We start from the raw sequence: 45,975 nt of genomic DNA, 5'->3' as shown, positions 1-45,975 counted from the left end.
TGCTTCAAGGTTGCTCATAATTGTATTTGATTGGTAGTCAATACAATATACTAATTTTTAGTTACTTGAGCAACCTTTTCTATAATGCACTACGGGTTATTTTATTCATATTATTCAAGTCAAAATCAGTTCTCATAATCACCAATATTCAAAAAAATAAATGCTAATTTTGGTATATGCGAATAGAAAACGAAATTAAATTAGGATTCAAAGACGTGATGTTTCGTCCAAAACGATCAACACTCAAATCCCGCTCAGAAGTGACGATAGAAAGAGAATTTACGTTTCTTCATACCCAAAAAAAATGGAGCGGCACACCGCTGATTGCAGCCAACATGGACACAGTTGGTACTTTTGAGATGGCTGAAGCACTCTATAAAGACAAGATTATCACCGCGGTTCATAAACATTATAGCGTTCAGGAATGGTCTGATTTTCTGAAAGATAAACCCGATGACTTCTACCAGTATATTGCGCTAAGTACAGGCACAGGAAAGGCCGATGAAGAAAAAATTAAAACCATCTTGCAAGCCAACCCAAAAATAGAATTTCTCTGCATTGATGTTGCCAATGGCTATTCCGAGCATTTTGTAGCGTTTGTGAAAAAAGCACGTCAGAATTTTCCTGATAAAATCATTATGGCGGGCAACGTGGTAACCGGCGAAATGGTAGAAGAATTACTTTTGGCAGGTGCCGACATCATCAAAGTGGGGATTGGTCCTGGCTCTGTTTGCACCACGCGTGTAAAAACGGGTGTCGGCTATCCGCAACTTTCCGCCATTATAGAATGTGCCGATGCAGCGCACGGTCTTGGCGGTCAAATCATTGGTGATGGCGGCTGCAAAGTTCCCGGAGATGTGGCAAAAGCCTTTGGTGGCGGTGCCGATTTTGTGATGCTCGGCGGTATGTTTGCCGGACACGACGAAAGTGGTGGCGAACTCATCACAGAAAACGGAAAAACCTACAGACTTTTCTACGGAATGAGCTCTCAAACTGCGATGGATAAACACGCTGGCGGTGTTGCAGAATACCGCGCCTCGGAAGGAAAAACCGTGAAAGTCCCTTACAAAGGTCCGGTGACAGAGACTGTAAAAGATATTTTGGGCGGCGTGCGTTCTACTTGTACTTACGTTGGTGCTTCTAAACTGAAAGAGCTTTCTAAAAGAACAACTTTTATCCGTGTTCAGGAGCAGGAAAATCAGGTTTTTGGTGGATAAAGTTTATGAATGCTCTATAATAACACCTTAATTTTCAGTCATTTAAAAATATAATTATTGTATTTTTATAAATCAAAACCACTCTAATTAAAGAGTTGATTATCAGACAATTAAAGAATAAAAAGGGTGTGTCTCCGACATTGATGTCGGAGACATCAAACTAAATAATATGAAAAGAGACTTAACAAATTCTCCTGTTGAAAGAAAAAATGTATTAAATAATAATATAGCAATCCCTGAAATATATAAGGCGGTAAGCTTTCCTGGAGTTCTTCTTGAAAAAAAATTCCGTTATACAAAACAGCAGCTTTCAGAATTTTTTGAAGTTGACGTTAGAACTATTGAAAGGGTTTTAGCAAATAACGAAGACGAAATTATTTCAAATGGATACGAAGTTCTTACTGGAAATCGATTAAAGATATTTAAAGAAGAATTTATCAAAATAATTAATCCTCATTACAAAGAAGAATTAAATAAAGCTCCATCTTTAGGTGTTTTTACATTTAAAGCTTTATTGAACTTTGGAATGTTATTAACTGATTCTGAGAGAGCTAGGCAAATTCGATCACTCATTTTGGACATTGTTATAGATGTTTTAAATGAAAAAATGCAAGGTCATACAAAATTTATCAATCAAAGAGAAGAACAATATCTTTTTGTTGCTATGGATGAATTTGATTATAGAACTAAATTTACAAATGCTATTGATCATTATATTGAAAAGAATAATTTTAAGTATTCTCAACTTACTGATAAAGTATATAAAAGTATATTTAAAGAAAATGCGAGTGAGTATAAAAAAATTCTTCGTTTAAACTCTAAACAGAGCGTTCGTTCTACTTTTTACACAGAAATTTTAAGAATTATATCCGACTATGAAAATGCTTTTGCAGTCGAGTTAGAAGATTGCTTTAATGAAAAAGGCAGAAAATTAACTCTTACAGAAGCACATTCTTTATTTAATGATTTTTCCAAAAGAGCTGAAAAGATGATGTATGCTTCTATACAAGATGCTAGAAGTAAAATGGCTAGTCGGGATTTAGCTTTTAGAGATGTCTTACATGAAAAATTAGAGGACTACATAAAAGAAGTTTCGGAAGAAGATTTTGAAAAATTTTTAGGAGAACAGAGTATGACAATAGAAAGGCGTTTAGAAGAGAACAAAGATGTATTTAAAAGATTAAAAGATAGATAATAATGCTACTTTATTTCCCTAAAGAATTTGCTATCAAAATTCATGACAAAATTTTAGATATTTCAGGTGGACATAAAGGTATTAAGGATGAAGGCAATATTGAAAGTCCACTATACCACATCCAACAAGACATATATTATCCATATCTTGAAGATAAACTCACACATTTAGTTTTTTGTTTCAATAAATTCCATGCTTTCAATGATGGTAATAAGCGAACATCAATTGCTCTAGGTGCTTTCTTTTTACAAACGAATGGTTTTGGAAATATCGTGAATAAATTTATTCGAGAAATGGAAAATATTGCTGTTGCTGTTGCCGACAATGTTATTGGTAAAGAATTATTGCACGATATTATAGCATCTATTATTTATGATGATGATTATGATGAAATACTAAAATTAAAAATTTTCGATACTTTAAATAGTATTAACAAGGATGTAGGAATTAATCTCGCTGACAATAACACTCTTTGGGATTTATATTAATTCACAAGAAAATAATTATCCAACTCTCTTCTCAACGCAACCGCTGCTTTTTTAACTTCTACTGTCCAGTCATCGGCAGCACTTCCATCGGCGCCATCAGAAATGTATTTAAAACAAAGAAAATCAATCGATTCCGAAGCCGAAATCTTTGCAAGCGCAAACGCTTCCATATCAATAACATTATATTCTGGGTTGGTATGCTCTATTTCGAATTGATCGCCCGAACCGCAAATCCCTTTTGGTAAATGTTCTATGGTTAAACCATAATCCAATATCACTGGATCATCGGAAAAAGGTGTTTCAAACTTCTGAAAACCCAAAGCCCGAACATCCATATCTCTTTGGATAAACTGGGTGCAATTTACCACGCTTCCTCTATCAAATTTGGTGCTTCCTGCTGTCCCAAGATTGATAATCAAATCGGGTTTGTTATCTACAATGGCTTTCGTCAAATGATAGGCAGCATTTACTTTTCCTATGCCTACAAATAGCTTGTTAAAATCATCAAATGCTTTGCCCGCTTCTGACTCTAAGGCAAAAACGAGCAATACATTTTTATATTCTTTTTGATTGATAATCATATCCTTACACTAAGGCTTTTTTAGGAAGAAAAGCGTTAATGTCCTCGCACCCTGCGCACCACGAACCAATACTGCACCAATGTCTGCCGTTGCAGAAGGTCCCATCATAAAGCATCCGTAATGAGCATCCGGGAAATTGGCAATCTTGTAAGCAGTATGCATATTCTCGGTAATATCATCCGTATCTAGCAAAACTGCCAAATGTTGAGACAAAAATCCCATAGAATCTGTGACCAAAGATTTTTCGGTTATCCAAACCATTCCCATCTCTGCCACACCAAATTCTGCTCGGAAGATACCCAAATCTACATCATTAAGATCTGCAGGTTTTTGCACATTAATATCTTTGTTACCTTGCCACTCTTGTGTTGCAGAGCATATCACCTTGGCATCAGGAAGTTTATTTCGCATAATTTCCTGAGCTTCTGCAACAGAACTGATATCATAATAATCGACTGCCGCCAATTTTGCATTTTTTTCGAACAGCTCTTTTAGTTTAACATCGGCTTTTTTGAAATCCGGAACAAAAGGATAATCCACTTTTTCTCTGTTGGCAAGATTCTCCTTTACGCTATTTAGCAACTCTTCTTTAGTCATTTTTTGATCTGTTTTTCTTATACCAATCTCTAAAAGTTTCTTTCTTTACCTCCGGCAGTTCTCTGTCTTCTACCCAAGGATCTAACGTGCTGTTTTCTAATAAAGATTTTGGTAAAATATTAAGCATGTTAAATGCTGTTTTTTCCATTTTCTCAAAAGCTTTTGGGCTACCCAACAAACGGTCGGCTGCGGCAAATGCCAATCTTCTTCCGAATGGTGTTTTTTTGTTTTCCATCATTACTTTTCGCCATTCCAGAATCTGATCAGAAATATTGATATGAACCGGACAAATCTCGGTACAAGAACCACAAAGCGAAGAGTGGAATGGCAACTCAGAATACATATCCATATCGAATGTAGGATCCAAAATGATCCCGATTGGCCCGGAATATGTTGCGCCATAAGATAAGCCTCCGCTACGTCTGTAAACAGGGCAAACATTCATACAAGCACCACATCTAATGCATTTTAGAGACTCCCAAAACTTGTCTAAAGAAAGCCTTTTGCTACGTCCGTTATCTGTTAAAACCACATGCATTTCTGTCCCTTTTCTCGGTCCCGAAAAATGCGAAGTGTATTGTGTGGCGGGTGTTCCCAAAGCGCTTCTTGATAATAGTCTGATAAACACACCCAAATCTTCTTTCTTCGGCAGAATTTTCTCTATACCGATACTGGCAATATGCAACGGCGGAATGCTTGCGGTAAGGTCGGCATTTCCCTCGTTGGTACAAACGACAAAACTACCTGTCTCTGCAATGGCGAAATTGGCACCGGTCATCCCTGCATCAGCGACAAGAAACTTTGGTCTGGCATTATTCCGCATCGCTTCGGTAAGAGAGTTTTCGTCATTATCATTGGGATCTGTTCCTATCTTTTCTGCAAATAGTTTGGCAATGTCATCGGTTGTTTTCTGGATAGCCGGCATCACAATATGACTTGGTCTTTCGTTGGAAAGCTGCTGAATCCTTTCGCCCAAATCGGTCTCCAGAACATCGATTCCTTTTTTCTCGAGGAAGGGCGTCATGCCACATTCTTCCTGCAGCATCGATTTGCTTTTGATGATGCGTTTTACATCATGAGAATTCAGAATATCATACACAATGGCATTATGCTCATCGGCATCCTTGGCAAAATGAACTTTGATGCCATTTTCTTCTGCCTTCGTCACAAACTCATCAATATAATGATCGAGATGCGTAAGTGTATGTTCTTTGATTTGTGAGGCCAGATTTCTTAGCTCTTCCCACTCCGGGATTTCGGATGCCACTTTGCCCCGTTTCATCACGGCATTCCAAAGATTTTTATCGTGCGCCGCTTCGTGTATATCATCCTGCTTGATGAATTTGCGTGCGTTATCTTCTATATTAATTCTTCCCATTGTTGATTTAATTAAAAAGGTCCGTTATTAAGAACCTGAGCAATGTGTACAAACTTAAGATTCGATTTTTCTCGTTTTGCAATCCCTTCCTGATGCATCAGACAAGACATATCTGGCGAAACCACATATTCTACCTCATGTTTGGTATAATCTGCAACTTTATCCTGACCCATTTTGGCACTCACGGCTTCGTCGGTTACACAAAACGTACCGCCAAAACCGCAACATTCTTCTGGTCGGTCTATGGTTTCTATTTTAACGCCGGACACTTGTTTCAAAAGATCTTCAGTTTTGTTGAAGTAAGGCTCTTGCCACTCAAAACGGGATGCTACGTGGAGCCCACGGATAGAGCTGCAGGAGTTGTGGATAGCAACGGTATGCGGAAAATCTGCCCACGGAAAATCTTTGACTTTGAGAACATCGTGGATAAACTCTACCAGTTCTATGGTTTTGTGACGTATTTGCGTTACGGTATCGGTCTGAGGAATGGCATCCATATGAAATTTAACGTGCTTTACGCAACTGCCTGCCGGCCCAACAATATAATCGAAATCGAGGTCTTTAAAATTTTCACAAAACTGGGTTTCTGTTCTCACAGAATGCTTTTGGTCTCCCTCGTTGGCCATTGGCTGTCCGCAACATGTTTGCTGAAGTGGTACTATTACTTCTACACCCAATTTCTCTAACAACTCCAAAGTGGCAATGCCTACATTAGGATAAATTAGATCTATATAACAGGGAATAAATAAGGCTACTTTCATTATTTATTATAATTTGAAGTTCAAATTTATAAACTAATATTTGTTTAAGCTGTTTTAAAAATTAAGAAATAGCCGTTCCCATCTCAATTTGTATTGAGTAAAAATAATTGCCATCAAAAAAATTTCAAGAGACTATTTGATAACTTATTTTAAGGCATATTAGTAATAAATGACAACAAAAATGGTCGGAAATAATCCGACCATTATAATTTACAGAACTTTATATTCCGTTTCTTTCCTCATTCTCAATTTCATCATCTTACCATCCAGATGTTTTATAAATGTAATTAACATTTTTAGCCTGTCCTTGTCCATAGGCAACTCCTATATCTCTTATAGATTTCAGTCTGTCTTTTTCGAGGCCAATTTCTTTATCTACCTTAAATTTCCACTCACGCCCATCTATTTCTATCACTCTTTTACCTACTTTATTTGCAAAAGCACTCACTTCTTTAAAGCAAGTTGCTCTGGGATCTATTCCTGATAAAATTTCTGCAACAACATTTGCTCCGTCGGATGTAGGGTTAGAATTCCAATAATTTTGTGCATCTGCAAGTTTAATTTTACATTCACCATTAATTTTATTCCTATACATTTGGTCTACTGAAGCTAATGCTTTGTCGTAACAGCTTGAAGATTCGGGAATTCCTGTAAGCATATAAAGTGCTTCATCAAACTGACTTTGATTTTCCAGCATTTTTGCTTCTTTTAAAACGGAGCTGCATCTATTATTATAATAATTGATTATCTGCTTTTTACCATTTGCTACAAAACTTTGAAATTCTGCCTCATTGAATTTAATATTTTTAAATGCATTGATAATGGCTTTTGTTTCATTAGACCCAACTCCTTTAACAGTTACTGATTTTGTTGCAAATTTATTGCCCTCTACTCCATCACCAATTATAAAGTTTATCCCTAAAGTGTATGCAAATGTAGATGGTGCGGTTCCCAAAACATCTTTTGTTAGAATATTCGAATTGGCTGTTAGAACAAATCTTGATGATGAATTGGTAATACCGTTAGAAGAAACAATTTGTTTTAGTTTATTCTCTAATACGGTATAAGCTTCATTATTTTGTTCTGTAACTTCAGGGTCTATATAAACAGATAAAGGAAAATATTCTGGGCTTTTTGAAGCTTGAGCATAATTCAAGTTTGAAATTCCTGATAAAATCAATAAAACAAAACAAATATTTAGTGTATTTTTCATAAAATTCAATTTTAATATTTATTATTTTTCACCTAAAATAATTGTAACTTCTCCTAGACCTTTCATAACAAGTTTACTTGTAATATTAAAAGGTGCTGCTTTTAAGAAATCTTGAAGTTTTCTAAAATGTTTTCTCGCATCTAGTGCTTTTCCCTTATCATCAAACATTGGAATTCTTACTTGTGTAAATACCATTTGATTATCGGTTGCCGTTTCGGTACTGAATCTAGACTTAACAGAATTATCGCTAACCCATTCCTCTAAAATAGTTCCCAGCTCTTTTCCTTCATATTCTGTTTCTAGATCGTTGTTCCAAGAGTCGAATTTTTTTATTTTGAGTACAACTTCTCTTCCATTGGCAAACATATCATCAAAATGGCTTTGCAATTTCGAATTAAAAACATCAATATTACTCACGACTGCTTCTTCTAAAAGAACAGGTAATTCTGAGGAAAAGGAAGAAGCTCCGGTTCCTTCTGAACTTGCAATTTGTTTATTAGAATAATTATCTAATCCTCTTAGAATATATGTTATAGATTTTTTTGGCCCTGTAGTATTTACTTTCCAGGTAATCTGCATAATAATATCTGCCTTTGCAACTTTTCGTAATCGATCAATTGGTGATTCTGAAACTGAAGCTCCAGATTTTGAGGTAAGAACAGCATCTTCAGCACTTTCTGAACTAATGTTTTTTACTGCTGTTTCCAAATCTACTAATGGAAAACCTCTGTCTGCCATTAAAGAGTTTATTTTACTAATTACTAATAACAACTCGGTATTTTCCTGTAACGCTCTTTTATAGTTTGGTATTTTATCTATACTCCCCTGATTTTTAAAAGACTCCATGAACCCGTATTGCTCACACCAATTGTCGCTGGGTACAACCATAATGGTAGGTTTTTTTGCCTGAGCATTTAGATTAAGGGTAAAAAATACCATTAAAGCCGTATAAAAAATATTCAAAATTTGCTTTTTCATGTTTCCGTTTTTTAAAATCCAGAAGATAAACCTCTTATTACACCTGCAGACTCCAAATCTTTTCTCAAAGCATCTTTCATTACAGATACCACAATACCAATCTTATATTCTCTTCCTACTTTCATTCTATCTTTTGCATCAATATTACCATCAGAAGATACATTCACATATTTTATATATTTTCCTCCATCTTCGAAAAAATTATCAAAATAGGCTTTTTGTTCCACTTCAATATTTGGATTGGTAGCTAAAGCTTTTTGGGTGATACAATCTCTACCATTACCAACAAATCCTTTAAAAACTACCCCATGTACAGCATTTTTTTTCGCTTGTTCTATCGCTACATTTCCTCTTTTAGAATAAGACCAAACTTTCACCAAATAAGTTCCTTCTGCACCTGTACCTGCGCACTCCACTTCATATCTCCACTGTTCTGTATCTCTTTCGGCTTTCTTTCTTGCTTGTCCAAAAAAAATGTTCGAGATTATAAGAGTAAAAACAATTATTACTTTTTGCATTTTTCTATCTGTATTTTAATTATTTACCTTTTCTCTGTACCAATAACATCCCAGGGAAAAAATCTTTTCCTCTAACTTTCTTAAAATAAGTTCTGTCTGCTGAGCTGTCTGGATTATCTTCTGATGCACCATATTGGTTATCCCAAATTGGATAATTAGTGTCAACCTTTACTGTACCTACTTGTACGTACTTTGTTTTCCCGTTTTCGTCAATTTGTTGTTCTATAACATCAAAAACAGATTTTTTACTTAATCCTTCTTTAAGACCAATCTTTGCCGAGATAGGATCTACTGTATAAATAGGCGTTTTTGTCTTAAATTCATCATGGTTTTTTTGTAATTTTACAATTACATTATCGATAGATTTTATTGTGGCTCTTTCTACAAGTTGTTCCTCTTTTTTGTTGGTAAAAACAGTAGATTGCACATCTGCCCAAGAATTATCTGTCCCGATATATTTTAATTTGAATATTTTGCATTCGTCAAATGCTTTTTTCTTTTCTTTGGTTATGGTTTTATCATCTGCCCAATAATCGTTGTAAAACTTTGCTGCTGTTTCTTCATCCCAAACAAGTTGGTACAGGTGAGCATTAGTTTTTACAATATATCCTTTTCCTGCAATTGTAGCTCCTGTACCTACCAATGATGTTACTGTAGAAGCGTTAGATACTCCCGCATAATCGCCAATAGCTCCTGCTATATTTAGCCAGCTATTTGCTTTTTTGGCAACCTCTTCTTTATTTGTATAACGAAATTCATTGATAAGAACAAACGTTTTTCCTATTAACTCTTCTCCTGCATCGGATAATAAATCTAAACCTCTTTGGCTAGCTTTTGCAGTTGCAACATCTAAAGCGGAAGCATCATAACTCCCTCTTTCTTTTACCAAATTCATATTAAATCCACCTTTAGCTGATCTATTAAACCATTTTGCCACCATATCGCGAGCAATTGCATTTAATAAATCTTCATTTCCCAATTGGTCTTTGGAAGGCAATTCTCCTAAATTGTAAACACGTTTACCTAAGTTGTGATCGTTAAATTTGTCTGGTATAGGGCTGGATTCAAAATTCCTTTTTATTTCATTACCGTATGGCAAGTCGGGCTTGTCTATCATTACAGTATACAAGGAAATTCTCCTATATTTTAAATCTTTTTGTTCTTCTTGTCCTTTTATAAAAGAAACAAGAAAAAACACTACAATAATAGCTGTGTTTCTCATGGTTATTAGTTTTTTTAATTGTTTTATGTTTTATTCTAACGCCAATAACTAATCTAAAATTAAATACTTAGATAAATTGGAGAGTAGAATTGATGATAAAATCTATGGTTATTTGGAGCAAAAATAGAAAAGCTGAACACAAAAAAAAATACCGCATTCGCGGTATTTTTCATTTACAAAAAGTTATTTATTTCGAGTAATTTAGAATATCATTTTATTTAATGAATTTCAATTTATCGATTACTTAAGTCAACATTCCTCCATCAACATTCAGCACTTGCCCGGAAATGTATGAAGACATTTCACTTCCTAAAAATACACATGCATTTGCCACATCTTCTGGCTGACCTCCTCTTTTCAAAGGAATTCCGTCTCTCCAACCTTGTACTGTTTTTTCATCTAAAGCTGCAGTCATTTCAGTTTCTATAAAACCTGGTGCGATGGCATTACATCTAATGTTTCTAGAACCTAATTCTAGAGCAATAGATTTTGAAAAACCAATTACTCCGGCTTTGGAAGCTGCATAATTAGCTTGTCCTGCATTACCTTTCACGCCCACAACAGAAGTCATATTGATAATTGATCCGGATTTTGCCTTCATCATCGGTTTAATTACCGCTTTTGTCAAATTGAAAACTGAATCTAAATTAACTTTAATAATTGTATCCCAATCTTCTTTAGACATTCTCATTAACAGATTATCTCTTGTAATACCTGCATTATTCACTAAAATATCTATTTTCCCGAACTGTGCCATAACTTCGTCTACAAGTTTTTGGGCAGCATCATAATCGGATGCATCAGACTGGTAACCTTTTATTTCTGTAATCTTACTTAATTCTGATTCTAATTCGTTTGCTTTATCAACAGAACCGGCATAAGTAAATGCTATTTTTGCACCTTCTTTTGCAAAAACTTCAGCAATACCTTTTCCAATTCCTCGCGTTGCTCCTGTAATAATGGCAACTTTACCTTCTAATAACCCCATATATTTTTAATAATGTTTCTAAATTTATTATGGCAAAAATAATACTTTAAGAATTATTCACAATCAGAACAATCTCTCCTTTTAAAGTTTTACTTTTAGAAAAATCTATTAACTCATTGATTGTCCCACGTTTGGTTTCTTCAAATTTTTTAGAAATTTCTCTACTCAGACTCACTCTTGTTTCTTCTCCAAAAAATTCTTTAATCTGCTCTAAGGTTGTATTGATTTTGTGAGGACTTTCATAAAGAACAATAGTCTTTTTTTCTTCTGCCAATTGCTTTAGTTTCGTCTGTCTACCTTTTTTTTGAGGAAGAAATCCTGCAAAATAAAAATCGTGATTGGGCAATCCCGAAACCACAAGTGCAGGAACAAAAGCAGTCGCTCCGGGCAGACAAATCATTTCGATATTATGGTCTGAACCCGCTTTAGCCAAAAGATAACCCGGATCTGAAATCCCCGGTGTTCCGGCGTCGGTAATAATTGCTATATTCTGTCCGTTTTCAAGATCAGAAATTACTTTTTCTGTAGCCTGATGTTCATTATGTAAATGATACGATTTCAGAGGTTTAGCTATTTCAAAATGCTTCAGTAAAATTCCCGAAGTGCGGGTATCTTCACAGAGAATATAATCTACCTCTTTCAGAATTCTGATGGCTCTGAAAGTCATATCTTCTAAATTCCCAACCGGAGTGGGAACAAAATACAGTATTCCGCTCAAAACTACATAAATTTATTTTCTACCAACAACCAAAGTCTCTGTGCATATTCATCCACCTTATCCCATTTTTTATCGTAATAAAGATCGCTGAGATATTCTTTGGCTTCTTCAATATTCTTACATCTGTTAAGCTCAGAAATAGCATTATTTAAGTCGGTTTGGCTTCCTCCAAAAAGTGTTTTGGTAAAAGCAAGACGATCGTTGAGATCTAGTCTGAATTCTTGTCTCGGTTTTTCAGCTTCCATGAAATCTGTAGGAATATTTGTTTTAATTAAACTTCCTGTATCTTCTTTCACGGTAGGAATTTCTACTTTTTCGTGCACAACATCTCTTTCGAGCGGATCATCATCAAAAAGTGTCTGTATAGTTTTCAGACCTCTTATATTGGCAAGTTTTATCTTATGTTCTTTTTTATCTGCTTCAGTATTTTCGAAATTTTGGTCTGAAGGTGGAGTTTCGTGCAGAGTTTCTGAAACTGGTCTTTCAATATCCACTATTTTTCCTTTTTCAGAAGATGGATATTCTTCATTATCAACATCTTTCTTAATTTCATCTAAAATAGTTTCTACATTAGAATTTTCCGAAATAATTTCTTCCTGATTAAGTTTTGCAGCGTCGGAACTGTAATGTTCCTGACTTTCCTCCACTAAAATATCTTCCTCTTTGTAATTATCATCCGAAAAATCTATTTCTAATGAATTTTCTTCTTCTTCATCAAGTTCAGTAAAATTATCATGAACAATTTCTTCTTCTTGCTTATTTTCTATAACTGTTTCTTCTGTAAAATCATTTTCGGGTTCAGAATCTGCAAGAATTCTTTCTTCATCTACAAAGCTAAGCAAAGGATTGCTGCTCAAATCTTCCTCTTCATCAATCTCATTAAGTTCATTATTGAATGCTGCTTCTTCCTCCAAATGATCAGAAATTTCATCGGATACAAAATTCGGTACTTCTTCCGGAGCATTCTCTTCAACAAAATTTACAAGTTCTTCATGAAGATCGCTTTCAATAATTTCATTAATCTGATGATTGAAAATTGCCTGCTCTTCTTTTGGTTCGGAATGAACTTCTTCTTCCGAATAATTGCTGCCTATTTCGTTCAGCTCATTGTTGAAAATAGCCTCTTCTTCCAGTTCTTCATTAGGATTGAAGTAATTTTGCTGTTGAAAAGCCGGAATATTGCCAAAATTTTCCAGATTTTTATTGAGAAGTTTTAAAAAAGAAATCTTTTCTGCAAGATCGTCTGCAAGACCATGCTTAGAAATCAGTTCGTCTACATTATTTATTCCGTTAAGATTTTGAATGATAATCTGGGATTCGGAAAAAATTTTATCCTTTAAATCTTGAATGTTCTGCATCGTAGATTCTTATTAAAATTGCTTACTTTTGATATTAAAATATTACGGCTAATTTAACAAATGTTTTTAGAAAATACAATTAATCATTCCAAACAGAGCGGTTGGATGGAAGTTATTTGTGGCTCAATGTTTTCCGGAAAAACTGAAGAGCTCATTCGGAGGCTGAGAAGAGCAGAAATGGCAGGACAGAATGTGGAGATTTTTAAACCAAAAATTGATGTGCGTTACTCCGAAGATGATGTAATTTCTCATAATCAAACCAAAATACGGAGTACACCGGTAGAAAATCCCAACGAAATTCTTCTTTTGGCTTCCAATTGTGATGTGGTGGGAATAGATGAAGCTCAGTTTTTCGACGAAAGCATTGTAGATGTAGCCAATCAACTGGCAAATAACGGAATACGTGTAGTTATTGCAGGATTGGATATGGATTTCTTAGGAAGACCTTTCGGACCCATGCCCAATCTGATGGCAACTGCAGAATATGTAACGAAAGTGCATGCAATTTGTAGAAGAACAGGAAATCTTGCCAATTATTCTATGAGAACTTCTTCGGGTAAAAATCTTGTAGAACTCGGAGAAACAGAAGCTTACGATGCTGTGAGCAGAAGAGTTTTTGTAGATGAAGTTTTAAACAAAAAATAATATTTGTAAAAACCGTATTTCTTTAGAAATTGAGAAGCCGATATTTTAATTTATGAAGGGAAAGATATAAATGAATTATACAGCACATCAAATCGCAGAAATTTCCAATGCAAAAGTTATTGGAGATGGTAATTTATTAATTAAAAACATTGCTTTTGACAGCAGAATTATATATTCAACAAAAAATACTGCTTTCATTGCCATCAATACTCATAAAAATTCTGGTGAAAAATTCATTGAATCTGCCATTGACAGAGGTATAAAAGTGATTATTTCTGAGCATCATTTCCCACAATTTGAGAATATCACCTGGATAATTGTTGAAAATTCGGTGGAATTTCTTCAAAAATTAGCCAAATATCATTTCGAAAATGCTCATCTAAAATCGGTAGGAATTACAGGCAGTAACGGAAAAACCATTTTAAAAGAATGGCTCTATCAATGTCTTTGGAATGAATTTTCAACTGTAAAAAGCCCTAAAAGCTTCAACTCTCAAATCGGGTTGCCGCTTTCTCTTCTTCAAATTAACGATTCTCACCAGCTCGGAATTTTTGAAGTGGGAATTTCCAAACCTCATGAAATGGAAAAATTGGAAAATATTTTCCATCCCCAGATTGGTTTGCTTACCCATATAGGAACTGCTCATCTTGCCAATTTTAATTCGGAAGAGGAGCTTATAGATGAAAAAATACAGCTTTTTAAACATTCTGAGGTCATTATCTATAACGGCGATAATGATTTGGTTTCTAAAAGGATAAGAGAAATATATTCAAGTAAAAAATTAATATCATACGGATTTAAAAACTTGAATAATGTTCATTATAAAATTGGAATTTCCAAAAATGAAGATGTTGTAATACAATATTTTGATGAGGAAATCTCTTTCCCGGTCCATCAGAGAGATGAAGCTACTCTGTCCAATGCTTTGGCACTGGTAACTGTTTTGAAAGAACTCGGACTTGATAATAAAAAAATAGTAGAAAAAATTAATGCCCTGAAAGCTGTTGAGATGAGACTTGAAGCGATTGAGGGAGTTAAAAAGAATATTATTATTAATGATTCGTTCAACCTGGATTTGGATTCGCTTAAAACTGCTTTGCAATTTCTGAATGAATATAGAAAGCCAGAAAAATCTCTTGTTTTAACGGATATTATTGGAGTGAATACCAATGCTAATGAGCTTTACGAAGAGGTTGCCGATTTGGTAAACGATCAAAACTTCGATTGTGTATTTTTAATCGGCAATGAAATAAGCGAATTTCATAAACTTTTCAAAGCTAAAACTTTCACTTTTATTAACACTCAGGAACTTATTGATAGTAAGTATCTTAATGATCTTGAAAATCAAATTATTCTTCTGAAAGGTGCAAGAAAATTTGAAATTGAAAGAATAAAAGATATTCTGGAACTCCGTAAGCATGATACGGTTTTGGAAATCAACCTCAATGCTCTGCTTCATAATATTAATTATCATAAATCTCTGCTGAAAACATCTACTAAGATGATGGCAATGGTAAAGGCAAATTCTTATGGATTAGGAAGTTATGAAATTTCCGAATTTCTTCAGCATCATCATATTGATTATCTGGGTGTTGCATTTGTAGATGAAGGAGTAGAACTTAGAAAAAAAGGAATTACCGTTCCTATTATCGTTATGAACCCTGAACAGCACAGTTATGAAACGGTAATAGAATACAATTTGGAACCAGAAATTTATAGTTTCAGAGTTTTAGAGTTGTTTTATGAAGCAGTTCAGAAATCCGGCTACGATAAAAAATATCCTGTCCATATTAAACTGGAAACGGGAATGCATCGCCTTGGTTTTAAAAAATTTGAACTCGATGAATTAAGTAATACTTTAATTAATACAAATTTAAAAGTTCAAAGTATTTTCAGTCATTTATCGTCTTCTGATGTACCCAATGAGAAAGACTTTACTTTACATCAACTGGAGGTTTTTGAGGAAAATTCGAGCTATTTAATAAATAAACTTGGATATAAGCCTATTAGACATATTCTAAATTCTTCAGGAATCACCAATTATACAGATTATCAGTACGATATGGTGAGAATTGGTATAGGAATGCTTGGTGAATCATCCAACACCGAGATACAGAAACAACTACGTTCGGTAGTAAGTTTTAAGACAGTTATTTCTCAGATTTCTTTGGTAGAAAACGGAGAATCTGTTGGTTATAGCAGAAAATTTAAGACAGATCATCCTACCAAAATTGCGACCATCCCTGTAGGATATGCAGATGGAATTCCTCGTTTAATAGGAAATATGGCAGGAAATGTAGGTATTCATAAAGTATTAGCTCCTATTGTAGGAAATGTATGTATGGATATGATGATGATTAATATAGATCATATCAACACTGTTAAAGAAGGAGATTCTGTAACCATTTTCAATGCAAAACCATCACTTAAAGAGTTTGCAGAATATTGCAAAACCATCACTTATGAAGTTTTAACATCCATTTCACCCCGTGTGAAAAGGATTTATATAAAAGATTAAACGTATGAGAAAAATTCTGACTTTAATTTTTCTGCTTTCATTAATTACGATTCATTCTCAGGTTAAAAAAAATCTGAAAATACCTGCTAATCCTAAAATTGGTCTTTCTCTTGCGGGTGGCGGTGCAAAAGGTTTTTCTCATATTGGTGTTCTTAAAGTTTTAGACTCTCTTGGGGTAAAAGTAGACTACATATCCGGAACCAGCATGGGAGCTATTGTTGGAGGATTGTATGCCGCCGGATATACCGGTAAAGATATCGAGAAAATTGTGATGAAGACCGATTTCTACTCTCTCATCAGAGATCCTAAATCCAGAAAAGAAAGTACATTTTTTAACAAGTCTGTAGATAAATATTTATTTTCTATTCCTCTACAAAACGGTAAAATAACACTTCCATCCTCCATTAGTTCTGGACAGAAAAATGTGTACTTGCTTAAAGAATTGTTTAAAAATGTATCTAATATCGACGATTTTTCTAAACTTCCTATTCCGTTTATGTGCGTAGCAACTAATCTAGAAAGTGGAAATATGGAAATTTTTGAGAAAGGTGATCTCGTACAATCTATCATGGCAAGTTCTGCCTTTCCTTCCTTAATGGATCCCGTAAAAATTGGAGACAGTATTTATATTGATGGGGCAATGACAGTAAATTATCCATCAAAACCTCTTAAAGATAAAGGAATTGATATCGTTATTGGTGTAGATCTCAATCAGGATTTATCCAAACGTGAAGATTTAAACAATATTATCTCAATTCTAAACCAGATTATAGACTTCGGAATTAAAAAAGATACAAAAAGGCAATATAGATATACCGATATTAATATCAAGCCCAACCTTGATGGCATGACTTCCACTAGCTATGATGACAAGAAAAAAATATTAGACAGTGGTTATGTTGAAGGGTTAAAATATACCGAAATACTTAACCAGCTACCTAAAAGAAATTTTGAACGCCTTAGACAGACCGTAAATCCCGTATTTTCTAACGTCTATAAGATTGATAGTCTTTATATCGATGGAAGCCGTATTTACGGTAAAAACTATGTTTTAGGGAAAATGGGACTGCATTTCCCCTCTTTACAAACCTATGGAAACATTAATAAAGGCATAGATAAGCTTATTGCTACCAATAACTATCGTTTTATTAATTATGATATTGTTTCAGAAAATAATTCAAACTATCTGAAATTATATGTAAGTGAAGATGAAGCAAGACATTTTTTGAAAGTAGGTTTGCATTATGATGAAATTTTTAAAACCGGATTGTTACTCAACTATTCCGCAAAAAGATTATTGTTTAAAAACTCTAACCTTTCTTTTGATGTAATCGTAGGAGATAAACCCAGATATTATTTAAATTACTTTGTAGATAACGGTTATATTCCAGGATTTGGATTGTATTCTTCAGGCATGAGCTTCGATATAAAAGATGAAAGCAATTACAATAAAGAGAATTGGGACTGGCTAAGGAATGAAGTTTACATTCAGTCTACATGGAAAGATAAGTTTGCTATAGGAGGTGGTATAAGCCACGACTATTTTGTAGGTGAGTCTAATACATTTGTGAAAAAATACAGCAGATTTATAAATCCTTATGTTTTCCTAAAAAGCGATACCCAAAATGATAAAGATTTTGCTACCCGAGGTATCTATATCAATGCAGAAGGTAAGGTGATAGATCTCATGAAATCTGAAGTAGATAAAAGAATAGTTCAGGTACAAGCAGATATTAGAATAAATGTTCCGTTGTCCAAACAATTTGCATTTAGACTTAATTTATACGGAGGAATAACTATTGGAGAAAATACACCCGATTTTTACAGATATAGATTAGGAGGAATCTTCGAACAGAATATAGTTAATTTTAAATCATTTTCTGGTTTCTATTTCGCACAGTTATCTTCTAATAATGTAGTTTTAATATCTAATGACTTACAGTTTAATTTCAATAAAAACTATTTCATTACGGGAAATTTTTCATTTGCCAATTTATCAGATGACATCAGTTTCGAAGATGCGGTAAAACTCAATTACAGTTCTGCTGGGATTACTGCCGGATACAAATCACCATTCGGACAGATAAAAATCAATTTTAGTCACTCACTCAAAAATAATCAAAAAGGTATATTCAGTGTAATTTTAGGACACTGGTTTTAAACGATGATACAGTATTTTTACGAAGACATTACAGAAATTGTTAATGCAAATTATAAACAATGGCTGGAAGAAGTAATTCTTTCAGAAGAAAAAAAACTCGGTGAAATTAATTACATATTCTGTAATGATGAATATTTGCTTAAAGTAAATCAAGACTATTTGCAGCACGATTACTTTACAGATATCATTACCTTCGACTATGTAAAGGGTAAAACCATTAGCGGTGATATTTTTGTATCTTTGCAGCGCATTTCCGATAACTCCTCTACTCTATTGAAAGATTATGAAGAAGAACTGAGGAGAGTTTTAGCTCATGGAATTCTTCATCTTTGCGGTTATAAAGATAAAAAAGAAGAAGAAGAAAAGTTAATGCGGAGTAAAGAAGATTTTTATCTCGAAAAATACAAATAATATTAACTGTGTTTTTTGGAGCTTCATCCCGCTTTCCGCACTCGCTATTTTCTTTTGCAAAGAAAATGAGCTCAAACAAATGCTACAATCGGGGCTAAAAACCCTGCGCAAGCACATTCCTGCTTGTAAATTACTACAATGTTTCACGTGAAACATTTATAAAAAATATAAAATTCAAGGCTTTAAAATAAGCAATAAATATGATTTCAGAGATATATGATGTAATCGTTGTGGGTGCCGGTCACGCAGGATGTGAGGCAGCTGCAGCCGCCGCTAATCTAGGTTCTAAAACTTTATTGGTAACAATGAATATGCAGACCATAGGACAGATGAGCTGTAACCCGGCAATGGGAGGTATTGCAAAAGGGCAAATTGTAAGAGAAATCGATGCAATGGGTGGCTACTCCGGTATTGTTGCAGATAAATCTGCCATACAGTTTAAGATGCTTAACCTATCCAAAGGTCCTGCAATGTGGTCTCCAAGAACACAAAATGACAGAATGTTATTTGCAGAAGAATGGCGTTTAGCATTAGAAAACACTCCAAATCTTGACTTTTTTCAGGATATGGTAAAGCAACTTATTATAGAAAATGGAAAGGCTGCGGGAGTCGTAACTTCATTAGGAATTGAAATAAGATCCAAATCTGTAGTTCTTACCAACGGTACTTTCCTAAATGGTTTAATTCACGTAGGAGATAAACAGCTAGGCGGTGGAAGAATGGGTGAACCTAGAGCTTTCGGAATTACTGAACAATTGGTTTCATTAGGTTTCGAAGCTGGTAGAATGAAGACAGGAACTCCTCCAAGAGTAGATGGAAGAAGCCTAGATTATTCTAAAATGGAAGAGCAGAAAGGTGACGAAAATCCTCAAAAATTCAGTTATTTAGATACTCCTAAATTAACCAAGCAGTTAAGCTGCCATATCGTTTATACTAATGAAACGATACACGATATTTTACGTGAAGGATTTGACAGAAGTCCAATGTTTAATGGTACAATTCAAAGTTTAGGACCAAGATACTGCCCAAGTATTGAAGATAAAATAAACCGCTTTGCAGAACGTAACAGACACCAGCTTTTCGTAGAACCAGAAGGATGGAAAACCGTAGAAATTTATGTAAACGGATTCAGTTCTTCGCTTCCGGAAGATGTACAGATAAAAGCAATGAAACACATTCCGGGCTTTGAAAACGTAAAAGTTTTCCGTCCCGGTTATGCTATCGAATATGACTACTTCCCTCCTACTCAGCTAAAGCATACATTAGAAACAAAATTGGTTGATCATTTATATTTTGCAGGACAAATAAACGGAACTACAGGATATGAAGAAGCAGCCGGACAGGGTTTAATTGCAGGGATTAACGCTCATAATAAGGTTAAAGACAAAGAAGAATTCATCCTAAGCAGAGATGAAGCTTATATTGGCGTTCTGGTTGATGATTTAATTACCAAAGGTACCGAAGAACCTTACAGAATGTTCACTTCAAGAGCAGAATACAGACTTCTTTTAAGACAGGATAATGCAGATATCAGATTAACTGAAAAAGCATTTCAACTGGGATTAGCAAAAGAAGAAAGACTCAAAAAAGTGGAACAAAAAATAGAAAAAAGTCAGGAACTTGAAACTTTTTTACGTGAAACTTCTTTAAAACCTGGTATAATAAATCCTATTTTAGAAAGCATTGAAAGCAATCCTGTAGATCAGGCTTACAGAGCATCACAGTTTCTTACAAGACCCAATATTACCTTAGATAAACTGGATGAAATCGATGTAATTAGAGAATTTTCTTCTCAATTTGATGATGAAGTTAGAGAACAGGCCGAAGTAAATATCAAGTATAAAGGTTATATAGAAAAGGAAAAAGAAAATGTTGCAAAGCTTAACCGCTTAGAAAATGTAAAAATACCGGAAGATTTTGATTATTTAAAAATTTCAAGTCTATCTGCCGAAGCAAAACAAAAAATGAATAATGTAAGACCAAAAACTGTTGCTCAAGCCGGAAGAATAAGTGGTGTTTCTCCTGCAGACATCAATGTTTTATTGGTTTATTTAGCTAAATAAAAATATATGTTTCACGTGAAACATTATAAAGAACAATGATAATTAACATTGTTCTTTTTGTTTAAAATATAATTTATAATGAAAATAAAAGACCATTTTCTTACTCAGGAAGAATTTGAAATTATAGAAACAGATACAAAAGGAGTTTTCAAAACCTCCCCTATTCCATCTAATATTTCGAGATATTATGAGAGTGAAGATTATATTTCTCATCATCAGGATTCTGGAAGTTTAAAAGAAAAATTGTATAAGTTTTTGCAATCATTTAATCTAAAATACAAAAAAAATATTCTTTCAGAGCGTATTAAAAAAGGTTCAAAAGTTTTGGATTATGGTTGCGGAGCAGGCGAATTTGTAAAATTTATAGAAAATGATTTTGAAACTTTCGGATTCGAGCCCAACGATGACGCAAGAAAATCTGCGGAAAATAAAATTTCAAAAGCTAAAATTTTAAACGATTTGGATATTATTGAAAATAATACCTTAGATGCAATAACCCTGTGGCATGTTTTTGAGCATATAGAAAATCAGGAAGAAATGCTGGATATTTTTAATAAGAAATTAAAAGAGAAAGGACTTCTGATAATTGCTGTTCCCAATCCTACTTCTTATGATGCCAAACATTATAAAGAATATTGGGCAGCTTATGATGTACCAAGACACATCTATCATTTTTCTAAAAATGGTATGGAAAATCTAATTTCAAAAAAATCAAACTGGAAACTCAGAAAAATAAAACCATTGATACTAGATTCATTTTATATCTCGATGTTAAGCGAAAAATATAAAAAATCACCTCTTTTTTGGCTAAAAGCAATAGTTCACGGAACGATTTCTAACGTAAAAGCATCATTTTCGAATGAATTTTCTAGTTTGATATATATTATCGAAAAAAAGTAGAAAATCGATTTTTGATACAATTCTGAAAGCCAATTTTTAATTAATTTGTTCAAAACTTGTCAGTAAAATTCAAAATTATTAAAAAATTAAACTTTTTTGGATTTCAATTAAAGCCGCTGAGAATCGTTTAAAAATTTTTTCCTTAAACTTACAAAATAAAAACCGACAAAATTTTGTCGGTTTTTATAGTTTATGTAGAAAAATTATTTATTAATGGCTGCAACTCCGGGAAGCTCCAATCCTTCTAAACTTTCAAGCATTGCTCCACCGCCGGTAGAAACATAGCTTACTTTATCATCATAGCCAAATTGCTTAACAAACGCTACACTGTCTCCTCCTCCCACTAAAGAGAAAGCACCAAGTTGAGTCGCTTCTGCAATACTTTCTCCCAATGCAACTGTTCCAGCCGCAAAATTAGACATTTCAAAAACTCCAATAGGACCGTTCCAAAGAATCGTTCTTGAATTAAGCAATACATCATTAAAAATTTCTCTGGATTTCGGGCCTGCATCCAAACCTTGCCAATTTTCTGGAATTTCGTAGATATCACATTCTTTTCTATCTGCTTCATTATTGAAATCATCTGCAATAATAACATCAGTAGGCAAATAAACTTTTACATTATGTTGTTTGGCCTTCTCCAAAATCTCTAATGCCAAAGACAGTTTATCATCTTCAACAATAGATTTACCAATCTTACCGCCTAATGCTTTAATAAAAGTAAAAGACATTCCTCCACCGATAATTAAATTGTCTACAGCGGGCAAAATATTCTCTATAATTGTAATTTTGGTTGAAACTTTAGAACCTCCCAATATGGCTGTAACAGGTTTTTCTCCACTTTTAAGAACTTTATCAATAGCCTGAAGCTCTTTAGCCATTAGCAAACCGAAAAATTTAGTTGATGGAAAAAAATCAGCAATTACCGCTGTAGAAGCATGAGCTCTGTGTGCAGTACCAAAAGCATCATTTACATAAGCATCTCCTAATTTAGACAGTTTTTCTGCAAAATCTTTATCCCCTTTTTCTTCTTCATTATGAAATCTCAGATTTTCAAGCAAAAGAACTTCTCCAGCTTTCAATTCAGAAGCCGCTTTCTCAGCTTTTTCACCTACACAATCTTCCACAAACTTAACTTCTTTACCTAAAACACTAGAAACTTCGTCTACAATATGTTTTAATGAAAATTCATCTTTTACTTCTCCTTTTGGTCTTCCCAAATGCGCCATAAGAATAACAGAACCACCATCAGCCAATATTTTGTCTACAGTAGGTTTTACCGCAACAATTCTGGTATTATCGGTTACATGAAGCTGTTCGTCTTGAGGAACATTAAAATCTACTCTTACTAGAGCTTTTTTTCCCTGAAAATTAAAATCGTTAATTGTTTTCATTATTTAAAATATTGTATGTGTTATATTTTTTTAAAATAAAATTGTCTGTACAGAAGATCTGAATTTTTTTGAATTTTACTTTCACAAATGTAAGATTTTAAATTTTCGTCCGGAATTGAAAACATTAAAAGTTATTAAAAAGTTTTTCTTTCCCGTTCATTCATTAATCAACATTATCTTTCTTTTTTTTAATAAAAGAAATTGAATACTGTTGTTGAGTATTGTGAGTTTCGGGGATAAGTTTCTGCTATAAACTTTACCACAGAGATACGTTTTGAAATTCAGATATAACTCACAATATAAAAGGTTGTAAATCTGATGATTTTGGTATTTATCAACAATTATGGATAACTTATCTACCACTATCATTCCTGATAATTTTTCTATGGAAAAAAATAAGAATACCCAAAAAAAAGTTCTGAAAAACTTTTTTGAATTTTTTGAAAATATCTTGCATTACGGATTTTTCGGATACAAAAAAACATTATTTTTAACAAAGTTTTCCACAGTTATTCACAATTGTTTTAACATTTTATTAGGGTTTAATTAACAATAGTGAAATTTTTTAAATTATAGTCTTTTAAATGATTAAATTATGCTGAAAATCAAATGGTTATTATTTTCATTTCTTACAATTAATGTCTATTCTCAAGAAAATTTTGTTACCACTGCTTCGTCAATAAAAGAAGTTAAAATTTATTCTAGCGGAGGATTTGTAAGACATTCTTTCTCTGCAAATCTCCTTCCGGGGAAAAATTATGTTATCGTAAATGATTTCGGGAAAAATGGTGTTACAGATATTTCTAATTTCAAAACCGACAAAAAAATAAATATTCTTCGGTACGAATATTATAATAACAATTTATCTTTTTATTCCTCAAAATTAAAAAGTAGTAACAAAAATGATCAGATTAACGATAGCATCAACTATTATAAAAAACTGAATGAAGTATTGGATCAGGATTTGGTTCTTACTAAAAATTCTCTGGATATCATCAGAAAAAACCAGACATTGGAGAACCCCTCGCCTGCTGAAATTAGCAAACTTATAGATTATAATAAAATTAATCTTAAGGATTTGTTCAAGGAAGAAACTAATCTCCAGACAAAGATTAATGATAGTAAATCCAGAATTTCCAAACTTGAAAATAAAAGATATGAATCTTCTCAGGAAGTTAATAACAGAATGAATAATACTATTGTTCTTCTGGTAAACAGCGACAAAAAACAGCATGTGAATTTTGATGTGAACCAACTTATTCAAGATGCATATTGGGCTCCTTCCTATACAATAAAATCTAATGGAATTACAACTCCATTAAAGATTAGTTATAATGCAAAAATTCGTCAGAATACAGGTTTAGAATTAAGAAATATTCCTATAAAATTAATCAACGGAAGCTTCAACGGAGAAGATAAACCTTATGAGCTCGATCGTTGGTTTCTAAGAACTGAAAGAGATTATTATGTTTCTAACCAAGCATTTCAAAAACCTCAAATAGACAAAAGCGTAAAAAATGTAAGCGTTCAGGAAGTTGCAATCATGGGAAGGCCCAGATTTTCGCAGAAAACAATGAAAACAGAAATCAGTTTGGATAAAAATGTAGTGATTCCTTCCGATGTTCAGGTTACTGAAGAGTTAAATGAATTTGAGGTAAGCACTACTTACAAATATTTTTCGACTCCAAAAACTGAAACTAAAACTTTTCTTCTGGCTTCTATAAAAGATTATTCCAAATACAATTTCCTTCCGGGAAATGCCGATATTTATATGGACGGTACGCAGACTGGAACGGTAATGATAGATGCCAATCAGCTTAGTAATGAAATGATGATTAGTTTGGGAAGTGATCCCAACGTGCTTACAAAAAGGGAATTAATAAAAAAAGAAACTAAAAGTTTAGGTGATAAAGAAAAAACTGAATTTTATGCTTATGAAATTACAGTTAAAAATAACAAAAATACAGCGATAAACCTGGAATTGAAAGACCAAGTACCACTTTCTACAGATGAAAAAATTAAAATACAGATAACAAATCCGGATAAAGCCGATTATGACCCAAGTTCTGGTTTCCTAATCTGGAATTTGAATATAAAACCTAACGAAACAAAGAAAATTTCTTTCGGATTTAACGTAACTTTGCCAAAAGAATTAATAATTCTGGATATTAAGTAAAATAGTAAAAATGAAAAGAAAAATTGCAATAGCAGCAGACCATGCGGGTTTTGAATATAAAGAATATCTGAAACAGCAATTACAGGATGAGTTTGAAATTCAAGATTTTGGAACTCATTCTTTGGAAAGTGTAGATTATCCCGATTTTGTACATCCTGCAGCTTCTTCTGTAGAAAAAGGAGAAAATGAATTGGGGATTTTAGTTTGCGGAAGCGGACAGGGAGTTCAGCTCTCCGCCAACAAACATCAAGGAATTCGTTGTGCTTTAGCCTGGATGCCGGAAATTGCAGCGCTATCAAAACAGCATAATAATGCAAATATGGTCGCTTTGCCCGCAAGATTTGTAGCGAAAGAATTTGCTTTAGAAATTGCAAAAACTTTTCTTACAACGGAATTTGAAGGCGGAAGACACCAAAACAGAGTTGATAAAATAGCATTCTGCTAAATATATAAAGGCTTGTAATTCAGTTTGCAAGCCTTATTTATTTTTTATTGTGTATATTTGCATCGTCCAACGGTTATTACCAAACTGTTGATTCCATAAAACTTTCAAAATTCGGACAGAAAGTTTATTTCTCCTTCTCCACTTTTTTGTTTTAAATTTATAGGATATTAGTATCAAATTTCTGTTTGAATCAATATTTCAAATATTATGAAAACACCCATTTTATGAAAATCTACTTTTTGTTCATTTTCTTTTTCATATTTCTGTATACCTTTTCACAAAAACCAAGAGATACAATCCGGCAGCTTCAAAGAGAAAAAGAAGCGGAGCAGAGAGATTTCAAGAAATGTACTGAGCTGAAAAATGATTTTAAAGACGTATCATTTCGAACTTTAGGACAAATGATTGCTGATGAAATTATTTTTAAAATTAACAAAAAAAATATCATTGTCAATTATAATCCTCCATTTTCAAAATATCAGGGAATTGTACTTTTGGGATTTGACGATCGAAAAGATTATTGCAACTATTTAAATCCGTCATACAATCAATCTGATTTTTGGAACGAAAAAACAGTAAAATTTCTACAGAGAAAACTAGATTTCAATATTATTCCATATTTACCTTTTAAAGGTGAATTTATCAACCGGAAAACAGTTAAATTTAATATGGATAGTAATGATAAAGCAATCTTAGTATTTTTGAAGCAGAGAAAGAGTGAAATTTCAGGTCATATCAATGCAGATGAAGGAGAAAAATATTATTTTATTCCCGCAAAAGGATTTAGAGAAAGTAATTTAAATCTTAGCGATAGATCTTATCAGGAATTTGAGATCAATTTTAGAAATTATTTAGGTAAAATTGTTACGGTGAAATATACTTATGATGAATATAAAGAAGTTTATAAGACTTTTCAGTATAAAAACAAAAAATGGATAGAAATTCAGACAATAAATGAGTACAAATTTTAAAACAAACTCGATGAAAACTTTTGTATCATTTTTGCTTCTTATTTTCAATTTATCTGACGAATGCACAGAAAATCATCGACAAAGAATCCTTCAAAAAATGCAGAAAAGAATTCAGTAAAAAAGATTGTCTTTCGGATGAAGATAAAGACGGCGTTTTATTTTATTTAGACCAATGTCCGAAAGAATCAGGTTTTGTTGAAAATAATGGTTGCAAATGGCCAGATTCTGACGGAGACGGAGTTTTAGATAAAGATGATGCTTGTCCTTCAGTTGCCGGACCACCTGAAAATAATGGCTGCCCTTGGCCGGATACGGATGGAGATGGAATTTTAGATAAAGATGATGCGTGTCCTACAGTTCCGGGTGTATCCGAAGAAAATGGCTGTCCTAAAAAAGTAAATCATTCTTATTCTCAGGAAGAATTGAATGAAATAAAAAATAAGTTTTTAGAAAAAACAAAAAACTTTAATTACGAAAAGCTGGCAGATTTTATCTTCAGTAAAATAGATTTAAAAGAATTTAATTCTGAAATAATTAACTTAGAAGTTGCAAGTTTTTCTCAAATAGGCGGTTGTGGAGAAGATTCAACAGATTATTCTCCTTTAAATTTAGAAGTAAATTTGGCTTCAGAATTGTTTTGGAATGAGAGAAATTTCAAAAAATTTGTAAACAAGTTTCCTTCAAAAATTATTTTTCCGTTCAGCGAAAATGAAGTGGTAAATAAAAAAGTACAATCATTTAAAAAGATGTATTCCAAAAAAATTAATGGAATAACTTTTTACAATGCAGAAAATAATTTCAAAGATTTAGAAAATAAAAAATTTAACCCTTACGAAAGCTTTCAGATATACATTTTCTTTAAAGATAATGATGAAATTTTGGTTAAGGTAAACGAAAAATCAGAAATTGAACGAAAAAATTTCAGATTACAAGAGAAAGGAAATACCTTTATACAATTAAATTAAAAAATGGCAAAAAAGAAAAAATATATAAGTCAGAAAAATGATCATAAACTTATGGAAATCGGTAAGCTGATTATGAGATTTATGAATCAAAATCAAACCAAACTATACAATTACAAACAGATCTCGGACGGGATCGATTATAAAAATCCCAGACAGCGCGAGATGGTAATTCAGGCTTTGCATAAGCTGTTGGCGAACAAGCGTATAAAAGAAACCGAAAAAGGTAAATTCAGCATCAATCTTAATATTGAAGGTACTTTAACGGGAACCATAGACTTCAACCAAAGCGGAAATGCGTATGTTACCGTTGAAAATTTGAAGGATGATATCTTTATTCATTCAAAAAACGTGAAAGATGCCCTTCAGGGAGATAAAGTTCTCATTGTTACCTACAATTTCAAAGGCAAAAAACTCGAAGGCTCCGTTTTGGAAGTCCTGGAAAGAAAAAGAACAGAATTTGTGGGAACTTTTCAGCTTGTTCCTCATAAAGAATTCGGATTTGTAGTTTGCGATAAAAAAACAATCAATACCGATATTTTTATTCCGAAAGGAAAAATAAATGGAGCAGAAAACGGCAATAAAGTAGTTGTAAAAATGACAGAATGGAAGCCCGGAGATAAAAATCCTGAAGGCGAGATTCTGCAGGTTCTTGGAAATCCGGGAGAACATGAAACAGAAATCCACTCTATTCTTGCAGAATACGGTTTACCATACGAATTTCCTGAAGAAGTAGAAAGGGAAGCCGACAAAATTGACCGTAGAATTACCGATGAAGAAGCGAAAAAACGTTGGGATATGCGTGATGTTTTGACTTTTACCATCGACCCGAAAGATGCCAAAGATTTTGATGATGCTTTATCTATGAGAAAACTTGAAAACGGAAACTGGGAAGTTGGAGTTCACATTGCAGACGTTTCTCATTACGTAGTTCCGGGAACTGTTTTGGATGATGAAGCTTACGAAAGAGCAACTTCAGTTTATCTTGTAGACCGTGTTGTGCCGATGCTTCCGGAAGTTTTAAGTAATGATGTTTGTTCGCTTCGTCCGAATGAAGATAAATATACTTTCTCAGCTATTTTTGAGCTGAATGACAAAGCAGAAATTCAGAAACAGTGGTTTGGAAGAACGGTGATTCATTCCGACAGAAGATTCACTTACGAAGAAGCTCAGGAAAGAATTGAAACCCAGGAAGGCGATTTGCAGGAAGAAATTAATGTTCTCGACAGATTAGCCAAAATTATGCGTGCTGAACGGATTAGAAACGGTGCAATTACTTTTGACAGAAGCGAAGTTCGTTTCAATTTGGATGAAAACAATCAGCCGATTGGTGTTTACTTCAAAATCAGCAAAGATTCAAATCATTTAATTGAAGAATTTATGCTTTTGGCGAATAAAAAAGTGTCTGAATTTGTTTCGCTAAAAAAAGGAAGTCCGAACGGAAATACCTTTATTTACAGAGTTCACGATGATCCGGATCCTGCAAAATTGGAAGCTTTGAGAGATTTTGTATCTACTTTCGGGTATAAAATGGATTTGGCAAATACCAAAAAAGTCGCTGAATCTTTAAATACTTTACTGAAAGACGTCAAAGGAAAAGGCGAAGAAAATATGATTGAAACCTTGGCAATGCGAAGCATGAGCAAAGCAGTCTACTCTACCGAACCGATTGGTCATTACGGTTTAGGATTCGATTATTATTCGCATTTCACCTCTCCTATCCGTCGTTATCCCGATTTGTTGGCGCATAGATTATTGCAGCATTATTTGGATGGCGGAAAATCTCCGGACAGAAATGAGCTGGAAGAAAAAGCAAAACACTGCAGTGCAATGGAGCGTTTAGCTGCCGATGCAGAAAGAGATTCCATTAAATTTATGCAGGTGAAATTTATGGAAAAATATTTGGGAGAAACCTTCACGGGTGTGATTTCCGGAGTTGCAGAATTTGGTTTCTGGGTTGAAATCCCTGAAAACGGTGCTGAAGGTTTAATTAAATTGAGAGATTTGATGGATGATTCTTACACTTACGACAAAGCAACACACGCAGTTTACGGTTCACGCACAGGAAACCGCTATCAGTTGGGAGATCAGGTAAAAATTAAAGTAGTGAAAGCTAATTTAATTGCAAAACAGCTTGATTTTAAGATTGTTGATTAATATTAGATAAATTATTGAAATATGGAGACCACAGAAATGTGGTCTTTTTAATTGTTAGGCAAGCATTCAAATTATATTCTTTTTAAACCTCAATAAAAATATAATCTTTAAATTTGGCTTTGAAACAAATTTTGCATGTTTGAACTCATATTTTCAGCCATTGGTTTAGGCTTTATGCTGAGTCTGGTTTTTATCGGGCCTATTTTTTTTCTGTTAATAGAAACCAGTTTTACAAGAGGTCCGAAACACGCTTTAGCACTCGATTTTGGGGTGGTAACAGCAGATTTACTTTGTATTATTGCTGCTTATTATGCCAGTGCAGATATTGTTAATCTCATCGATAAACACCCAGGATTTTACAGAATTACATCCATTCTTATTCTCGCTTACGGGATTATTATGATGGTTACAAAAACCAAAATGCATATGCCCGGAGAAGAAAAACTCATCGGGCAGAATTATTTTAAAACATTTATCAATGGTTTTTTACTGAATCTTCTCAATGTCGGGGTAATCCTTTTTTGGTTAGTTACCGTAATTGGCGTAAGAAATCAGTATCCGGATACCGAAAGTCTTATTCTCTATCTCGGAATTGTGATTGCAACTTATCTGGGAATAGATTTTCTTAAAATTTTTCTGGCAAAACAGTTTCACGATAAACTTACCCAAAAACTGGCAAACAACATCAGAAAAGGGGTAGGTATTGTGCTGATTATTTTCAGTTTCTTCATATTCCTTCAAAGTTTTAAAATGTTTAATCAGTTCGACAGACAATTGGAAGAAGCCGAGAAAAAAGAATTAAAATACAAAAAAAACTGATGAAAATATTTCCAAAATCACTTAAAAAAGGAGCTAAAATTGCCATAATTTCTCCTGCAGGTGCTGTAGAACCGGCTCAACTGGAAAAAGGTCTCCAAATGATTACCGCTAAAGGTTTTGAACCTGTTTTGGGTGAACATTTATATACCAAATTCTCAAACGGCTACAACTATGCGGGAACCGAAGCCGAAAGACTAAAAGATATGAACTGGGCGTTGAACGATCCGGAAATTTCAGCAGTTTGGGCTTCGCGTGGCGGTTACGGCTGTCAGCATTTATTGGAAGGTTTAAGTTTAAAAGAATTTGCCAAAAATCCGAAATGGTATATCGGTTATTCAGATAATACCGTAGTTCAGAGCTATTTGCTGAAAAAAGGTTTCGCATCTATTCATGGGCAGACTATAAAAACTTCAAGCTTTGGCGTAACGGAAGAAAGTTATGAAGTAATTTTTGATATTTTAAAAGGGAAAAAGCCAAAATACAGTTTAAAATCGCATCAATTAAACAAGAAGGGAAATATTGAAGGAGAATTGGTTGGAGGAAATTTAGCCCTTATTTATGCACTTTTAGGAACAAAATATTCTTTTGATTTTAGAGATAAAATTTTATTCATCGAAGATATTGGAGAAAACTTCTATGCTTTAGACAGAATGATAATGAGTCTGGAATTAGCAGGTGTTTTCAAAAAAATAAAAGGATTAATCGTTGGTGGAATGACCAACATGGGCGATGAAAAAGAGAATAAGCAATATGAAGAAAGCTTCGATGAATTGTCTTATAAACTCATCTCGGACAGAATTTCAAAGTATCATTTTCCCGTAATTTTTGCATTTCCGAACGGGCATATTAAAGATAACCGACCGTTAATAATAGGTGGTACAGTAAAAATTAAGGCTGGAGAGAAAGTAAAAGTTGAATTTTGAGGAAAGGTAATTCTTTGAAATTTCTTACTCAAACAAGAAAAGTATGGCAGATCACAATGAATTAGGAAAGAAAGCTGAAGATTTAGTCGCTGAATATCTGGTAAAAAATGGCTACACAATTCTTGTCAGAAATTTTCGGTTCAAAAAGAATGAAATTGATATTATTGCCGAAAAAGACAACAAAATAGTTGTGGTTGAGGTAAAAGCAAGATCCACAGATTTTTTTATTCTTCCGCAGGAAGCGGTTACCAAATCAAAAATAAAGGCAATTGTACTCGCTGCCAATCATTTTATGGAAGAGTTTAATAAAAATCAGGAAGTAAGATTTGATATTATTTCGGTTCTTCCAGATTCAGACGGCCAATTAGAAATAGAACATATTCAGGATGCTTTCGAAGCATTTGATGCAAATTAATCAATGTAACAATGTATCAATATAACAGTTTACTAATAATTGTTACATTTAAAAATTGAAAATTTTTATGAAGACAATACTCATCACCGGAGCTACTTCCGGCATCGGAAAAGCCACTGCAGAACTTTTAGCAAAACAGGGAAACAGGATAATCATCTGCGGAAGGCGTGAAGAAGTTTTGGAATCTTTAAAAAAAGAATTATCCGCATTTGCAGATATTTTCAGCTTAAAATTTGATGTCCGGAATTTAAAGGAAGTTGAAAACGCCATTTCATCGCTTCCCGCTGACTGGAAAAATGTAGATGTATTAATCAATAATGCAGGAAATGCACACGGGTTAGAGCCTCTTTCAGCCGGAAATACCGAAGATTGGGATTCTATGATTGATGGAAATGTGAAAGGGCTTTTATATGTTTCTAAAACCCTCATTCCTATCATGAAAGAAAGAAATTCAGGACAGATTATCAATATCAGCTCTGTTGCCGCAAGACAAACCTATGCCAACGGCGTAGTTTATTGTGCTACCAAAAGAGCAGTAGATGTGATTTCTGACGGAATGAGACTTGAATTAACAGAATTCGGCATCCGTGTTACCAATATTCAGCCAGGAGCGGTGGAAACAGATTTTTCGCTGGTGAGATTCAAAGGAGATCAGGAAAGAGCAGCAACGGTGTATGCCGGTTACGAAGCCTTAAAAGCTGAAGATATTGCCGATGCCATTGCCTACTGCATCAATGCACCGCAACACGTCACCGTTTCAGATATGACCATTTATCCAAGCGCACAGAGCGAACCGAGAACCATTTACAGAAAAGGGTAATTTTTAATTTTAAAATGATTTAATTTGAGAATTTGGATATGAGGTTCTTGCCTATTCTATTTCTTTTTTGCTGTGTTTTTGGATTTTCTCAGAAGTATTCTATACAGGAAAAAAAGTTGCTTTCTCAAACTAGAAAGCTTGATTCTCTGATGCAGATTAATAATCCTAAAATTCTTGATTTGTTGGATACAGCTGTTTCGTTCGGTCATTCTAATGGCTGGATCCAGAATCTGGATGATTTTAAAAAAGATTTTTCTTCCAAAAAAGTTGAATATAAAGAAATCAGCCAGATCGAAGTTTCAGAAATGAAGAAATTCAAAAATATTTTCAGCATCCGCAGGAAGATTAAGGCAAAAGGTCTCTATAAAAACCAAGAATTTGAAATGAACTTATCGCTTCTCGAAATCTGGATTAAAAAGAAATCTCTATGGAAATTGTGGAGCCGGCAAAGTGTGGAGATAAAGCCATAAATTTGCTTAGAATATTAAAACAATGAACGAAGAGTCTCAGAATTTTTTAATTTATAATACGCCTAATGAAAAAGTTAAGGTTAATGTTTTTTTACAAAATGATACACTTTGGCTTACACAGAAGGCCATTGCTACTTTATTTGATGTTGCTAAATCAACCATAAGTGAGCATCTTACCAATATTTTCACCACAGAAGAGCTAAGAAAAGAGGCAACTGTTCGGGAATTCCGAACAGTTCAAACTGAAGGGGAAAGAAATGTTACCAGAAATCTTGAATATTATAATCTTGACGCAATTATTTCTGTCGGTTATCGTGTAAATTCTGCAAAAGCAACCCAGTTTAGAATTTGGGCTACTCAAACACTTAAAGAATTTATCATCAAAGGTTTTGTAATAGATGATGAAAGACTAAAGCAAGGGCAAGATCAATTTGGTAAAGATTATTTCAAAGAACTTCTTCAGAGAATACGTTCTATTAGAGCAAGTGAAAGAAGAATTTATCAGCAGATTACAGATATTTTTGCAGAATGTAGTATTGATTATGATAGAAATTCAGAAATCACAAAAAATTTTTATGCAATGGTTCAGAATAAATTTCATTTTGCTATAACGGGTAAAACTGCTGCAGAAATTATTTACCAGAATGCGGACAGTAAAGCAGAAAACATGGGTTTAACTACTTGGAAGTACTCCCCGAATGGAAGAATTTTAAAATCTGATGTGGTTGTTGCAAAAAACTATTTGTCTGAGAAAGAAATTCAACAACTAGAACGAACAGTTACTGGGTACTTTGATTATATAGAAGGCTTATTAGAAAGGGAAAATGCTTTTACAATGGAATCTTTGGCAAATAGTGTCAATAGATTTTTAGACTTCAACGAGTATAAAGTTTTAGAAGGTAAAGGAAATGTAGCAAAAATTGAAGCCAATAAAAAAGCAGTTTCTGAATATGAAACGTTTAATAAAACTCAGAAAATAGTTTCAGATTTTGATAAAGAAATAAAGAAATTAGTTAAAAAAGATAAACTGTAAAAATGAAAATATTATACCTCGAAACTTCCTCTAAAAACTGTTCTGTTGCTATTTCGGAGGGCGATAAACTTTTATGCGTATGTGAAGAAGTTTCAGAAAACTATAAACAGAGCGAATCTTTGCACACTTTTGTAGAATGGGCGTTGGAAGGAGCAGAAATTTCTCTGAATGATTTGGATGCCATCTGTTTGGGAAAAGGTCCCGGTTCTTATACAGGTCTTAGAATTGGAGCTGCTTCGGCGAAAGGCTTTTGTTATGGCTTAAAGATACCTTTGGTTGCCGTCAATTCCATGGAAAGCATGATTGAGCCGTTTTTAGGACAAAACTATGATTATATTATCACATTGGTCGATGCAAGACGAATGGAGGTTTATACTGCGGTGTATGATGGTAAAACGGGAAATGAAACCTCTTCCACAGAAGCAAAAATTTTGGATGAAACCTCTTTTCAGGAATTTAAAGATAAAAAAGTTCTCTTTGTAGGTGACGGAGCTTCTAAAGCCCAAGATATCTTAGATCTTCCTAATGCCGAATTCAAACCAGATGTTTATCCTTCTGCAAAATATTTGGTAAAAAAAGCTTTAGAAAAGGCAGAAAAAGAAGATTTTGAAGATATTGCATATTTTGAACCGTTTTATCTTAAAGATTTTCATGGTGTGAAAAAATCTCAGTCTTAGTACATTTTAAAATGAAATAAAAAAGCGAAGATTTAATTTCTTCGCTTTTTCTTTATTTTCCATAACCATTTGCCGGAATACTATTAGGAACCATTTGAAGATCATTTAATTGTGGCTTCTTTGGAACTCCGTTTAATGTTGGCTGATTTTTATTCTGTTGATTAGTGCTTGGCTGCTGTATCTGGTTGTTTTGAGGGATATTTCCGGGTGTACTGCCTTTATTTTCCATCATCTGCGGATTGTTATTATTTGGGACAGCATTTCCTTTATGATCAGTAGTCTGAAATTTAAGATCACTTTTAAGGTAATTCAGCATCTCTTTAGCCTTCATCCCTTCTGGAGTTTTGGCATAATTAAGAACAATTTGTTCCAACTGAAGAATCATTACTTCTTTTCCGCTGGTTTTTCCTGCATTAAAGGCATTCAATAAACTCAGTTTAGGGACAAGTGCATCTTTTGGATATTTAAGGATGATTTGGTCTATTTTGGCTTGGCTTTCTGCAAATTTTTCAGATTCGTAAAGTGCATATGCCGCTTTGTATTCGTTCTCTACTTCATCCGAAGATTTTACAAAATTACTGTTTTTAGGATTTCTTGCGAATTCTGCATACGATGTATACGGATAATCAGTAATTAAAATTTGTTTTGCTCTTTCCGAAATCTGAGGATTTTTTTCATAATTCATAGAAAAAATCTCGTATAAAGCCTGAAGCATTACTTTCTCTTCCGGTTTCACATCCACAAGATCGTAAAGTGTTTTTGTGGCTAAAGGCGTATTGGTAAAATAATTTTGATACATAATACCCAATCCTAAAGAGGCGGTATCTCTGTCTTTTTTTAGTTGTGAAAGTTTTGCAACATCCGTAGGAATTTGTTCGATATAATAAGCGGGTTCAAAACGTCTTGGGTTAGGGGCTGCGTTCACTCCCAACGCTTCGTTTTTCATATCTTCCAGAGAAGCCATTTTTTTGGAATAACGCCAGTTATCTGAAAGAGCACGGTCTCCCCAAATCTGTTTAAATGTTGCAGAACCTTTACTTACTGTATTATTATTGCTGAAATAAAATCCTTTTGCAGCTACTCCAAAATCCTCGAATCCTGCGTTACCATTAGCAAAAATAGAGTTGGAATTGTAATCTCCGGTATCAAAACCTTTACTTCTTTCTGCTCTTCTTCTCTCCTGCTCTGCTTTTTCTTCTTTAATTTTCAATGCAGCAATATATTTAGAAAAATATTCGGTTTTCTGTGGTTCGGTCATTTTTGCCAAAGAAAGAATACTGTCGTTTTTCTTAATAAAATAATAGTTTTTGGATATTTTTTTGATATAGTTAGACTGATCTTTAAGGAGAAGTTTAGAGGGTTCGTAAGTCATGGCAACCAAAGCAGAATCGTAATATGCTCCGGCTCCTATGTAATCATTTTTCTCTAAATACCCTTTTCCAATTTCATAATAAGCCAATCCTCTTACCTGAGAATCTGAAACTTTTTCTAGCAAAGACTTTCTGAAAAATTCCTGCGCTTCTCTTTTTTTACCTGCTTTATTGGCCATGAGACCAAGAGCATAATAAAACTCATTTTTTCGGGATGCGTAAGTTCCTTTTTTGCTTATTTTTTCGAGATAATCTTTTGCACCTTCATAATTGCCTTTTCCGTTGAATGTTTTTGCAATTTCTATCTGAGATTTCACTTCAAATTCAAAATCGTTGGCATATTTATAAGCGGCAAGAAAGCTTTCTCTTGCAAGATCAGATTTCCCCTGTTCCTGCAAAACCTGCCCTCTAAGAAATGCAATTCTGCTCTTTAATTTTCGGTTTCCGTTCACTTCAAAAGCACGGTCTAGTTCCTTTACAGCTTCTTCTTTTTTTCCGGCATCCAAAAGAGATTCCGCATAATAAATGCTCATTACTTTTTCGTGGTCCTTGCTCAGTTTCTCGCTTTTAAGTTCGGCGAAAATATCTTGTGATTTGCGAAAGTTTTTCATTTGAGCATACGCCAAAGCTTCGTAAACATGAGCCAATGGAAGCCTTTTGTCTTTTTTCATGTGAGTGAAGACATAGTTAAGTGCATCCAGAGCCGAGAGATATTTCCCCTGATAAATTCTCGATTGTGCCAAAATAATGTAAGCATCGAAGATCTTTTTATTCTGCTCCTCTCCTTTTCGGATAACCGAATATTTGTTGATGGCTTTTAAAGCTTTTGCTTCAGCAATTTCTAAAACGGTTGCTCCTTTATTCTGCATTGTACCATCAGGATTTTGAGACATTGGAGAATTTCCGGGCATTCCGGGAGGCATTCCGGGAACATTTTTAGAGTTTGCGGAATTGTTAAGCCCTGCCATTTTCATCGTATTTTCGGCAAATGCGGAAGACTGTCCCAAATCGCTTCCTAGAGGCTGATCTTCATAGGTAAGAATAGGAATATAGGGTGCATAGAAATTGTCTTTGTGAGACTTATCTCTTGATGTAAACTCACTGTTTAATGCATCTTTCGCATTAAACAAAGTATTATAGTAGGTAGAAAAGCCCTTTAGAAACTTTGATCTTGCTTCCGGTTTTTTCACTTTTGTGGAACAGGAAACAACAATAATCGCTGCTAAAAGGAATATGATTTTCTTTTTCATTATTTCAATATAACTCGCTAATTTACTTTTTATTATCAGCAGTTTGATGATTTTGTAAAAATAATAAAAAATTATTTTGGAAATTTCTGTATTTGTTTCAGGTTTTTATAAACCAAGTGTGTTGGTAATCCCATAATGGTATAAAAACTTCCTTTTATGGATTTAATTTTTGCCATTCCCAACCATTCTTGTATTCCGTAACTTCCGGCTTTATCGAAAGGTTTGTAGTTTTCGATGTAAAAGTCTATTTCATTATCTGAAATCTCATCAAATTCCACTTCGGCAACATCGGTTTCTGTAATTGTTTTATGAACAGTTTTTAGGGTAATTCCCGTATAAACCTGATGTGTTTTTCCGGATAATGATCGAATCATTTTTCGGGCTTCGTCTTTATCTTTTGGTTTTCCAAGAATTTGATTTTCAAAGGAAACAATTGTGTCTGCTGTTAAAAGCACTTCATTTTCTGATAGACTTTCATAACTTTCAGCTTTTAATTCAGAAAGATAAGCTGCAGCATCAGAAATTTGAATATTTTCGGGTAAAATCTCGTCACAATCTATCTTCACAACTTCAAATTCGAAGCCTAAACCGGCTAAAAGTTCTTTTCTACGTGGCGACTGTGAGGCTAAAAGTATTTTCATAACTCGATTTTAAACAGATTGTGTGTTATCGTCATGCCAATTTCCCTGTACCTTCATTACCTGCTCAATAACATCCCGAACTGCTCCACTCCCACCCTTTTTTGTAGAAATATAATCTGCGATGGCTTTAATTTCCGGAACGGCATTTTCCGGGCAACTTGCAATTGAAGAATTTTTCATCATGTGAAAATCTGGGATGTCGTCTCCCATCGTAAGAATTTCATCATTTTTGAGATTATATTTTGCTTTAAAATCTTCATAATCTACCATTTTATCGTGAGATTTTGCATAATAATCTTCAATACCGAGATAATTAATGCGATGTCTTACCATTTCATCGTTTCCGCCGGTTATTACTCCGATTAAATAATTGTTTTTCAGAGCTTTTACAACCGCATATCCATCCAAAACATTCATCACTCTGCACATATTTCCGCCAGGCATTAAATAAACACTTCCATCTGTGAATACGCCATCTACATCAAACACAAATGCTTTTATATCTTTTAATTTTTCTTTATAACTCATTGTAAATTATGATTGAAAAATGATGATTGATGAACGATAAAAAATTCAAATCCATAGCAATCACTAATCGTTTTTTAATTATTTTTAATCAAGATTATAAGTAAGTCGAACGGTAATTCTTGCAGATTTCTCTTTACTTGAAGTATCGAAATTTCCTCCATAGCTGTCTTCATCCGTAGAACCTTTTGCAGTAATCTGGAATACTCCCATAGAAGCGTCTTTAAGTTTACCCAAATCTCCGTCTGCACTGCTTACAATTTTTTCAGCTCTTTCTTTGGCATCTTTTGCACCGGCTTCAATAAGACTGTGTTTCAAAGAAGCAAGGTCAGAATATGTATATTGAGCAGAAGAAGGTTCAAACTGAACTCCGTTGTTGATTAATTCTGCTGTTTTATCAATTACGCTTTCTATCTTTTTCATTAAAGCAGGGTTTTTTTGTGCTCTGAAAAAAACACTCTGCGTTGCTTTATAGCCATCAAAAATTTCTTCAGACTTTTCGCTTCCGTCTGATTCTTTTGTGGTTACTGTGCGGTAAGATCTGGAAAAATTAACTCCGCCAAAAGAAAATTCTCCGGCTTTAAAACCTTTGCTGTAGAAAAAAGCCTTTACCTTTTCTTTATCCTGAGAAATAATGTTGTAAGCATCTTTAGCATCCATTGCATTGGCATCGAAACTTCCGCTCCAGTTAATTTCGTCGGAAATAAAATCCTTTGTTCCCAAACCGGTTACCGAAATGGTGTCTTGTTTTAAATTTCTGTTCTTAAAGCTAGAACCTAAAATAAATGCAGTAATTACAATAGCTGCTCCTATAATGAGTGAACGGATGATGTTTGTATTCATTTTTTTGTGATTTTTCTCAAAGATAAAATATTATGGGAGATGATACATTTTTTTAATAGAAAGATTCATAGTTTTATAAATATTGAGGCTTTCGTCTGCCAATAATTCTTCATGAAGCTCCAATATTCTTTTATCGTTTCTTACTGCGGGACCAGTTTGGGCAGATTTGGGTTCCATTTCATGAATTTTCTGAACGGTTTCATCTATAAGCGGTAAAAAATAATCGAACGGAATTTCCTGAGAATCTGAAATTTCTTTAGCTCTGGAAAAAAGATGATTTGTAAAATTGCAGGCAAAAACAGCAGTAAGATGTATGTATTTCCTTTTTTCGTAAGAACTTTCCATTACTTTATCCGAAATTTTAGAAGCTATTGCAGTAAGTAACTGTTGATCTTCGGGATTTTCAGTTTCAATAAAGAAAGGTATTTTTTTGTAGTTTAAATTTTTAGATTTAGAAAATGTCTGTAAAGGATAAAAACTAGATTTTCTATATTCTCCGCTAAGAATTTCTTTAGGTAATGACCCTGAAGTATGGGCAACTAGACAATTTTTTTTAGTAATCATCCGAGAAACCTCTTCTACAGAATGATCGCTTACACAAATAATGTATAAATCTGCATCTGTAAGTCTTTCAGTAGAATAAGGGATGTGTAGTTCTGTAGAAATCTTTTGAAGGTCATTTTCATTTCTGCCAAAAATCTGAGCTACAGAAATACCGTTTTGCTTCAATGCTTTTGCTAGATGATAGGCAACGTTTCCTGAACCAATAATAACTGTTTGCATTACACAAAGATAGATAATTTGGCTCATTGGTTTTACGGTAAAAAGACAGGTTTATAAAAAAATGAATGATTATATTCTAAATATTTAGCATAAAAATTGGATATATAGTTTAACTTTTAAATATTTTTGTCATCAAAACAATGAAAGCATCACATGAAGAGTAAAGACGCAGAGATAATTGCGCTTATGCAAGACTCACGAACACTGGATAAAGGGATTCGTGTGATGATGGATGCTTATCAGAGTAGATTGTATTGGCACATTAGACGTATTGTAGTGGATGGAGATCTTGCTCAGGATACGTTGCAGGAAACTTTCATTAAAGCATATCAGAATTTTCATCAGTTTAAAAACGACAGTCAGCTTTATACATGGCTGTACAGAATTGCAACCAACGAAGCTTTGCAGCAAATAAATAAACTGAAGAAAATGCAGAAAACAGATGAAGATCCTTCCTATTACATGCAAAATATTATTGCAGATAATACAGAAGATGATGCCGAAGAAATACAGATTTTATTACAGAAAGCTATACAGAGCCTCCCTGAAAAACAAAAACTTGTATTTACGATGAGGTATTATGATGATTTGCCGTACGAAGAAATATCGAAAATTGTAGATATGTCGGTAGGAACCCTTAAGACAAACTATCATTATGCCAAGCAAAAAATAGAAGAATACGTTAAAGAAAATTACGAAAGATAATTTTTGATAAAACATTAAAAATGAAAGATTTTAATCTAGATAATTTAGAACGCAAGAACATTTATAAAGTTCCTGAGAATATGTTTGAAAATATTCAGGAAAGGGTTTTGGGCGGAATGAAAGATTTTGATCTTGAAGAATTGGAGCGTAAAAATATTTATAAAGTTTCTGAAAATTTATTTTCAACAGTTCAGGAGAATGTTTTAGAAAAAATTTCGAAAAAAAGAAAAACTCCTATTTTCAAAATGAACTGGGGATATGTTGCGGCAGCTTCTTTAGCTTTAATCTTTGGAACAACTTGGGTTTTTAATTCTAATTCTGACATTTCTGAAAATACTGATTCAGTAACAAATTATGTGCAGAATGTTGAGGTTCCTAAAACGGATAATGAGATTGCCAACAATACTGCGAAATCAAATATTTCTGCTGAAAATCATGAAGTTACCAAAATAGTAAGCGAATCTAATTCTAAAGTTGCCGTTTCTCATGTTTCGGAGAATACATCAGAAAATCCAATTAGAAAAACAGCAAAAGCTAATAATAATGAGATTCATATGAATGAATATATCGAGTCTCTTTCCAATTCGGAGATTGCAGAATTGGCGAAAAATTCCAGTCAGGATGTTTACCTCGACTTATTTAATTAAACGAAGATGAAAAAAATATTATTTATACTTTTTATAATGACAGGTTTGATGCTGAATGCACAGATCAATAATTATGATTGGAAAAATATGACCCGCGAAAAAAGACAGGCGGTAATAAACAGTCTTCCTCCAGATGAAAGAAAAGCACTTCTCACAGATCTGAGAAATAAAATGGTTCTGGATATGTTGGATGTAGCACCTAAAGACAAAGATGAATTTACAGAGGTTTACAACGAGTATCTGGATAATCAGAAAAAAATAATGAAACAGTTTAACTCCGATTTTGATCCTGAAAAGCTTAGCGAAGAAGAGGCAAAGCAAAAACTTCAGCAAAGTTTCGAGTTAGGTCAGAAATTATTAGACAATAAAAAGAAATATGCGGAAAAAATGCAGACTGTTATTCCTTGTCAAAAAGTTTTAAAATTATTTAATTCTGAAGCAATGATGAGAGATAAAATGAACCAAAGAAAACCGCATAACGAAAAACATACTATGCCCGAAAAAAAACAAAACCCATAATAGTTTATTTTTTTAATGTTGGACGACTCTTGCAATTTATTGTGAGGGTCGTTTAATTTTTAAGAAAAACTTATTTTTGCAAAAAAAAGTATGAAGAAATTATTTCAAATCGTGTTTTGCTTTATGGCTGTCTTATCGTTTTCTCAATCTATAGAAGCCATTAAATTTAAAGGAAATATTACCAGATTTGATGGTGTTACTTATAAAGGTTTTAATGTTTTAGACCAAAGGCAAGATAAATCGATTGGAAATTTACCCTTTAATGAAAATAAAGAAATGAAAGAAGTGGTTTTCTCTACAACTCCAGAAAACGATTTCAAAGCTTGGTTTAGCAGAGGGAATACTTTAGATGGGAAAAATGAACTGGTTCTTATTTTAAAGAAACTGAAACTTTCTACAGGCGAAAGCGATGGAAAGAAAACGAACGGAAATATGGATTTTTCAGCTCAAATATTCCAAAAGGAAGGTGACAAATACCGTTTTCTGTATAAAAAAGATACTGCTTTTGCTTTTCAGGATAAACGAGTTTCAGAGTTAATGGTGAAAAATATTCCAGTAATTTTTTCAGAGTTTATTAAAAAAGCTTACACTTTAGAACCTGCTAAAGATGCAGTGTTACTTAATAATCTTTCTGATTATGAAGCGTATGTAAAAAACAAATACGAAGCCTTTAAGAGTGACAAACTAAAGGATGGAATATATTTAGATTTCAATTCTTTTTTAAATCAAAATCCGTTAAAAGGAAATTTTGAATTAGAAAGAAACGATAAAGGCGAAGTAACCAAGGCAATAAAAATAGAAAACGATAAAAAAGAAAAAATATCTGCCAATAAAATGTTTGCTTATGTGGAAAATGGCAAAGCTTATAAGAAAACAATGTCAGGCTTTATAGAAATCAATAAAAATGAAAACGGATTTTATATAATCGCCAATAGAGGACAGATTTTTCCTGCAGACTACAATAGTACTTACGGTATGTTTGGCTTAATAGGTGCAGTAGCCGGTTCTATTGAGCAAGCTTCCAAACAGAAGAAAATGAAAAATGAAGATAAACAAGAAGTTTATATTGATACTTTAACGGGAGAATACGATTTTCAGGATAAATAAATCAATTTATTTCATTGCTTACAGATTAAGAGAGACGAATTGTCTCTCTTTTTTTTATCTTTGCAAATTACATCGTTCATCAATGAAAAACATACGAAATTTTTGCATAATCGCCCATATTGACCACGGTAAATCTACTTTGGCAGATCGTCTTTTAGAATATACTAATACGGTTACTCAGAGAGAATTACAATCTCAGACGCTGGATGATATGGATTTGGAAAAAGAACGTGGGATTACCATTAAATCTCACGCCATCCAGATGGATTATGAATATAAAGGAGAAAAATTTATATTAAACTTAATTGATACACCGGGACACGTCGATTTTTCTTACGAAGTTTCCCGCTCTATCGCTGCTTGTGAAGGTGCACTTCTTATCGTAGATGCCGCACAAAGTATTCAGGCTCAGACGATTTCTAATCTATATTTGGCGTTAGAGAATGACTTAACCATTATTCCTATTCTTAATAAAATAGATTTACCATCTGCCAATCCGGAGGAAGTAACCGACGAAATTATGAATCTTATCGGTTGCGATTATGATGATGTTCTAAGAGTTTCCGGTAAAACGGGAGAAGGTGTTCATCATTTGTTGGAACAGATTGTTGAGAGAATTCCAGCACCAGTTGGAGATCCTAACGCGCCACTTCAGGCTTTGATTTTTGACTCGGTTTATAACCCATTTAGAGGGATTGAAGCTTACTTTAAAGTAGTAAACGGAAGTATTTCTAAAAATGAAAAAATAAAATTCTTCGCTACCGGAAAAGAATACGGTGCGGATGAAGTCGGTACTCTGAAACTAAAACAAGTCCCAAAGAAAACCGTAGAATGTGGCGATGTAGGTTACTTGGTTTCTGGGATAAAAGATGCCCGAGAAGTAAAAGTAGGAGATACCATCACATCATTTGATAAACCTGCAGCAGGCCCGATTGAAGGTTTTGAAGAAGTAAAACCCATGGTTTTTGCAGGGATTTATCCAATTGATTCTGAGGATTTTGAGGAATTGAGATTTTCCTTAGAAAAATTAAGACTTAATGACGCTTCTTTGGTTTTCGAGCCAGAAAGTTCAGCAGCTTTAGGTTTTGGTTTCCGTTGCGGATTTTTAGGAATGCTTCACATGGAAATCGTACAAGAGCGTTTGGATAGAGAATTCAACATGAATGTGATCACCACAGTTCCTAACGTTTCTTATCACGGGTTTACCAAGAAAGATCCGGAAGAAGTTATACTGATTAATAACCCATCCGAAATGATGGATCCTACCACTATGGATAGGGTAGAAGAGCCATTTATCAAGGCTTCTATCATTACAAAATCCGATTTTGTGGGAGCTGTGATGACGCTTTGTATCGAGAAACGTGGCGAAATTGTCAACCAAAGTTATCTGACTTCGGAAAGGGTAGAATTGATCTTCAATATGCCTTTGGCAGAGGTTGTTTTCGATTTCTATGACCGACTCAAATCTATTTCTAAAGGTTACGCTTCGTTTGATTATCATCCGATTGGTTTCCGTGCTTCCAAATTGGTAAAAATGGATATCCTGATTAATGGCGATATGGTGGATGCTTTATCTTCATTAATTCACGATTCTAATGCTTATCATATTGGTAAAAAGATGTGTGAGAAACTGAGAGAATTAATCCCGAGACAACAGTTTGATATTGCGGTACAGGCGGCTTTGGGTACCAAAGTTATTGCCAGAGAAACCATCAAAGCTTTAAGAAAAGACGTTACCGCAAAATGTTATGGTGGTGATATCTCGAGAAAGCGTAAACTTCTGGAAAAACAGAAAGAAGGGAAGAAAAAAATGAAACAGATTGGTAGAGTAGAAGTACCACAATCGGCTTTCATGGCTGTTCTTAAGCTGAATGATTAAGAAAAACATTCAAATAAAAAAAAGTAATCCACAGAAAATTTCTGTGGATTTTTTATTGAAAAACATTACCAAATAAGAAAACTTATTTTAAAATATAAGACAATTTACTAGTATATGTTGCTGAAGAGTGTGCTTTTTCCTTTTCAAACGAAGCTTTGTCTTCTCCTAATTTTTTTATTAAAGGAATATTCGAATTTAATCTTGGGTTGATTTTTATATCATTAACCAACAAAGCAGCTTTCTCAAATTCATCGGTTATAAAATATGAAATGAAGAGATTTCGTTTTAACGCAAGTAGTACATCTTCGTTTGTTGTGAGTTTTATTTCGTTTTCATAATAGTCTGAAAGAGGCTGTATCTGCGTTAGTTTTTCTTTAGGAATGTATTTGTCTTTGTAGGCAATAGATGCAATATCTTTTGCTAATTGTTTCAGTTGTTCTGTTTTGGTATTGTATTCAGCAAATTTTTCATTTTTTTTATCTTTAAAAAATTCAACGAAAAGAGTTCCTGTATTATCATGAGTTATGCTGTATT

The 45,975-nt window shown here is 33.7% G+C and carries 43 protein-coding genes and 1 pseudogene (1 of these 44 cut by a window edge); 26 read left to right on the top strand and 18 right to left on the bottom strand.

Translation table 11 applies throughout. The annotated features are described in order from the left end of the window. The first annotated feature begins 176 nt into the window (after positions 1-176). From IV513_RS01105 to IV513_RS01095, 3 genes are all read left to right on the top strand, one after another. Positions 177-1,217, top strand: a complete 1,041-nt coding sequence (locus IV513_RS01105) for a GMP reductase (protein WP_209388671.1) — start codon at positions 177-179, stop codon at positions 1,215-1,217. A gap of 169 nt (positions 1,218-1,386) precedes the next feature. After that, complete coding sequence (locus IV513_RS01100) at positions 1,387-2,412, top strand: DNA-binding protein (protein WP_209388670.1); 1,026 nt, start codon at positions 1,387-1,389, stop codon at positions 2,410-2,412. Positions 2,413-2,414: 2 nt separating this feature from the next. After that, on the top strand, positions 2,415-2,900 hold the full coding sequence (locus tag IV513_RS01095; protein ID WP_245168823.1) for a type II toxin-antitoxin system death-on-curing family toxin: 486 nt from the start codon (positions 2,415-2,417) through the stop codon (positions 2,898-2,900). On the opposite strand, the gene IV513_RS01090 is transcribed toward IV513_RS01095, so the two are convergent. The 11 genes from IV513_RS01090 to IV513_RS01040 all read right to left on the bottom strand — a co-directional run bounded on the left by IV513_RS01090 (position 2,897) and on the right by IV513_RS01040 (position 13,212). After that, a complete protein-coding gene (locus tag IV513_RS01090; protein WP_209388669.1) occupies positions 2,897-3,481 on the bottom strand; it encodes a nucleosidase in 585 nt (194 codons plus the stop codon). The genes IV513_RS01095 and IV513_RS01090 overlap by 4 nt on opposite strands. Positions 3,482-3,490: 9 nt before the next feature. Continuing rightward, positions 3,491-4,078, bottom strand: a complete 588-nt coding sequence (locus IV513_RS01085) for an LUD domain-containing protein (protein ID WP_209388668.1) — start codon at positions 4,076-4,078, stop codon at positions 3,491-3,493. Next, positions 4,071-5,456 (bottom strand): lactate utilization protein B, encoded by a 1,386-nt coding sequence (locus IV513_RS01080; RefSeq protein WP_209388667.1) that lies wholly within the window; start codon positions 5,454-5,456, stop codon positions 4,071-4,073. Before IV513_RS01080 ends, IV513_RS01085 begins: the two co-directional genes overlap by 8 nt. 11 nt (positions 5,457-5,467) lie before the next feature. Next, a complete protein-coding gene (locus tag IV513_RS01075) occupies positions 5,468-6,217 on the bottom strand; it encodes a (Fe-S)-binding protein (RefSeq protein WP_209388666.1) in 750 nt (249 codons plus the stop codon). A 259-nt stretch (positions 6,218-6,476) separates the two neighbouring features. After that, a complete protein-coding gene (locus IV513_RS01070; protein WP_209388665.1) occupies positions 6,477-7,430 on the bottom strand; it encodes a hypothetical protein in 954 nt (317 codons plus the stop codon). Positions 7,431-7,451: 21 nt separating this feature from the next. Continuing rightward, a complete protein-coding gene (locus IV513_RS01065; RefSeq protein WP_209388664.1) occupies positions 7,452-8,408 on the bottom strand; it encodes a DUF6175 family protein in 957 nt (318 codons plus the stop codon). Between the two features lie 11 nt (positions 8,409-8,419). Next, on the bottom strand, positions 8,420-8,926 hold the full coding sequence (locus IV513_RS01060) for a hypothetical protein (RefSeq protein WP_209388663.1): 507 nt from the start codon (positions 8,924-8,926) through the stop codon (positions 8,420-8,422). A gap of 19 nt (positions 8,927-8,945) precedes the next feature. After that, the gene (locus IV513_RS01055) at positions 8,946-10,148 is read right to left on the bottom strand and encodes a hypothetical protein (RefSeq protein WP_209388662.1); all 1,203 of its coding nucleotides are present in this window, start codon (positions 10,146-10,148) and stop codon (positions 8,946-8,948) included. Between the two features lie 244 nt (positions 10,149-10,392). Continuing rightward, positions 10,393-11,136 (bottom strand): 3-oxoacyl-[acyl-carrier-protein] reductase, encoded by a 744-nt coding sequence (gene fabG / locus IV513_RS01050; protein ID WP_209388661.1) that lies wholly within the window; start codon positions 11,134-11,136, stop codon positions 10,393-10,395. Between the two features lie 46 nt (positions 11,137-11,182). Further along, positions 11,183-11,854, bottom strand: coding sequence for a 16S rRNA (cytidine(1402)-2'-O)-methyltransferase (gene rsmI / locus IV513_RS01045; RefSeq protein WP_209388660.1), 672 nt, complete (start codon positions 11,852-11,854; stop codon positions 11,183-11,185). A 2-nt stretch (positions 11,855-11,856) separates the two neighbouring features. Next, on the bottom strand, positions 11,857-13,212 hold the full coding sequence (locus IV513_RS01040) for a hypothetical protein (protein WP_209388659.1): 1,356 nt from the start codon (positions 13,210-13,212) through the stop codon (positions 11,857-11,859). Between the two features lie 60 nt (positions 13,213-13,272). On the opposite strand from IV513_RS01040, the gene IV513_RS01035 reads away from it, so the two are divergent. The 6 genes from IV513_RS01035 to IV513_RS01010 all read left to right on the top strand — a co-directional run bounded on the left by IV513_RS01035 (position 13,273) and on the right by IV513_RS01010 (position 21,910). Beyond that, positions 13,273-13,857 carry a thymidine kinase gene (locus IV513_RS01035; protein WP_209388658.1) on the top strand — a complete coding sequence of 195 codons (585 nt, stop codon included), beginning with the start codon at positions 13,273-13,275 and terminating at the stop codon, positions 13,855-13,857. A gap of 70 nt (positions 13,858-13,927) precedes the next feature. After that, complete coding sequence (locus tag IV513_RS01030; RefSeq protein WP_209388657.1) at positions 13,928-16,375, top strand: bifunctional UDP-N-acetylmuramoyl-tripeptide:D-alanyl-D-alanine ligase/alanine racemase; 2,448 nt, start codon at positions 13,928-13,930, stop codon at positions 16,373-16,375. 4 nt (positions 16,376-16,379) lie between these two features. Then, the gene (locus IV513_RS01025; protein WP_209388656.1) at positions 16,380-18,536 is read left to right on the top strand and encodes a patatin-like phospholipase family protein; all 2,157 of its coding nucleotides are present in this window, start codon (positions 16,380-16,382) and stop codon (positions 18,534-18,536) included. A gap of 3 nt (positions 18,537-18,539) precedes the next feature. Then, positions 18,540-18,947 (top strand): rRNA maturation RNase YbeY, encoded by a 408-nt coding sequence (ybeY, locus tag IV513_RS01020; protein WP_209388655.1) that lies wholly within the window; start codon positions 18,540-18,542, stop codon positions 18,945-18,947. Between the two features lie 200 nt (positions 18,948-19,147). After that, positions 19,148-21,010, top strand: coding sequence for a tRNA uridine-5-carboxymethylaminomethyl(34) synthesis enzyme MnmG (mnmG, locus tag IV513_RS01015; RefSeq protein ID WP_209388654.1), 1,863 nt, complete (start codon positions 19,148-19,150; stop codon positions 21,008-21,010). A 78-nt stretch (positions 21,011-21,088) separates the two neighbouring features. Next, entirely contained in the window at positions 21,089-21,910 is an 822-nt protein-coding gene (locus tag IV513_RS01010; RefSeq protein ID WP_209388653.1) for a class I SAM-dependent methyltransferase, read from the top strand. 203 nt (positions 21,911-22,113) lie between these two features. On the opposite strand, the gene pgk is transcribed toward IV513_RS01010, so the two are convergent. Further along, the gene (pgk, locus tag IV513_RS01005) at positions 22,114-23,304 is read right to left on the bottom strand and encodes a phosphoglycerate kinase (protein ID WP_209388652.1); all 1,191 of its coding nucleotides are present in this window, start codon (positions 23,302-23,304) and stop codon (positions 22,114-22,116) included. 595 nt (positions 23,305-23,899) lie between these two features. Here pgk and IV513_RS01000 point away from each other — a divergent pair. From IV513_RS01000 to tsaB, 12 genes and pseudogenes are all read left to right on the top strand, one after another. Next, positions 23,900-25,480, top strand: a complete 1,581-nt coding sequence (locus tag IV513_RS01000) for a DUF4139 domain-containing protein (protein WP_209388651.1) — start codon at positions 23,900-23,902, stop codon at positions 25,478-25,480. Positions 25,481-25,490: 10 nt separating this feature from the next. After that, positions 25,491-25,925: a ribose 5-phosphate isomerase B gene (gene rpiB / locus IV513_RS00995; RefSeq protein WP_209388650.1), complete on the top strand. Its 435-nt coding sequence runs from the start codon at positions 25,491-25,493 to the stop codon at positions 25,923-25,925. A gap of 224 nt (positions 25,926-26,149) precedes the next feature. Next, positions 26,150-26,896 carry a hypothetical protein gene (locus tag IV513_RS00990; protein ID WP_209388649.1) on the top strand — a complete coding sequence of 249 codons (747 nt, stop codon included), beginning with the start codon at positions 26,150-26,152 and terminating at the stop codon, positions 26,894-26,896. 167 nt (positions 26,897-27,063) lie between these two features. Continuing rightward, positions 27,064-27,288 (top strand): annotated as a pseudogene (locus tag IV513_RS00985) (thrombospondin type 3 repeat-containing protein); the annotation flags it as partial. A 576-nt stretch (positions 27,289-27,864) separates the two neighbouring features. Beyond that, positions 27,865-30,015, top strand: a complete 2,151-nt coding sequence (gene rnr, locus IV513_RS00980) for a ribonuclease R (RefSeq protein ID WP_209388648.1) — start codon at positions 27,865-27,867, stop codon at positions 30,013-30,015. A 135-nt stretch (positions 30,016-30,150) separates the two neighbouring features. Further along, positions 30,151-30,834: a LysE family translocator gene (locus IV513_RS00975; protein ID WP_209388647.1), complete on the top strand. Its 684-nt coding sequence runs from the start codon at positions 30,151-30,153 to the stop codon at positions 30,832-30,834. Beyond that, positions 30,834-31,757 (top strand): LD-carboxypeptidase, encoded by a 924-nt coding sequence (locus IV513_RS00970; RefSeq protein WP_209388646.1) that lies wholly within the window; start codon positions 30,834-30,836, stop codon positions 31,755-31,757. Before IV513_RS00975 ends, IV513_RS00970 begins: the two co-directional genes overlap by 1 nt. A 19-nt stretch (positions 31,758-31,776) precedes the next feature. Then, a complete protein-coding gene (locus tag IV513_RS00965) occupies positions 31,777-32,172 on the top strand; it encodes a YraN family protein (RefSeq protein ID WP_317196391.1) in 396 nt (131 codons plus the stop codon). Positions 32,173-32,239: 67 nt separating this feature from the next. After that, positions 32,240-32,992: an SDR family NAD(P)-dependent oxidoreductase gene (locus IV513_RS00960; protein WP_209388644.1), complete on the top strand. Its 753-nt coding sequence runs from the start codon at positions 32,240-32,242 to the stop codon at positions 32,990-32,992. Between the two features lie 116 nt (positions 32,993-33,108). Beyond that, positions 33,109-33,462: a hypothetical protein gene (locus tag IV513_RS00955; RefSeq protein WP_209388643.1), complete on the top strand. Its 354-nt coding sequence runs from the start codon at positions 33,109-33,111 to the stop codon at positions 33,460-33,462. Positions 33,463-33,484: 22 nt separating this feature from the next. After that, positions 33,485-34,495: a virulence RhuM family protein gene (locus tag IV513_RS00950; protein ID WP_209388642.1), complete on the top strand. Its 1,011-nt coding sequence runs from the start codon at positions 33,485-33,487 to the stop codon at positions 34,493-34,495. Positions 34,496-34,497: 2 nt separating this feature from the next. Then, positions 34,498-35,172: a tRNA (adenosine(37)-N6)-threonylcarbamoyltransferase complex dimerization subunit type 1 TsaB gene (gene tsaB, locus IV513_RS00945; RefSeq protein ID WP_209388641.1), complete on the top strand. Its 675-nt coding sequence runs from the start codon at positions 34,498-34,500 to the stop codon at positions 35,170-35,172. Positions 35,173-35,224: 52 nt separating this feature from the next. Here the strand turns inward: tsaB and IV513_RS00940 are convergent, their stop codons facing one another. From IV513_RS00940 to IV513_RS00920, 5 genes are all read right to left on the bottom strand, one after another. Next, positions 35,225-37,792, bottom strand: coding sequence for a lipopolysaccharide assembly protein LapB (locus IV513_RS00940; RefSeq protein WP_209388640.1), 2,568 nt, complete (start codon positions 37,790-37,792; stop codon positions 35,225-35,227). Between the two features lie 71 nt (positions 37,793-37,863). Then, positions 37,864-38,433 carry a nucleoside triphosphate pyrophosphatase gene (locus IV513_RS00935; protein ID WP_209388639.1) on the bottom strand — a complete coding sequence of 190 codons (570 nt, stop codon included), beginning with the start codon at positions 38,431-38,433 and terminating at the stop codon, positions 37,864-37,866. Positions 38,434-38,442: 9 nt separating this feature from the next. Then, positions 38,443-38,961 (bottom strand): HAD family hydrolase, encoded by a 519-nt coding sequence (locus IV513_RS00930; RefSeq protein WP_209388638.1) that lies wholly within the window; start codon positions 38,959-38,961, stop codon positions 38,443-38,445. Positions 38,962-39,045: 84 nt separating this feature from the next. After that, positions 39,046-39,801 (bottom strand): SIMPL domain-containing protein, encoded by a 756-nt coding sequence (locus IV513_RS00925; RefSeq protein WP_209388637.1) that lies wholly within the window; start codon positions 39,799-39,801, stop codon positions 39,046-39,048. Between the two features lie 30 nt (positions 39,802-39,831). Next, the gene (locus IV513_RS00920) at positions 39,832-40,584 is read right to left on the bottom strand and encodes a Rossmann-like and DUF2520 domain-containing protein (protein WP_209388675.1); all 753 of its coding nucleotides are present in this window, start codon (positions 40,582-40,584) and stop codon (positions 39,832-39,834) included. A gap of 153 nt (positions 40,585-40,737) precedes the next feature. Here IV513_RS00920 and IV513_RS00915 point away from each other — a divergent pair, with 153 nt between their 5' ends. The 5 genes from IV513_RS00915 to lepA all read left to right on the top strand — a co-directional run bounded on the left by IV513_RS00915 (position 40,738) and on the right by lepA (position 45,441). Further along, positions 40,738-41,289: an RNA polymerase sigma factor gene (locus IV513_RS00915; RefSeq protein WP_209388636.1), complete on the top strand. Its 552-nt coding sequence runs from the start codon at positions 40,738-40,740 to the stop codon at positions 41,287-41,289. 20 nt (positions 41,290-41,309) lie between these two features. Further along, positions 41,310-41,936: a hypothetical protein gene (locus IV513_RS00910; RefSeq protein ID WP_245168822.1), complete on the top strand. Its 627-nt coding sequence runs from the start codon at positions 41,310-41,312 to the stop codon at positions 41,934-41,936. 6 nt (positions 41,937-41,942) lie between these two features. Then, entirely contained in the window at positions 41,943-42,455 is a 513-nt protein-coding gene (locus IV513_RS00905; RefSeq protein ID WP_209388635.1) for a hypothetical protein, read from the top strand. 90 nt (positions 42,456-42,545) lie between these two features. Further along, positions 42,546-43,562, top strand: coding sequence for a hypothetical protein (locus tag IV513_RS00900; RefSeq protein WP_209388634.1), 1,017 nt, complete (start codon positions 42,546-42,548; stop codon positions 43,560-43,562). 82 nt (positions 43,563-43,644) lie between these two features. Then, on the top strand, positions 43,645-45,441 hold the full coding sequence (gene lepA, locus IV513_RS00895) for a translation elongation factor 4 (RefSeq protein ID WP_209388633.1): 1,797 nt from the start codon (positions 43,645-43,647) through the stop codon (positions 45,439-45,441). An 82-nt stretch (positions 45,442-45,523) separates the two neighbouring features. On the opposite strand, the gene IV513_RS00890 is transcribed toward lepA, so the two are convergent. Beyond that, a protein-coding gene (locus IV513_RS00890) for a hypothetical protein (protein WP_209388632.1) crosses the window boundary here: on the bottom strand, positions 45,524-45,975 show its final stretch. The gene runs 691 nt beyond the window's last position; 452 of the gene's 1,143 nt are visible here — the last part of the coding sequence; its start codon lies off the right edge, out of view; the stop codon is at positions 45,524-45,526.

Source organism: Chryseobacterium sp. RR2-3-20, from assembly GCF_017808115.1.
Lineage (GTDB): Bacteria > Bacteroidota > Bacteroidia > Flavobacteriales > Weeksellaceae > Chryseobacterium > Chryseobacterium oryzae.
Note: the sequence above shows the minus strand (reverse complement) of the source record. Positions and strands in the feature narration are given on the sequence as shown.

Coding starts and splice junctions, on each gene's coding strand:
- rpiB (WP_209388650.1), top strand. CDS start 25,491: ATGAAAAGAAAAATTGCAATAGCAGCAGACCATGCGGGTTTTGAATAT.
- IV513_RS01105 (WP_209388671.1), top strand. CDS start 177: ATGCGAATAGAAAACGAAATTAAATTAGGATTCAAAGACGTGATGTTT.
- IV513_RS00950 (WP_209388642.1), top strand. CDS start 33,485: ATGAACGAAGAGTCTCAGAATTTTTTAATTTATAATACGCCTAATGAA.
- IV513_RS01040 (WP_209388659.1), bottom strand. CDS start 13,212: ATGCAGAACATTCAAGATTTAAAGGATAAAATTTTTTCCGAATCCCAG.
- rnr (WP_209388648.1), top strand. CDS start 27,865: ATGGCAAAAAAGAAAAAATATATAAGTCAGAAAAATGATCATAAACTT.
- IV513_RS00990 (WP_209388649.1), top strand. CDS start 26,150: ATGAAAATCTACTTTTTGTTCATTTTCTTTTTCATATTTCTGTATACC.
- mnmG (WP_209388654.1), top strand. CDS start 19,148: ATGATTTCAGAGATATATGATGTAATCGTTGTGGGTGCCGGTCACGCA.
- IV513_RS01090 (WP_209388669.1), bottom strand. CDS start 3,481: ATGATTATCAATCAAAAAGAATATAAAAATGTATTGCTCGTTTTTGCC.
- IV513_RS01075 (WP_209388666.1), bottom strand. CDS start 6,217: ATGAAAGTAGCCTTATTTATTCCCTGTTATATAGATCTAATTTATCCT.
- IV513_RS00940 (WP_209388640.1), bottom strand. CDS start 37,792: ATGAAAAAGAAAATCATATTCCTTTTAGCAGCGATTATTGTTGTTTCC.
- tsaB (WP_209388641.1), top strand. CDS start 34,498: ATGAAAATATTATACCTCGAAACTTCCTCTAAAAACTGTTCTGTTGCT.
- ybeY (WP_209388655.1), top strand. CDS start 18,540: ATGATACAGTATTTTTACGAAGACATTACAGAAATTGTTAATGCAAAT.
- IV513_RS00900 (WP_209388634.1), top strand. CDS start 42,546: ATGAAGAAATTATTTCAAATCGTGTTTTGCTTTATGGCTGTCTTATCG.
- IV513_RS00935 (WP_209388639.1), bottom strand. CDS start 38,433: ATGAAAATACTTTTAGCCTCACAGTCGCCACGTAGAAAAGAACTTTTA.
- IV513_RS00905 (WP_209388635.1), top strand. CDS start 41,943: ATGAAAAAAATATTATTTATACTTTTTATAATGACAGGTTTGATGCTG.
- IV513_RS01070 (WP_209388665.1), bottom strand. CDS start 7,430: ATGAAAAATACACTAAATATTTGTTTTGTTTTATTGATTTTATCAGGA.
- IV513_RS00915 (WP_209388636.1), top strand. CDS start 40,738: ATGAAGAGTAAAGACGCAGAGATAATTGCGCTTATGCAAGACTCACGA.
- IV513_RS01030 (WP_209388657.1), top strand. CDS start 13,928: ATGAATTATACAGCACATCAAATCGCAGAAATTTCCAATGCAAAAGTT.
- IV513_RS01100 (WP_209388670.1), top strand. CDS start 1,387: ATGAAAAGAGACTTAACAAATTCTCCTGTTGAAAGAAAAAATGTATTA.
- IV513_RS00975 (WP_209388647.1), top strand. CDS start 30,151: ATGTTTGAACTCATATTTTCAGCCATTGGTTTAGGCTTTATGCTGAGT.
- IV513_RS00930 (WP_209388638.1), bottom strand. CDS start 38,961: ATGAGTTATAAAGAAAAATTAAAAGATATAAAAGCATTTGTGTTTGAT.
- IV513_RS01065 (WP_209388664.1), bottom strand. CDS start 8,408: ATGAAAAAGCAAATTTTGAATATTTTTTATACGGCTTTAATGGTATTT.
- IV513_RS00920 (WP_209388675.1), bottom strand. CDS start 40,584: ATGCAAACAGTTATTATTGGTTCAGGAAACGTTGCCTATCATCTAGCA.
- IV513_RS01055 (WP_209388662.1), bottom strand. CDS start 10,148: ATGAGAAACACAGCTATTATTGTAGTGTTTTTTCTTGTTTCTTTTATA.
- IV513_RS00925 (WP_209388637.1), bottom strand. CDS start 39,801: ATGAATACAAACATCATCCGTTCACTCATTATAGGAGCAGCTATTGTA.
- pgk (WP_209388652.1), bottom strand. CDS start 23,304: ATGAAAACAATTAACGATTTTAATTTTCAGGGAAAAAAAGCTCTAGTA.
- IV513_RS01035 (WP_209388658.1), top strand. CDS start 13,273: ATGTTTTTAGAAAATACAATTAATCATTCCAAACAGAGCGGTTGGATG.
- IV513_RS01080 (WP_209388667.1), bottom strand. CDS start 5,456: ATGGGAAGAATTAATATAGAAGATAACGCACGCAAATTCATCAAGCAG.
- IV513_RS01095 (WP_245168823.1), top strand. CDS start 2,415: ATGCTACTTTATTTCCCTAAAGAATTTGCTATCAAAATTCATGACAAA.
- IV513_RS01060 (WP_209388663.1), bottom strand. CDS start 8,926: ATGCAAAAAGTAATAATTGTTTTTACTCTTATAATCTCGAACATTTTT.
- IV513_RS00970 (WP_209388646.1), top strand. CDS start 30,834: ATGAAAATATTTCCAAAATCACTTAAAAAAGGAGCTAAAATTGCCATA.
- IV513_RS00960 (WP_209388644.1), top strand. CDS start 32,240: ATGAAGACAATACTCATCACCGGAGCTACTTCCGGCATCGGAAAAGCC.
- IV513_RS00910 (WP_245168822.1), top strand. CDS start 41,310: ATGAAAGATTTTAATCTAGATAATTTAGAACGCAAGAACATTTATAAA.
- lepA (WP_209388633.1), top strand. CDS start 43,645: ATGAAAAACATACGAAATTTTTGCATAATCGCCCATATTGACCACGGT.
- IV513_RS01000 (WP_209388651.1), top strand. CDS start 23,900: ATGCTGAAAATCAAATGGTTATTATTTTCATTTCTTACAATTAATGTC.
- fabG (WP_209388661.1), bottom strand. CDS start 11,136: ATGGGGTTATTAGAAGGTAAAGTTGCCATTATTACAGGAGCAACGCGA.
- IV513_RS01085 (WP_209388668.1), bottom strand. CDS start 4,078: ATGACTAAAGAAGAGTTGCTAAATAGCGTAAAGGAGAATCTTGCCAAC.
- IV513_RS01025 (WP_209388656.1), top strand. CDS start 16,380: ATGAGAAAAATTCTGACTTTAATTTTTCTGCTTTCATTAATTACGATT.
- IV513_RS01010 (WP_209388653.1), top strand. CDS start 21,089: ATGAAAATAAAAGACCATTTTCTTACTCAGGAAGAATTTGAAATTATA.